This is a genomic window from Agreia sp. PsM10, assembly GCF_030433855.1.
Classification (GTDB): Bacteria; Actinomycetota; Actinomycetes; order Actinomycetales; family Microbacteriaceae; genus Agreia.
Map to the genome: position 1 here is coordinate 1 of NZ_JARUXC010000001.1, position 56419 is coordinate 56419.

52 protein-coding genes and 1 tRNA gene (1 of these 53 cut by a window edge) are annotated in these 56419 nt (G+C 68.0%); 28 read left to right on the plus strand and 25 right to left on the minus strand.

Annotation, left to right across the window (positions count from 1 at the left end; genetic code table 11):
• The first annotated feature begins 187 nt into the window (after positions 1-187).
• Genes QCD70_RS00005 through QCD70_RS00020 form a run of 4 tightly spaced genes read left to right on the plus strand, consistent with a single transcriptional unit; the run spans position 188 to position 3925 of the window.
• Positions 188-583: an FtsB family cell division protein gene (locus QCD70_RS00005; RefSeq protein WP_301213002.1), complete on the plus strand. Its 396-nt coding sequence runs from the start codon at positions 188-190 to the stop codon at positions 581-583.
• On the plus strand, positions 580-1098 hold the full coding sequence (locus tag QCD70_RS00010; protein WP_301213003.1) for a DUF501 domain-containing protein: 519 nt from the start codon (positions 580-582) through the stop codon (positions 1096-1098). The genes QCD70_RS00005 and QCD70_RS00010 overlap by 4 nt, the downstream gene beginning before the upstream one ends.
• Complete coding sequence (locus tag QCD70_RS00015; RefSeq protein ID WP_301213004.1) at positions 1095-2360, plus strand: S8 family peptidase; 1266 nt, start codon at positions 1095-1097, stop codon at positions 2358-2360. The genes QCD70_RS00010 and QCD70_RS00015 overlap by 4 nt, the downstream gene beginning before the upstream one ends.
• A 38-nt stretch (positions 2361-2398) precedes the next feature.
• Entirely contained in the window at positions 2399-3925 is a 1527-nt protein-coding gene (locus QCD70_RS00020) for an NAD(P)/FAD-dependent oxidoreductase (RefSeq protein WP_301213005.1), read from the plus strand.
• A gap of 48 nt (positions 3926-3973) precedes the next feature.
• Here the strand turns inward: QCD70_RS00020 and QCD70_RS00025 are convergent, their stop codons facing one another.
• Positions 3974-4960, minus strand: a complete 987-nt coding sequence (locus QCD70_RS00025) for an alpha/beta fold hydrolase (protein WP_301213006.1) — start codon at positions 4958-4960, stop codon at positions 3974-3976.
• A 69-nt stretch (positions 4961-5029) separates the two neighbouring features.
• On the opposite strand from QCD70_RS00025, the gene QCD70_RS00030 reads away from it, so the two are divergent.
• Complete coding sequence (locus QCD70_RS00030; RefSeq protein WP_301213008.1) at positions 5030-6901, plus strand: alpha-amylase family protein; 1872 nt, start codon at positions 5030-5032, stop codon at positions 6899-6901.
• Here the strand turns inward: QCD70_RS00030 and QCD70_RS00035 are convergent.
• The 5 genes from QCD70_RS00035 to QCD70_RS00055 are packed head-to-tail and all read right to left on the minus strand — an operon-like array spanning position 6891 to position 12065.
• Complete coding sequence (locus QCD70_RS00035) at positions 6891-7967, minus strand: glycoside hydrolase family 130 protein (protein ID WP_441004892.1); 1077 nt, start codon at positions 7965-7967, stop codon at positions 6891-6893. The two genes, QCD70_RS00030 and QCD70_RS00035, sit on opposite strands and share 11 nt — an antisense overlap.
• Positions 7968-7969: 2 nt before the next feature.
• On the minus strand, positions 7970-8803 hold the full coding sequence (locus QCD70_RS00040; protein ID WP_301213010.1) for a carbohydrate ABC transporter permease: 834 nt from the start codon (positions 8801-8803) through the stop codon (positions 7970-7972).
• Entirely contained in the window at positions 8803-9723 is a 921-nt protein-coding gene (locus QCD70_RS00045; protein WP_301213011.1) for a carbohydrate ABC transporter permease, read from the minus strand. The genes QCD70_RS00040 and QCD70_RS00045 overlap by 1 nt, the downstream gene beginning before the upstream one ends.
• 12 nt (positions 9724-9735) lie before the next feature.
• Positions 9736-11016 carry an extracellular solute-binding protein gene (locus tag QCD70_RS00050; RefSeq protein ID WP_301213013.1) on the minus strand — a complete coding sequence of 427 codons (1281 nt, stop codon included), beginning with the start codon at positions 11014-11016 and terminating at the stop codon, positions 9736-9738.
• Positions 11013-12065 carry a LacI family DNA-binding transcriptional regulator gene (locus QCD70_RS00055; RefSeq protein WP_301213014.1) on the minus strand — a complete coding sequence of 351 codons (1053 nt, stop codon included), beginning with the start codon at positions 12063-12065 and terminating at the stop codon, positions 11013-11015. The genes QCD70_RS00050 and QCD70_RS00055 overlap by 4 nt, the downstream gene beginning before the upstream one ends.
• Before the next feature lie 100 nt (positions 12066-12165).
• Between QCD70_RS00055 and QCD70_RS00060 the strand changes: the two genes are divergently transcribed.
• A tRNA-Leu gene (locus QCD70_RS00060) sits at positions 12166-12239 on the plus strand.
• A 67-nt stretch (positions 12240-12306) separates the two neighbouring features.
• On the opposite strand, the gene QCD70_RS00065 is transcribed toward QCD70_RS00060, so the two are convergent.
• The 5 genes from QCD70_RS00065 to QCD70_RS00085 all read right to left on the minus strand — a co-directional run bounded on the left by QCD70_RS00065 (position 12307) and on the right by QCD70_RS00085 (position 16682).
• The gene (locus QCD70_RS00065; protein WP_301213015.1) at positions 12307-13290 is read right to left on the minus strand and encodes a carbohydrate kinase family protein; all 984 of its coding nucleotides are present in this window, start codon (positions 13288-13290) and stop codon (positions 12307-12309) included.
• 73 nt (positions 13291-13363) lie between these two features.
• Positions 13364-13678, minus strand: coding sequence for a putative quinol monooxygenase (locus tag QCD70_RS00070; protein ID WP_301213016.1), 315 nt, complete (start codon positions 13676-13678; stop codon positions 13364-13366).
• Complete coding sequence (locus QCD70_RS00075; protein WP_055947516.1) at positions 13675-14469, minus strand: ATP-binding cassette domain-containing protein; 795 nt, start codon at positions 14467-14469, stop codon at positions 13675-13677. Before QCD70_RS00075 ends, QCD70_RS00070 begins: the two co-directional genes overlap by 4 nt.
• Positions 14466-15512 (minus strand): ABC transporter permease, encoded by a 1047-nt coding sequence (locus tag QCD70_RS00080; RefSeq protein WP_157412138.1) that lies wholly within the window; start codon positions 15510-15512, stop codon positions 14466-14468. Before QCD70_RS00080 ends, QCD70_RS00075 begins: the two co-directional genes overlap by 4 nt.
• 69 nt (positions 15513-15581) lie before the next feature.
• The gene (locus tag QCD70_RS00085) at positions 15582-16682 is read right to left on the minus strand and encodes a substrate-binding domain-containing protein (protein WP_055930177.1); all 1101 of its coding nucleotides are present in this window, start codon (positions 16680-16682) and stop codon (positions 15582-15584) included.
• 163 nt (positions 16683-16845) lie between these two features.
• Here QCD70_RS00085 and QCD70_RS00090 point away from each other — a divergent pair, with 163 nt between their 5' ends.
• From QCD70_RS00090 to QCD70_RS00100, 3 genes are all read left to right on the plus strand, one after another.
• Positions 16846-17838 carry a LacI family DNA-binding transcriptional regulator gene (locus QCD70_RS00090; protein ID WP_200926127.1) on the plus strand — a complete coding sequence of 331 codons (993 nt, stop codon included), beginning with the start codon at positions 16846-16848 and terminating at the stop codon, positions 17836-17838.
• Positions 17839-17920: 82 nt separating this feature from the next.
• Positions 17921-21091: a GH32 C-terminal domain-containing protein gene (locus QCD70_RS00095; RefSeq protein ID WP_301213019.1), complete on the plus strand. Its 3171-nt coding sequence runs from the start codon at positions 17921-17923 to the stop codon at positions 21089-21091.
• Positions 21092-21153: 62 nt separating this feature from the next.
• A complete protein-coding gene (locus QCD70_RS00100) occupies positions 21154-21369 on the plus strand; it encodes a hypothetical protein (protein WP_301213020.1) in 216 nt (71 codons plus the stop codon).
• Positions 21370-21582: 213 nt separating this feature from the next.
• On the opposite strand, the gene QCD70_RS00105 is transcribed toward QCD70_RS00100, so the two are convergent.
• A complete protein-coding gene (locus tag QCD70_RS00105) occupies positions 21583-22800 on the minus strand; it encodes a cupin domain-containing protein (protein ID WP_301213022.1) in 1218 nt (405 codons plus the stop codon).
• 139 nt (positions 22801-22939) lie between these two features.
• On the opposite strand from QCD70_RS00105, the gene QCD70_RS00110 reads away from it, so the two are divergent.
• Entirely contained in the window at positions 22940-23605 is a 666-nt protein-coding gene (locus tag QCD70_RS00110) for a DUF1275 family protein (RefSeq protein ID WP_301213024.1), read from the plus strand.
• Between the two features lie 10 nt (positions 23606-23615).
• Positions 23616-24200: a helix-turn-helix domain-containing protein gene (locus tag QCD70_RS00115; RefSeq protein WP_301213025.1), complete on the plus strand. Its 585-nt coding sequence runs from the start codon at positions 23616-23618 to the stop codon at positions 24198-24200.
• On the opposite strand, the gene QCD70_RS00120 is transcribed toward QCD70_RS00115, so the two are convergent.
• Both QCD70_RS00120 and QCD70_RS00125 read right to left on the minus strand, forming a co-directional pair.
• A complete protein-coding gene (locus QCD70_RS00120; protein ID WP_055930153.1) occupies positions 24130-24885 on the minus strand; it encodes a YqjF family protein in 756 nt (251 codons plus the stop codon). The genes QCD70_RS00115 and QCD70_RS00120 overlap by 71 nt on opposite strands.
• A 2-nt stretch (positions 24886-24887) precedes the next feature.
• Positions 24888-25769, minus strand: coding sequence for a DNA/RNA non-specific endonuclease (locus tag QCD70_RS00125; RefSeq protein WP_301213474.1), 882 nt, complete (start codon positions 25767-25769; stop codon positions 24888-24890).
• A gap of 109 nt (positions 25770-25878) precedes the next feature.
• Between QCD70_RS00125 and QCD70_RS00130 the strand changes: the two genes are divergently transcribed.
• On the plus strand, positions 25879-26385 hold the full coding sequence (locus QCD70_RS00130; protein ID WP_301213475.1) for an MmyB family transcriptional regulator: 507 nt from the start codon (positions 25879-25881) through the stop codon (positions 26383-26385).
• On the opposite strand, the gene QCD70_RS00135 is transcribed toward QCD70_RS00130, so the two are convergent.
• Positions 26353-27123: a helix-turn-helix domain-containing protein gene (locus QCD70_RS00135; RefSeq protein ID WP_301213026.1), complete on the minus strand. Its 771-nt coding sequence runs from the start codon at positions 27121-27123 to the stop codon at positions 26353-26355. The two genes, QCD70_RS00130 and QCD70_RS00135, sit on opposite strands and share 33 nt — an antisense overlap.
• A 184-nt stretch (positions 27124-27307) precedes the next feature.
• On the opposite strand from QCD70_RS00135, the gene QCD70_RS00140 reads away from it, so the two are divergent.
• Positions 27308-28228, plus strand: coding sequence for a helix-turn-helix domain-containing protein (locus tag QCD70_RS00140; protein ID WP_301213027.1), 921 nt, complete (start codon positions 27308-27310; stop codon positions 28226-28228).
• Here QCD70_RS00140 and QCD70_RS00145 read toward each other — a convergent pair.
• From QCD70_RS00145 to QCD70_RS00170, 6 genes are all read right to left on the minus strand, one after another.
• Entirely contained in the window at positions 28139-29134 is a 996-nt protein-coding gene (locus tag QCD70_RS00145) for a GlxA family transcriptional regulator (RefSeq protein WP_301213028.1), read from the minus strand. The two genes, QCD70_RS00140 and QCD70_RS00145, sit on opposite strands and share 90 nt — an antisense overlap.
• Positions 29135-29212: 78 nt before the next feature.
• Entirely contained in the window at positions 29213-31705 is a 2493-nt protein-coding gene (locus QCD70_RS00150; RefSeq protein WP_301213029.1) for an MMPL family transporter, read from the minus strand.
• Positions 31706-31796: 91 nt separating this feature from the next.
• Positions 31797-32429, minus strand: coding sequence for a TetR/AcrR family transcriptional regulator (locus QCD70_RS00155; RefSeq protein WP_301213030.1), 633 nt, complete (start codon positions 32427-32429; stop codon positions 31797-31799).
• 42 nt (positions 32430-32471) lie between these two features.
• Positions 32472-32957 (minus strand): SRPBCC family protein, encoded by a 486-nt coding sequence (locus QCD70_RS00160; protein ID WP_301213031.1) that lies wholly within the window; start codon positions 32955-32957, stop codon positions 32472-32474.
• A 10-nt stretch (positions 32958-32967) separates the two neighbouring features.
• The gene (locus QCD70_RS00165; RefSeq protein WP_301213032.1) at positions 32968-33303 is read right to left on the minus strand and encodes an ArsR/SmtB family transcription factor; all 336 of its coding nucleotides are present in this window, start codon (positions 33301-33303) and stop codon (positions 32968-32970) included.
• Between the two features lie 57 nt (positions 33304-33360).
• Positions 33361-35652 carry a transglycosylase domain-containing protein gene (locus QCD70_RS00170; protein ID WP_301213034.1) on the minus strand — a complete coding sequence of 764 codons (2292 nt, stop codon included), beginning with the start codon at positions 35650-35652 and terminating at the stop codon, positions 33361-33363.
• Between the two features lie 109 nt (positions 35653-35761).
• Between QCD70_RS00170 and QCD70_RS00175 the strand changes: the two genes are divergently transcribed.
• The 4 genes from QCD70_RS00175 to QCD70_RS00190 are packed head-to-tail and all read left to right on the plus strand — an operon-like array spanning position 35762 to position 39245.
• Positions 35762-36334, plus strand: a complete 573-nt coding sequence (locus QCD70_RS00175; protein WP_301213036.1) for a flavin reductase family protein — start codon at positions 35762-35764, stop codon at positions 36332-36334.
• Positions 36335-36383: 49 nt separating this feature from the next.
• Entirely contained in the window at positions 36384-37784 is a 1401-nt protein-coding gene (gene lpdA / locus QCD70_RS00180) for a dihydrolipoyl dehydrogenase (protein WP_301213038.1), read from the plus strand.
• Between the two features lie 2 nt (positions 37785-37786).
• Positions 37787-38491 (plus strand): GAF and ANTAR domain-containing protein, encoded by a 705-nt coding sequence (locus QCD70_RS00185; protein ID WP_301213040.1) that lies wholly within the window; start codon positions 37787-37789, stop codon positions 38489-38491.
• 40 nt (positions 38492-38531) lie between these two features.
• Entirely contained in the window at positions 38532-39245 is a 714-nt protein-coding gene (locus tag QCD70_RS00190) for a GAF and ANTAR domain-containing protein (protein ID WP_301213042.1), read from the plus strand.
• A 6-nt stretch (positions 39246-39251) separates the two neighbouring features.
• On the opposite strand, the gene QCD70_RS00195 is transcribed toward QCD70_RS00190, so the two are convergent.
• Both QCD70_RS00195 and QCD70_RS00200 read right to left on the minus strand, forming a co-directional pair.
• A complete protein-coding gene (locus QCD70_RS00195) occupies positions 39252-40817 on the minus strand; it encodes a deoxyguanosinetriphosphate triphosphohydrolase family protein (protein ID WP_301213044.1) in 1566 nt (521 codons plus the stop codon).
• Positions 40818-40827: 10 nt separating this feature from the next.
• Positions 40828-42960: a RecQ family ATP-dependent DNA helicase gene (locus QCD70_RS00200; protein WP_301213045.1), complete on the minus strand. Its 2133-nt coding sequence runs from the start codon at positions 42958-42960 to the stop codon at positions 40828-40830.
• Between the two features lie 78 nt (positions 42961-43038).
• Between QCD70_RS00200 and QCD70_RS00205 the strand changes: the two genes are divergently transcribed.
• Complete coding sequence (locus QCD70_RS00205; RefSeq protein WP_301213047.1) at positions 43039-43446, plus strand: fluoride efflux transporter FluC; 408 nt, start codon at positions 43039-43041, stop codon at positions 43444-43446.
• Entirely contained in the window at positions 43443-43838 is a 396-nt protein-coding gene (locus QCD70_RS00210; RefSeq protein ID WP_301213049.1) for a fluoride efflux transporter FluC, read from the plus strand. The genes QCD70_RS00205 and QCD70_RS00210 overlap by 4 nt, the downstream gene beginning before the upstream one ends.
• Here the strand turns inward: QCD70_RS00210 and QCD70_RS00215 are convergent.
• Positions 43808-45958: an Ig-like domain-containing protein gene (locus QCD70_RS00215; protein WP_301213051.1), complete on the minus strand. Its 2151-nt coding sequence runs from the start codon at positions 45956-45958 to the stop codon at positions 43808-43810. The two genes, QCD70_RS00210 and QCD70_RS00215, sit on opposite strands and share 31 nt — an antisense overlap.
• Positions 45959-46077: 119 nt before the next feature.
• On the opposite strand from QCD70_RS00215, the gene QCD70_RS00220 reads away from it, so the two are divergent.
• The 8 genes from QCD70_RS00220 (at position 46078) to QCD70_RS00255 (ending at position 54204) form a co-directional block, all read left to right on the plus strand.
• Entirely contained in the window at positions 46078-46674 is a 597-nt protein-coding gene (locus QCD70_RS00220) for a TetR/AcrR family transcriptional regulator (RefSeq protein WP_301213053.1), read from the plus strand.
• A complete protein-coding gene (locus QCD70_RS00225) occupies positions 46671-47912 on the plus strand; it encodes an MFS transporter (protein ID WP_301213055.1) in 1242 nt (413 codons plus the stop codon). Before QCD70_RS00220 ends, QCD70_RS00225 begins: the two co-directional genes overlap by 4 nt.
• A 4-nt stretch (positions 47913-47916) precedes the next feature.
• A complete protein-coding gene (locus tag QCD70_RS00230) occupies positions 47917-49149 on the plus strand; it encodes an alanine racemase (RefSeq protein WP_301213056.1) in 1233 nt (410 codons plus the stop codon).
• A complete protein-coding gene (locus QCD70_RS00235) occupies positions 49146-50480 on the plus strand; it encodes a D-arabinono-1,4-lactone oxidase (RefSeq protein ID WP_301213058.1) in 1335 nt (444 codons plus the stop codon). Before QCD70_RS00230 ends, QCD70_RS00235 begins: the two co-directional genes overlap by 4 nt.
• Positions 50477-51919, plus strand: a complete 1443-nt coding sequence (locus tag QCD70_RS00240) for a GH1 family beta-glucosidase (RefSeq protein ID WP_301213060.1) — start codon at positions 50477-50479, stop codon at positions 51917-51919. Before QCD70_RS00235 ends, QCD70_RS00240 begins: the two co-directional genes overlap by 4 nt.
• A gap of 18 nt (positions 51920-51937) precedes the next feature.
• Positions 51938-52654: an esterase/lipase family protein gene (locus tag QCD70_RS00245; protein WP_301213062.1), complete on the plus strand. Its 717-nt coding sequence runs from the start codon at positions 51938-51940 to the stop codon at positions 52652-52654.
• Between the two features lie 71 nt (positions 52655-52725).
• On the plus strand, positions 52726-53292 hold the full coding sequence (locus QCD70_RS00250; protein WP_055930068.1) for a LemA family protein: 567 nt from the start codon (positions 52726-52728) through the stop codon (positions 53290-53292).
• An 18-nt stretch (positions 53293-53310) separates the two neighbouring features.
• Complete coding sequence (locus QCD70_RS00255) at positions 53311-54204, plus strand: M48 family metalloprotease (RefSeq protein ID WP_301213064.1); 894 nt, start codon at positions 53311-53313, stop codon at positions 54202-54204.
• On the opposite strand, the gene QCD70_RS00260 is transcribed toward QCD70_RS00255, so the two are convergent.
• The gene (locus QCD70_RS00260) at positions 54201-55391 is read right to left on the minus strand and encodes a winged helix-turn-helix domain-containing protein (RefSeq protein WP_301213066.1); all 1191 of its coding nucleotides are present in this window, start codon (positions 55389-55391) and stop codon (positions 54201-54203) included. The two genes, QCD70_RS00255 and QCD70_RS00260, sit on opposite strands and share 4 nt — an antisense overlap.
• Positions 55392-55546: 155 nt before the next feature.
• Here QCD70_RS00260 and QCD70_RS00265 point away from each other — a divergent pair, with 155 nt between their 5' ends.
• On the plus strand, positions 55547-56419 hold the 5' portion of the coding sequence (locus QCD70_RS00265; protein ID WP_301213067.1) for an ABC transporter substrate-binding protein. The gene runs 264 nt beyond the window's last position; 873 of the gene's 1137 nt are visible here — the first part of the coding sequence; the start codon lies at positions 55547-55549; its stop codon lies beyond the right edge, outside the window.

The following is a 56419-nucleotide window of genomic DNA, read 5'->3' on the forward strand; positions in this document are numbered from 1 at the left end:
GGGGGGGGGGGGGGGGGGGCTAAAAGCCGGGGAGACGGGGGCGTGATGGGGGCCCCCGGGGGGCCCCCCGGGCCCCCCCCCCCCCCGCGGCCGCTGAAGGCCCCCCCCCGGGGGGGGGCCCCCCATTCCGCGTTCCCGCAGCACCTCGCCGCAGAAGTACAGCTTCCGCGTCTCGGGTCTCACCTTCGTGATCCTCGGCGTGCTCATCGTGTTCGTCGTCGTGCTCGCCCCGAGCCTGCGGCTCTACATCGAGCAGCGGCAGCAACTCGCCGCCCTGCAGCAATCGGTCGCCGACAAGAAGTCCCAGAACGCCCAGCTCGACTCCGAGGTGGCGAGGTGGAGCGACCCCGCATACATCAAGGCGCAGGCACGAGAGAGGCTCTACTTCGTCATGCCCGGCGAGACGAGCTTCCTGGTGATCGACGACCAGGCCCCGACCGCGCCGGTCGACGACACCCCCGTGAGCACCGGCATCCAGAACACCAAGGTCGACTGGCTCGGCGCGATCTTCTCGTCGGGCGTCAGCGCGGGCCTGAGCACCCAGACCCCCGAAGAACTCCAGAAATCCGGAACGATCCAGTGACGACACCTCCTTTCGATCCGCCCAGCGAGAAAGACGTCGCCACCGTGTCGGCGCAGCTCGGACGCCCGGCGCGCAACGTCATCGGCATCGCGGCGCGCTGCGTGTGCGGCGCCCCCACGGTCGTGGCCACCAAGCCCCGCCTCGAAGACGGAACGCCGTTCCCCACCCTCTACTACCTGAGCCACCCCGCCGCCACCGCCGCGATGTCTGCGCTCGAGGCCACGCAGGTCATGGCGGAGTTCCAAGACATGCTGCCGCACGACGACGATCTGCGTGCCCGGTACCTGGCCGCTCACGAGAGGTACATCGCCGACCGGGAGGGTATCGAGGTCGTCCCCGAGCTCGCCGGAGTCTCGGCTGGCGGCATGCCCGTGCGTGTCAAGTGCCTGCACGCCCTGGCCGGGCACGCCCTCGCGGCCGGCCCTGGCGTGAACCCGATCGGCGATCTGGCGCTCGAGCGCGGGCGCTGGTCGCCGACGGTCTGCGAGTGCATCGACTACGAGGCGATCGCGTGAGTGAGCGCCGCCGCACGTCACCCCTCCGGGTCGTGGCGGTCTCGGCGGCACTCGCCACCGGCATCCTCGCCGTCGCCCCCGTCGGCGACGTGCCCACGGCACGCGCCGACGCCGTGCGGAGCGCCGAGTACTGGCTCGCCGACTATGGAGTGCAGGCGGCCTGGAACACGACCCGCGGCGCGGGCGTGACCGTGGCCGTGATCGACACCGGCGTCGACGGATCGGTCGCCGACCTCGCCGGCGCTGTCGTCGGCGGCACCGACGTCTCGGGCGTCGGCGCGGCCGACGGGCAGACACCGGTCGGAGACGACGACGAGCACGGCACGATGGTCGGATCGCTGATCGCCGGCCGTGGAACCGGGGGCAACGACGGCGTGATCGGCGTCGCACCCGAAGCCTCCCTGCTCTCGATCAGCGTCGCGCTCGGCGCGGGAGTCGTGGGAACTGACGACCAGATCGCCAACGCCGTCCGCTGGGCCGTCGACAACGGCGCAGATGTCATCAACATGTCGCTCACCCGCAACAGCCTCGACTGGCCCACGAGCTGGGACGACGCCTTCCTCTATGCGGCGGACCACGACGTGGTCATCGTCGCGGCGGCCGGCAACCGGGGCAGCGGCACCACCGAGGTCGGTGCGCCGGCCACCATCCCGGGCGTTCTGACCGTCGCCGGCGTCGATCGCGGCGGCGATGCGAGTTTCGATGCGTCGAGCCAGGGCATCACGATCGCCGTCTCCGCGCCCAGCGAGCAGCTGGTCGGGGTCGTTCCGGGCGGCGGATACGTGACCTGGGCGGGAACGTCCGGAGCCACACCCATCGTGTCGGGTCTCGTCGCACTGGTACGCGCGGCGCATCCCGATCTCGACGTGGCCGGCGTCATCAACCGCATCGTCAGCACGGCCACGCCCAAGGGCGATCCGGTGCCCGGGCCGATCTACGGATACGGGCTCATCAACGCGGAGGCGGCTGTCACGGCCGACGTTCCCGCAGTCACCGAGAACCCCATGGGATCGCTGGCCCAGTGGATCGCGACCTACAGGCCGTCGCCGGATGCGTCGGGTGCGGGACCGAAGGCCATAGCGGCTCCCGAGACCGACGAGCCGGGCACGACCGCCGACCAGGCCGCGTCGTGGTGGCCGAGCGTTGCTAAACTGACGATGAACGGAATTCCCATCGCAGTGATCTCCGTGTTCCTGATGCTTCTCGCGGTGATCATCACGGCGGCAGTGGTGCATGTTCGGCGCGTGCGGCGCAGGGAGTAGATTAACTACAACACCTTCCCCCTAGGAGAGCTTTCACTGTGCCCAGAATCCTGATCGTCGGCGGCGGCTATGCCGGTTTTTACACCGCATGGAAACTCGAGAAGTGGCTCCGGCCCGGCGAAGCAGAGGTCACCGTCGTCGACCCGCTTCCCTACATGACCTACCAGCCGTTCCTGCCGGAGGTTGCCGCCGGCTCCATCGAGCCCCGGCACGCGATCGTTCCCCTGCGTCGCCACCTGAAGAAGACCGAGATCGTCGCGGCGAAGGTGACCGGCATCGACCACGCGTCGAAGACGGCCACCATCACGCCCAACATCGGTGAGCCCTACGAGTTCGCCTACGACCAGATCGTGGTCACCGCCGGATCCGTCTCGCGCACCTTCCCGATCCCGGGCGTCGCCGACGAGGCCATCGGCCTCAAGACGATCGAAGAGGCCGTCGCCATCCGCGACCGCATCCTCACGAACATGGACAAGGCGGCGGGCCTTCCCGCCGGCCCCGAGCGCGATCGTCTGCTGACCGTCGTCGTCGTCGGCGGAGGCTTCGCCGGCATCGAGATCTTCGCCGAACTGCGCTCGTTCGTCAGCGGCCTGCTCAAGCAGTACCCCGAGATCAAGTTCGAAGACACGCACTTCCACCTCATCGAGGCGATGGGCCGCATCATGCCCGAGGTCTCGCTGCCCACGAGCCTCTGGGTCATCAAGAACCTGGCCGAGCGGGGCGCCGAGATCCACCTCGACACGCAGCTCAAGTCGGCCGTCGGCGGAGTCATCGAGCTCTCGACCGGCGACAGCTTCGAGTCCGACACGATCATCTGGACCGCCGGCGTCATGGCGAGCCCGATGCTCAAGGGCACCGATCTTCCCATCGAGGAGCGCGGGCGCCTGCAGGTCCGCCCCGACCTCCGCGTGGGCACCGCGGACGACATCGTGGCCGACGCCTGGGGCGCCGGAGACGTGTCGGCCGTTCCCGACCTCTCGGGCGGCGGCGTCGGCGGATTCTGCGTGCCGAACGCCCAGCACGCGGTTCGCCAGGGCCGCTTGATGGCCAAGAACATCGTGGCCGCGCTGCGCGGCGAGAAGCTCGTCGAGTACAACCACAAGAACCTCGGAGCCGTCGCGGGTCTCGGCCTCGGCGTCGGCGCCTTCCAGTCGGGCAAGATCGCCGTCAAGGGTCTCCCCGCCTGGTTCATGCACCGCGGTTACCACGGCCTCGCGATGCCCACGTGGGAGCGCAAGATCCGTGTGATCGGCAACTGGGTGTTCAACTTCGTGCTCGGCCGCGACATCGCCTCGCTCGAGGCCCGGGTCACCCCGCGTGCCGCGTTCGAGACGTTCGCGTCGCGTCCGCGTCCGGCCGCCGACGCGCCCGCTCCGGCTCCCGCCGCGGCCGCCGCAACGGCTCCTGCCACGTCGGCCATCGCATCCGCGCCGACCGAGCCCGCGCCGGCCGCCAAGAAGCCGGCCGCCAAGCGCGCACCCAAGAAGACAGCCGACACGAGCCTGCCCTCGCCCGAGGGCGCTCCCATCGTGGTCGGCGGCGGCGACCCGGTCGACACCAAGTAGCCGCTCGAACGCGACAGCGCCCGTTCCCCTCAGGGAGCGGGCGCTTCGTCATTTCTCGTCGGGGTCGCCCATCGACTCGGCATGCATGGTCTTGCCGCGGGCGATGGTCTCGTCGTCGTGCGCGAGGATTCCGACCGTCTCGGTGACCCGACCCACGACCGCCTTCGCGGCATCCGCGGGCGGCTTCTCGTCTTCGTCGTCGGGGATGTCGTCGGCCGACAGGTCGTAGGTGCGCAGGGTGTCGTCGTCGGTTCCCGGATGTTCGGCGAACGCCACGCACAGCCTCGCCACCTCGTCGGCGTGGGCGTGCATGACCGAGTGCGCGGAGTCGGGCATCTCCCAGCTGCGGGAGTGGGGGAGAAGTTCACCCACTCGGGTGACCCAGTCGCGGGGAGCAACCGCGTCGTGCTCGCCGCAGATGACGAGGGTGTTCGCCTGAACAAGCGGCAGTCGGTCTTCGATCGGAAAGCTCATCATGCGCGGCAGTACCCGGAAGAACCACTTGAAGCCGCACAGCAGATACGAGCTGACGGCCAGGAATTTGACCCTGCCCGGCTCGTGCCACGCCGACTGCAGAAAGCGCCGCGCCTGGGTGGGGATGCGCCTCTCCGCGGGGTTCACGACGGGACCTATGAGCACCAACGTGGTGATGTCGGGCCGTCGCGAGGCGAGGTCGGTGACGATCTGGGTGCCCATCGAATGCCCGACCACGATCGGGTCGACCAGGTCGAGCTCGTCGATGACCCGGCCCACCAGGTCGGCGTAGCCCCGGATGCTCAGGGCCGACTTCGGGTGCGGCACGCCCGCGAACCCCGGCAGGTCGAGCGCGTGCACGGGGCCGAAGCGGTTGAGGTTGGGGGCGAGTCGCTCGAAGTAGTTGCTCGACACGCCGATGCCGGGAACGAGCACGAAGGGTCGGTCGCCGGTCTTGCCGATCGTGCTGACGCGTACGTAGAGCTCTCCGTCGTACACCCGATCGACGGTCACCTCCGTGGAGGAGTTCGTCTCGGGTTCCGATCGGCGTCGCCTGCTCATTATTAGAGGGTACTAAGGAGCGATCGGTAGAGTGCTGGCAGTGTGCGTGAGGGAGAAACGATGACGACAATGACCGAGCATCGTGACGGCGCGCGCCGCCCCGGCACATCGGATGCCGACTGGCAGGGGTTCGCGGAGCGTTTCGACGCGGAGTTCCCGCGGCTGGAGTCGCTCTTCACCCGCATCTACGGCGACGATCCGAGCGTGACGGGCCATCTCGCATCCCTCGTCGCCGAACTCGCCGAGTCGTGGCAGGCCCGCCCGGCCGATCTGCGGACGCTCGACGCGAAGCGGGCGGCCGATCCCGGCTGGTTCCTGTCGAACCGCATGCTGGGCGGCGTCTGCTACGTCGACCTGTACGCCGGCGACCTGTCGGGCATCCGCGAACGCATCCCGTATTTCGTCGAGCTGGGGCTCACCTACCTGCACCTGATGCCGCTGTTCCTCGCGCCGAGCGAGAACTCCGACGGCGGCTATGCGGTGTCGAGCTACAGGCAGGTCAATCCGTCGCTCGGAACGATGCAGCAGCTCACCGAGCTCGCGGCCGAGCTGCGCGGCCACGGCATCTCGCTCGTGATCGACTTCATCTTCAACCACACCTCGAACGAGCACGAGTGGGCGCGGAAGGCGCTCGCCCGTGATCCGGAGTTCGAGGACTTCTATTGGATCTTCCCCGACCGCGAGATGCCGGATGCCTATGAGCAGACGGTGCGCGAGATCTTCCCCGACGACCATCCCGGGTCGTTCGTGCAGCTCGACGACGGACGATGGATCTGGGCGACGTTCCACTCGTTCCAGTGGGACCTCAACTACTCGAATCCGGCGGTCTTCCGGGCGATGGCGGGCGAGCTGCTCTTCCTCGCCAACGCCGGTGTCGACGTGGTGCGCATGGACGCGGTGGCGTTCATCTGGAAGCGGCTCGGCACGTCCAGCGAGAACATGCCCGAGGCGCACCTGCTGCTGCAGGCGTTCAACGCGGTGTGCCGCATCGCGGTGCCGTCGCTGCTCTTCAAGTCGGAGGCCATCGTGCACCCCGACGAGGTCGTGCAGTACATCTCCCTCGAGGAATGTCAGCTCAGCTACAACCCGCTGCAGATGGCGCTCATCTGGAACTCGCTCGCGACGAGGGAGGTGGGCCTGCTGTCGCAGGCCCTCGAACGTCGCCACGCCATCGCCCCGGGAACGGCCTGGGTCAACTACGTGCGCAGCCACGACGACATCGGCTGGACCTTCGCCGACGAGGATGCCCGGGAGCTGGGCGTAGACGGCTTCGACCATCGACGCTTTCTCAACGCGTTCTATGTCAACCGTTTCGAGGGCAGCTTCTCGCGCGGCGCTCCGTTCCAGGAGAACCCGAAGACCGGGGATGCGCGCGTGTCGGGCACCACGGCATCCCTCGCCGGGCTCGAGGCGGGCGATGACGAGGCGATCTATCGCATCGTGCTGGCGCATTCGATCGTTCTCAGCACCGGCGGCATTCCGCTGCTGTATCTCGGCGACGAGGTGGGGCAGCTGAACGACTACGGCCAGCTCGAGGTGCCCGGCCAGGAGGGCGACAGCCGTTGGGTGGGGCGGCCGCGCTATCCGGCCGACCGCTACGCGTCGCGGCTCGATGCGACGACGGATGCCGGGAGCATCTACCTGAGGCTGCGTCACCTGATCGCCGTGCGGCAGGCGACCCCGGAGTTCGCCGGCGGAGACCTCGTGGCTTTCGGCACGAACAATCCGCACGTGCTGGGCTACCAGCGCTCGGGCACGTTCTACGGCGTTCCGTCGACCGTCGTGGTGCTGGCGAACTTCGCCGAGACGGAGCAGACCGTGACGCGGGAGACGCTGGCGGGGCTGCCCCCGACGGCCGACGACCTGGTGACGGCCAGCACGGTCGATCTGTGGACCGATCTCGTGCTGGAGCCGCACCAGTTCGTGTGGCTCAGGCTGTAGCCGCCCCGCGCCTGTCGAGCCGCGCGACTCCGATCTTCGAGTCGGCCATGCCGTAGAACACGAAGCGCACCCCGTCGATCGTCTCGATCGCCGTGGGGAACACGACGTTCGGCACGATACCGCTGCGTTCGTCCTCGGTCTCGGCGAACAGCAGCGGCTCCGGGCTGCGGGAGATCACTTTCGTGGGGTCGTCGCCGTCGAGGATCATGCCGCCCGCGGCGTAGTTGACTTTCTGCTGCTGGGCGAACGCGCTGTTGATCACGCCCGTCACGCCGTGGTGCAGGATGAGCCAGCCCTCGTCGACCCTTAGGGGAGGAGGTCCTCCGCCGATCTTCACGGCCTCGAACGGGAACTCGGGGCCGGCCAGGAAGCGGTGCTGCCCCCACCGCACGAGGGTGCGCGGGTCTGCCAGGACCTCGGCCAGAGGAATGAAGCTGATCCAGATGCTCTGCCGGTCGTCGGGCACGCCCTCGGGCACACGGATTCCCTCTCCCGGCTTGGTCTCGCCGAGGTCCCACATCGGGCGGTGCAGCACGGCGAGGCTCTCCGTTCCATCGGGGGCGGTCACCGGCTCGGGGAAGAAGACCGTGTCCTTGTTGTGGAAGAGGTTGAGGTCCATGTCGAGGGAGTCGTCGTAGTCGAAGAGCGCAGGCCCCAGGCGGGTCCATTCGCGGAGATCCGACGAGGTCGCGATGGCGGTGCGGGGCCCGAGCGGCCCGTAGGCGACGTACGTCATTACGTGCAGGCCGAGAACGGGGATGAAGGTCACCCGGGGGTCTTCGACGCCGGCGTTGTGGGCGCCGCGCTCCCAGCCGCGATCGGGCTCGAGCACGACGCCTTCGCGTTCGACGCCCACGGGGACGCCGTCCTCGATCACCACGCGGGCGAGGCCCACGCGGCTCACATTGCCGGTGGCCACGAGACGGGGGAGCAGATGCAGCGCGCCATCGGGAGTGTGCCCGCTGCCGGGATTGAGGACTCCCTCGGCCTCGAGATCGTTGCCCTCCTCGGGCGTCATGATGACGCCGACCCGGGTGAGCTCGTAGGGGAACGGGGTGGTGTGCATGGTCATCCTTTCACTCCCGAGCCGATGTCGGTCGAGATGAAGTAGCGCTGGAACATGATGAACAGAATGACGACGGGCCCCGCGAGCACGGCGGCACCCGCGAGGGTGGTTCCGAACGGATTGGCGGCGGTGGCGGCGACGTTCGAGATGTAGTTGGCGAGCGAGACGGCGAGTGGCTGGAGACCGGCCTCCTTGGTGATGAGGAACGGCCAGAGGAATTCGTTCCACGGGCCGATGAAGGTGAGCAGCACGACCGTGATGAGGGCCGGGCGCACGAGGGGAAGGGCGATGCGGCGCAGCACGGCGAACTCGCCGGCCCCGTCGATGCGGGCCGCTTCGAAGAGCTCCTTCGGCAGCTGCAGGAAGTACTGCCGGAAGATGATCACCGCCGTCGAGTTGATGGCGAACGGCAGGATCATGCCCAGGTAGTTGTCGCTCAGCCCGTAGTCGCGGGCGATCAGCACGTAGAGCGGCACCATCAGCAGCTGGAACGGAACCACCTGCACGAGCAGGGCCAACGCGAAGGTCACCCCGCGGCCGCGCCATTGGAGTACTGCGAGCGCGTACCCGACGAGCACACCGAAGACGAGGGTGCCGAGCAGAACCCCGCCGGTGAAGAGCCCTGGGTTGAGGAGCCCCTGGAAGAGGTTGATGCGGTCGTTGATGGCGGTGTAGTTCTCGCCGGTGATGTTCGACGGATTCGGGAACGCGCCCGCGATCGTGGGGTCGGGAGCGGTCTGCAGCGACCCGATGATCATGTAGTAGAACGGGAACAGGAACGCGACCGCGCCGATGAAGAGCACGACGCCCCGGAGGATCTTCTGGAATCTCGACATCAGTCTCGTCCTCCCGCGAAGCGGTTCTGCAGCAGTGCGACCACGAGCACCAGCACGACGAGCACGACGCCGATGGCGGCGGCCACGTCGGGCTGTCCCTGCTGCAGGCCCTTCTGGTACATGATGAGCACCGGCGAGGCCGATGCGCCGTCGGGGCCTCCGCCGCCCGTCAGCAGGTACGGCTCGGTGAAGAGGTTCGCGCCCGTGACGGTGGAGACGAGGAGCACGAGCACGGTGGCGGGCCTGACGCCCGGCACGGTCACTGAGAAGAAGCTCCGGATGGGCCCGGCTCCGTCTGTGGATGCCGATTCGTAGAGCTCTTTCGGAATGCCCTGGAGGGCCGCGAGATAGAGCAGGATGTAGAAGCCGAGCTGCTTCCACGTGACGAAGAACGCGATCGTCGGCATGGCCCAGGTCGAGTTGATGAGCCACGACGGATCGGGGGCGAGCGGACCGAGCACCGTGTTCACGAGTCCGTCGCCGTTGAACAGGAACAGCCAGATGGCCACGACCGCGACGCTCGCGGTGACGTAGGGCACGTAGTACGCGACCCGCAGGAACGTGCGGAAGTGCACGATGCGGTTCAGGCCCGAGGCGAGCAGCAGCGACAGCACCACGGTCAGCGGAACGTTGATGAGCAGGAAGATGCCCACGTTGCCGAACGAGCGGATGACCGCCGGGTCCTGGAACGCCGTCAGATAGTTGGTCAGGCCCACGAACGGCCTGTCGGCCTCGAAGCCGGGCGCCGTGAAGAAGAAGTCGTGGAACGAGATCCAGACGGAGTAGATGAGCGGATACGCGAACACCGCGATCACGAAGATCAGGTAGGGGGCGCTGAACAGCAGTCCGAGCGGGTTGCGGCCGAGGATGCGTCGTGTGCGGCCGACAGGGCGGGGCGGGTTCTCGATGAGTGTGGTCATGGTCGTCTCCCCTTACGGCTGCTTGGCGATGTCGTCGATCTTGGCCGCCGCATCCGCCAGCGCCTGTTTCACGTCCTTGCCGCCGAAGATCACGGATTGCGACCATTCGTCTCGGAACGCCTGGAGCATCTGCACAGTGTTGGGTCCGGCGGGCACGTCGACGGTGCGGGCCGCCTGGTCGCCGAACTCGGCGTAGGCGGGGTTGGCCGCGAAGTAGTCGGGGAAAGTGTCGAGCAGATCGGCGCGCAGCGGCATCTGGCCCGTGGTCTCGAGCAGCTTCTTGTCTTGATCGAGGCTCGTCGAGAACTTCGCCACGTCCCACGCCGTTCCCTGGTTGACGCAGGCGGTATAGAAGCCGATGTTCTTCGCGTCGCTGAACGTGTAGGTCTCGTCGGCGGGAATTCCGTCTTGGGTGGGAACCGGAACGGAACCCCAGTTCACCCCGTCGTAGACCGAGACCGCCCACGGGCCGACGATCGCCATAGCCGCCTTGCCGTCTCCGAACGCGTCGCCCGTGTATTTCTCCTGGCCGGCGAGCCCGTCGGCGTAGAGGGTCGACCAGAATTCGCCGACGCCGTCGCCGGCCTCGTCGTCGAACGTGGCCTTGTCGTCCTCCACGACCAGCTTGCCCCCGGTCTGCGCGGCGTACAGCGGGTAGAAGTCGAACTGCATCTGGAAGAACTCGCTCGTCGGTGCGGGCCAGATCGCGTAGTCGGCGCCGCCCTTCTCGACGACGGTCTTCGACGCGGCGAGGAAGTCGGCATAGGTCGAGAGCTGGGGGTCGTCGGGATCGAGCCCGGCTTTTTCGAAGATGTCCTTGTTGTAGAAGATGACGACGGGGTTCGACTTCCACGGGAGCTGGAAGTAGTCGCCGTCGGCGTTCTGGTACTGCGTCGACAGGTCGCCGGACCGGTCTTCGATGTACTCCGCGCCATCCGGCAGCGACGAGATGTCGACGAGTCCGCCCGCCTTCTCGAACTGGCCGACCGCGCTCGGGGCGGTGTTGTAGATCAGGCAGGGCGCGTTTCCGGCCGTGATGGCGGCGCCGATGACCTCCTCGCTCGACCGGCCGGCGGGGATCTCCTGGCCCGTGACCTTCTCGTCGGGGTGCTCGGCGTTCCAGGCTTCGACCATCTGCTTGCCCCAGGCGACCTCCTGCTCGTTGTTCGAGTACCAGATCGTGATGGGTCCGTGGTCGTCGGGTGATCCGCCCGAGCCGCCGCGCGAGCACGCCGTGAGCGCCAGCGCCCCGACGATCAGCGCGGCCGCGGCCACAGCTCGTCTCTTCTTCATCGTTGTCTCCTGTCTGTGTTCGTCTCCGTCGGCGCCGTCGCCGTGGAATCCCGAACCACCAGTTCTGCGGGGGCGAGTTCGATGTCGCCCACCTCGTCGCCGCTGACCAGCCGCAGCAGGGTGTCGGCGGCCGTGAATCCCCAGCCCCGGGCATCCGTCGCCACCGTCGTGAGCGCCGGCTCGATGTAGCGGCCGATCGCCGAGTCGTCGAAGCCGACGATCGACACGTCGCGCGGAACGTCGAGGCCGGCGCGCCGGGCCACGCCGATGCCGGCGATCGCCATCGCGTCGTTCGCGTAGACGATCGCGGTGGGCCTCTCGGCACGGTCGAGCAGCTCCGCGGTGGCGCGCGCCCCATCGGCGGCGGTGAAGTCGGTCTCGACGACGACCGGTGCCGCGAGGTTCGACGACGCGACGGCCTGCAGGAACGACGCCTTGCGTCGGGCGGCGTGCAACAGGCGGTCCGGGCCCGCGACGTGGGCGATGCGCGTGTGGCCCAGGCTTACGAGGTGCCGCACGGCGTCGTGGATGGCCGGGGCGTCGTCGAGGGTCACGGCGGGAATGGCGCTTGCGTCGACGTCGGTGCGGCCCAGCGAGATCGCGCGCAGACCGATCTCTCGCAGCAGGGATACACGGGAATCCGCGGCCCTGAGGTCGGTGAGGATCACGCCGTCGACGCGGCGCTCGGCCGCCAGCCTGCGGTAGGTGGCCTCTTCGAGGCGTTCGTCGCCCACGACGCTCAGAACCAGCGACTGGCCACGAGGGGCCAGCACCCGTTCGACGCCCGAGATGAAGGAGGGGAAGAAGGAGTCGTCGGCGATGATCTCGGGATCGCGGGCGATGACGAGCCCCACGGCGAACGACACGTCGGAGCTGAGCGAGCGTGCCCGCACGCTGGGGGACCAGCCGAGCTCCTCGGCCGCGGCGAGGATGCGCGTGCGGCTCTCGGGCGACACCCCCGGGCGGTCATTGAGCGCGAACGACACGAGGCCCTTGCTGACCCCGGCGGCGCGGGCCACGTCGGCGATCGTCGGGCGGGATGCCTGCATCGCGATCTCCTCATTGAGTCGGCTAAACCGGTTTAGAGACAAGCTAGACCCGTTCGGCGCCCCGGTCAAGGGAGGGTTCGGTAGTCTCGAGGGTGCGCGGGCCCCCATAGCCCAATCGGCAGAGGCAGACGACTTAAAATCGTTTCAGTCAGGGTTCGAGTCCCTGTGGGGGTACTTGCGACGCTCTCCCACATCGCACATCACGCGGCTTGACCACCGTCGCCCTCGACGACGTCACCGTTCACTGAGAGACGCGTGAAGCCCTGCCCGGGAAACCGATCTCCGCACGAGTCGGGGGATTGGCTCCGGGGCGGGAGACGGTGATGGCGGCGCAGCGCACCGCGTAGTCGCCGATGTCGGTGAGCAGGGCCGCATCGAAGGCGCCTCCGCTGCGCAGCGCCTCGGCCGACACGCCCTCGTCGCGGAGTCCGGCGATGGAGTCGATCAGGGCACTCATGAATGAGTCGCCCGCGCCGATGGTGTCTGCGACCTCGACGGCGACACCGGGCACGGTCAAGCGCAGCGAACGCGTGGCCAGCAATGCGCCGGCGCTGCCCAGGGTCACCGTCACGAGTCCGACGCCGAAGCGGAGGATGCGCTCGACCGCGGCCTCGAGACCGAGCCCGGGATACAGCCACTCGGCGTCTTCGTCGCTGAGCTTCACGACGGCAGCAAGGGCCGCGATCTGCTCGAATCGGGCGAGGGCAGCTCCGTGGTCCGCCACGATGCTGGGCCGCATGTTCGGGTCGAAGCAGATGAGAGGCGGGCGCCCGGAGCCGACGAGCTGCCTCAGCAAAGACACGACAGTGCTTCCGCCCGGCTCGAGGAACGCTCCGATCGAGCCGACGTGCACGATGTCCGATCCGGTCAGGATCGGGTCGTCGACGCTGAGGCCGATGGGTAGAGACCAGCGGAGATCGAACACGTACTCGGCCGAGCCGTCGGCGCCGAGGTATGCCGTCGCCGTCGAGGTCGGCTCATCGCGAACCGAACCGAAGGCGAGCGTCACGCCGGCCTCCCTCAGATGCTCGGCGATCGAGGCGCCGCGGGCATCGTCGCCGATACGCGTGACGAGAGCCACGGGCCTGTTCAACCGGGCCAGGCCCAGCGCTATGTTCATCGGCGATCCGCCCGGATGCTCCGCGCAGGGTGCGCCGTCGGACCCCGCGATCACGTCGACGAGGGATTCACCGATTGCGGTGACAGCGGTGAGCGGGAGCGACACGGAGGGCCTTTCGGGGCAAGGAAACGGCTCTGCCCGCCCGGAAGCAGCAGGCAGAGCCATCGTGGGGAATCGGTCAGCTCGACAGCGGCTGCAGCCAGGTCAGCTGCGAGCCGTCCTCGACGATCAGGGGAGCGAGCTTGTCATTGAACACGCGGCCGTAGGGCGCCGTGATGTGCGCCGTGAACGCGTCGTCGTCGCGATAGACCTCGTACACGAAGAACCGCGAGGGCTCCGTGCTTACCTGATAGGGCGCGAACTCGACGCATCCGGGTTCGCGTCTCACGTCGTCTGCCAGCCCGGCCAAGAGGCCGGCGATCGTCTCCTCGCATCCGGGCAGCGCCGTGAACTCGGCGTACAGCACCTTCGGCGCGGGTGCGTCGGCACTCATGCGGTCGCCGCACCCGTCATGATCGCGACGGCGTCGGTCATGGAGTGCGATTGCGGCGTGATGGTCGCCGCCCGCTTGCCGAGTCGCTGAATGTGGATGCGATCGGCCACGTCGAACACGTGCGGCATGTTGTGACTGATCAGGATGACGGGCACACCGCGGTCGCGCAGGTTGCGGATGAGCTCGAGAACCTGGTTCGACTCGCGCACTCCGAGGGCGGCCGTCGGCTCGTCCAGGACCACGACTTTCGATCCGAACGCCGCAGATCGGGCGACGGCGACGGCCTGCCGCTGCCCTCCGGAGAGGTTCTCGACGGGAACGGTCACGTCTTGGAGCGTCGAGATGCCGAGCTTCGTCAGCTCCTCTTTCGCCTCGCGGCGCATGCCGGCCGTGTCGAGCATGCGGAAGACCGATCCCAGCACGCCCTTCTTGCGCTTCTCCCGACCGAGGTAGAGATTGGATGCCACATCGAGGGCGGGGGAGACGGCCAGATTCTGGTAGACGGTCTCGATGCCGGCCACGCGAGCGTCCTGCGGGCGTTTGAACGAGACCTTCTTGCCGTCGAGGAAGATCTCACCCTCGTCGGGGATCTCGGCGCCGGTGAGGCACTTGATGAGCGTCGATTTGCCGGCTCCGTTGTCGCCGATGATGGCGAGCACCTCGCCCGGGTAGAGTTCGAGGCTCACACCGTCGAGGCCCACGACGCGGCCGAAGGTCTTGACGAGCCGGCGAGCCTGAAGAACGGGCGTTCGCGTCTCGGCCTCGGGGACGACACTGTCTGTGATGGTCACTTGCGTACCTTTCGAATCCACTGGTCGATGCCGACCGCGACGATGATGAGGATGCCCACGGCGAGCGTCTGGTAGAGCACGTCGAGTCCCGCGAGCGAGAGTCCGTTGCGGAAGACACCCACGATGAGGGCTCCGAGCAGGGTTCCCCAGATGGTGCCGCGACCGCCGAACAGGCTCGTTCCGCCGATGACGACGGCCGTGATGGAGTCGAGGTTCAGGTCGGCGCCGGCGTTCGGGCTGGCCGCGTTGCTGCGGCCGATCTGGATCCAGGCGCCGACGGCCAGGATGGCGCCGGCCGCGATGTAGACGCTGACGAGCACGCGGTTGACGCTGATTCCGGCGAGGCGCGCGGCCTCCTTGTCATCGCCGACGGCGTAGACGTGGCGACCCCAGGCCGTCTTGCCCAGGATGAAGGCGACGACGATGTAGAGGGCGAGCATGATGATCACGCCGAAGCTGACCCGCACACCGAACAGGTCGAAGGTCTGGCCCGTCGACGGCAGCAGCGCCGGCATGTCGGAGCCGCGAACGGTGGATCCCGACGAGTAGAGCAGGGTGAGGGCGACGAAGATGTTCAGGGTGCCCAGCGTCACGATGAACGGGGGCAGTCTGAGCTTGGTCACCAGCAGGCCGTTGAACAGTCCGGCGGCGACGGCGACCAGAATGCCGATCAGCAACGCCAGGAAGGCGGGGACCCCGTTCTGCGTCGCGGTCTGCGCCATCACCATCGAGGCCAGCACCATGACCGCGCCGACCGAGAGGTCGATTCCCGCGGTGAGAATGATCAGCGTCTGCGCCACGGCGAGGGTTCCGACGACGGCGACCTGCTGCGTGATCAGGGAGAGATTGGCGGGGGCGAGGAACCTGTCATTGAGGATGCCGAAGACGATGATGGCGATGACGAGGACCACGGCCGGGCTGACCGCCGGGTAGCGGTGGAGAACGCCTCGCACACGATCGATGGGTGTGCGGCGGTCGAGGAACTCGGAAGCGAGAGCGAGTGAAGACGTCGGTGGGTTGGTCACCGGGTTGGGAGAAGTCACGAGGGCCTTTCTGGGGGAGGGGAGGCAAGGGAATGCCGGGGGTGGAGAGCTCCACCCCCGGCTGTCGGGCTACTCGCCCCAGCAGATGTCGGTCGCGTCGGCGGCCGTGATGCTCTCGAGCCCGTCGACGGGCTTGTCGGTGACCAGAGCCGAGCCGGTGTCGAAGAAGTCGAGTCCTGCGCTCGTCGAGGGCTTCGTGCCGTCGGTGGCGAGCTTGGCGATGGCCTCGACACCGAGTTCGGCCATCTTCACGGGGTACTGCTGAGCCGTCGCTCCGATGACGCCGTCAGCCACGTTCTTGACGCCGGAGCATCCGCCGTCGATCGAGACGAGCAGCACGTCCTTCTCCTTGCCGGCGGCCTGGAGCGCCTGATACGCGCCGTAGGCGGCCGGCTCGTTGATCGTGTAGACCACGTTGATGTCGGAATTCTTCGACAGCAGCGTCTCCATGGCCGTGCGGCCGCCGTCTTCGGCTCCGTCGGTGGCTTCGTTGCCGACGAGCTCGTAGTCGCCGCCGCTGTAGGAGCCGGTCTTGGCCTCGTCGCCGTTCTTCTGGTCGTCGACGGTGTCGATGCCCATTCCCGTCAGGAAGCCCTGGTCTCTGTTGTAGTCGACCGAGACGACCTTGTCGTTGAACAGGTCGAGCATGGCGATGGTGGCCTTCTCGCCGCCGAGCTGAGCCGCGGTCCACTTGCCGATCGACTCTCCCGCCTTGAAGTTGTCGGTGGCGAAGGTGATGTCGACGGCGTCGGCCGGGTCGGGCGGCGTGTCGAGCGCAATGACGTAGAGGCCTGCGTCACGCGCCTTCTGGATGGCGTCGACGACCGAGGGGCCGTTGGGGGTGATGAGAATACCCTTGTCTCCCTTGGAGATCGCGTTCTCGATGGCCTGGATCTGGGTGTCCTCGTCGCCGTCCTCCTTGCCCGCAGCCAGCGTCAGCTTGACGCCGGCCTTGTCTGCAGCGGCCTTGGCGCCGTCTTCCATGGCGACGAAGAAGGGGTTGGTCGTGGTCTTCACGATGAGGGTGACGCCGACGTCACCGCCGCCGTCGGCCGAGTCGGTGCTGGTGGATGCGCCACCGCTCGAGCAGGCGGCGAGACCCACGGAGGCGACGAGCGCGATGGTGCCGAAGCCGGCGAGCCGGGCGATGGGCGATGTGCGTGTGTTCATGGAGTCCTCATTGGCTCAGGGGGCGATCTGCCCGACAACGATGTCAGGTATAGGTATAGGGGTCCTCGATCGGTAGAGTCAAGTTAATCCTCGAAGAAGAAGAGCAGTTATGACATCGTTATCAGATCCCAAGCGAAGCGAAGCCCTTCGTCGCCGGCCCACAATGAAGAACGTGGCAGACCTGGCGGGGGTGGGTGTGAAGACCGTCTCGCGAGTGATCAACCGCGAGCCCCATGTGTCGGAAGAGACCATTGCCAGGGTGCGTCGGGCCGCTGAACAGCTGCATTATCAACCCGACATCCAGGCCGGTAACCTGCGGCGTGCCGACAGGCGCACCGACACGCTCGGACTGCTCGTCGGCAGCGTGGCCAACCCGTTCTCGGCTGCAGTTCACCGTGCTGTCGAAGACATCGCGCTCGAGCGGCATGTCGCGGTGTTCGCGTCGAGCCTCGACGAGGATCCCGAGCGCGAGTTGTCGTCGGTGAACGCCTTTCTTCGCAGGCGGGTCGACGGTCTCATCCTCACGACGATCCAGCCCAGCCAGGCCTATCTCGGCATCCAGCTCGACCAGGGCGTGCCCATCGTGTTCGTCGACCGCCGACCCCACGGAATCGAGGCGGACACGGTGATGACCGAGAACGCCGAGGGGGCGTCCGGCGCGGTCGAGCATCTCCTTGCCATGGGTCACCGGCGCATCGCCTACCTCGGCGACGATGAGAAGATCTTCACGGCGAGGGAGCGGAAGCGCGGCTACCTCGACACACTGCGGCGCGCGGGCATCGCTCCGGATGACCGGCTTGTGATCGACAATCTCGACGACGAGGCGAAGGCATCCGCTGCTGTCGCAGACCTGCTTGCGCTCGACGACCCGCCCACCGCCATTTTCAGCGCCCAGAACCTCATCACCGTCGGCGTGATCACGTCGCTCAGGTCGGCGGGAGCGTCGACGCGGGTCGCCCTCGTCGGCTTCGACGACGTGCCCATGGCGGCCCTGCTCGAACCGGCGGTCACCGTGATGGCGCAGGACCCGGCATCCATCGGAGAGATCGCCGCCCGCCGCGTCTTCGATCGCCTCGACGGGCTCGACGAGCCGGCCCGGGACTTCATCGTGCCGACCCGGCTCATCGTGAGAGGCTCCGGAGAAATCCGCCCTTGAATTGTTCGATGGACATTCCGTAACATCGCTCGCGATCGATGACATCGATGTCATCGCGACAACGCGCAGTGAAGGGCGTCCTGTGAATCATCACGAACAACAGCAGCAGAAAGTCAGAAAACGAGCCGGTTCCGTCACGCGAATAGCGGCAGCCGCCGGCGCATTCCTCCTCGTGACCGCCGCGGTCTCGGGTGCCGCGTCGACGGCCGCAGCACAGCCTACGGCCGCAGCCCAACCGACGGCAGCAGCCGCCGAGGCTGCTCCGCCGGCCGAGCCCTATCGCCCCTACCTCGGGTACAGCCCCGAGAAGAACTGGATGAACGATCCCAACGGGCTCGTCTACTACCAGGGCGTCTATCACCTCTTCTATCAGTACAACCCCTTCGGCACGACGTGGGGCAACATGAGCTGGGGTCACGCCACGAGCACCGATCTCGTGCACTGGTCCGAGCAGCCGCTCGCGATTCCCCAAGACGCCGACGCAGACATCTTCTCCGGCTCCATCGTCGTCGACCACGACAACACCTCCGGTCTCGGAACAGCAGACAACCCGCCGCTGGTCGCCATGTACACGGCCGCCTACAAGACGGGCAAGCAGGCGCAGGCGCTCGCGTACAGCACCGACGCAGGAGCGACCTGGATCAAGTACTCCGGCAACCCGATCCTCGATCGCGACTCGAACAACTTCAGAGACCCGCACATGTTCTGGTACGACGGTGGGTCACCCGAGAACTCCTACTGGGTCGTCGCGACCGTCGAGGCGACAGAGCACCGCGTGCTGCTCTACCGCTCCGACAACCTGATCGACTGGACCTACCTCAGCGACTTCGGCCCGGCGAACGCCACGGCCGGCATCTGGGAGTGCCCCGATCTCTTCCCGCTCGCCGTGGATGGCGATCCCGCCAACACCAAGTGGGTGATGGTCGTGAACCTCAACCCCGGCGCCGTGTCCGGCGGCTCCGGCGGCCAGTACTTCGTGGGTGACTTCGACGGCACCACATTCACGTCCGATACGACCAAGCCGACCGACTCCCTGCCGGAGGGCGACCTGTTCGCAGGATTCGATGACGGAACCTACTCGGGGTGGACTACCGCCAATGAGCCGGGAAACTGGAAGAACGGACCCTTCGGAGACCAGCCCGCCACCGGTGCGATCGACGGGCAGCAGACGGTCGTGGGTCAGATCGGCACTGGACTCATCAACGGGTTCAACGACGGAGACTGGCCCGTCGGAAGCGTGTCGTCGCCCGACTTCACGGTCAGCAAGGACTACGTCAACTTCTTAGTCGGCGGCGGCAAGCACCCCCATGTCGACGGCAGCCAGCTGGGCAACGAGCCCCCCGCCGACAGTGAACTGCTCTTCGACGGATTCGAGTACCCGGGAACCGAGAGCGTCGTCGATCACGGTTGGACCGTGGCGGGTGACTTCGTCGCCGAACGCAACCCGGCGACATCCGGGGGCGACTACGCGATCGGTGCGAAGCGCATCAACACCTGGGAGGGCGGCGCCAAGGGAGACGACAACGTCGGGACTCTCACGTCGGATGTCTTCACCGTCGACAAGTCCTTCGTCAGCATGCTGGTCGGAGGAGGCAAGCGCGATGCGGCGAGCGGCCAGGTCCTGCAGGCCGAACTCCTCATCGACGGAAACGTCGTCGACACCGCCTCGGGGGAGAACGACGGAGCCTTGAACTGGAAGAGCTGGGACGTCAGCGACTACCAGGGCCAGCAGGCGCAGATCCGCGTCAACGACCAGGCGACCGGGGGATGGGGCCACCTCACCCTCGACGAGGTCGTTCTGGCCGACAGCCCGGCGCTCGTGCGCAGCAATGAGACCTCGGTCAACCTGGTCGTCGACGGCCAGGTGGTGCGCAGCACGACGGGCAATGACAGCGAGACCCTCGACTGGGCCGCGTGGGATGTCTCCGACCTGATCGGAAAGACGGCGCACATCTCGGTCGTCGACAACAACCGCGCCGGATGGGGCCACATTCTCGCCGACCAGTTCCTGTTCTCCGACGCCGCCGCCGCGCCCCGCATCGAGTCGTACGACTGGCTCGACTGGGGTCGCGACTTCTACGCGGGAGTCACCTACGACAATGCACCCGACGGCAAGCGCATCATGGTCGCCTGGATGAACAACTGGGAGTACGCGAACGACATCCCGACCGGTCAGTGGAGGAGCGCGATGGCACTGCCGCGCGAGCTCTCCCTGAAGACCATCGATGGACAGCCGAAGCTCGTCTCCGAGGTCACCCCCCAGGTCGACGGGCTGTCGAAGCCGTTCGCCGCAGTGACGGTGCCTGTCGGCCCCGTCGCCGAGGGCGAGACGGCTCTGCCCGTCGACGGCGTCGGCGCGGTCTACCGAGTGGATGCCGTGCTCAAGCCGGGTACGGCGTCGAGCTTCGGTCTCGCCCTGCGCACGTCGAGCGACGGCACGCAGTCGACACCGCTCACCTACGACACCGCATCCGGATCGTTGAGTCTCGACCGACGCGCATCGGGCGACGTCTCGTTCAACCCGACGTTCTCGTCTGTCGAGACGGCGCCCGTGGCGCTGGATGACGACGGGCGTCTGCGGCTCGAGGTCTACGTCGACAACGCGTCGGTGCAGGCCTTCGCGCAGGGCGGTTCGACGACGATCACCGATCAGGTGTTCCCCGACCCGTCGTCGACGGGCATCTCGCTCCTGTCGACCGGAGGCTCCGCCGAGATCGAGAGCCTGACGATCACGCCGCTGTACGGAGGAATGTACGACCCGCAGCCGGTGCTCGAGACTCCCGGCGCTCCGACATCGGTGGCGGCGACGTCGACCGAAGCGGGCGCCGCGACCATCACGTGGGCTGCGCCGGATGACGACGGCGGGTCGCCGGTCACGTCGTACGTCGTGCGAGCGGTTGCTGCGGATGCGCGGGCAGCGGGCTCGGTGTGCGACGTGACGGCGACGGAATGCCGTGTCACCGGGCTCGAGCCGGGTTCCGTGGCGAGCTTCACCGTGACGGCCCGCAACCTGGTCGGAGAAGGTGCGAGCTCTGCTCCGGTCGACGTTCGGATCGCGGAGGCGGCCGGAACCTCGACGGCGCCGCCGTCGAGCGGTGCTTCGTCGGTGCCGGCCAGCGGCTCGCAGGGTGGGCTCGCGGCAACGGGCCTGTCCGTCGGGATGGCCGGAGTGATGGCTGCGCTGCTGCTCGCCGCGGGGGCGACGACTCTGTGGGTCAGGCTGCGCATCCGTCGCAGTCGGTCCATGGGCTGACGAGTCGGCGTGTGCCGCACACACCCGGTGTACGGCACACGCACGGGTAGAGTCGGACCGTCATGATGCCAGAAACGTACCGAGCGCGTCTCGTGAACCCCGACGGCAGCATCGCTGCGCTCATCGAAATGGAGCTGGTGGGAGGAACGCCCGAGCCCACCCTCGAACTGCACGAGCAGCGCACAGCGGAGACGGTCGCGGTGATCGTCTTCACCCTCAGTGAGGCGACGTGGACTCCGGGCCAGGAGGCCGTGTACACGTACTCGAGCGGGCGATAGCGAGGGTGGCGTTCGCGCCCTCGGCCACCGCCCGAGCGAGAACCTCGGCGACCACGGGCGATCCCGTCGCCGAATCGAGAAATCGGCGTGCGCTCTCGCTGACGGATCCGCGGCGGGTCGCGTCGACGACGATCTCCCGCACGCTCTCCCGCTTCCCTGGAGGCAGCGTCGCGACGACGCGGTCCGCCTCGGTCAGAAGTCGCTGATCCATCGCTACTTCCCCGGAATAGGCACGATGCCCTGGGTTCCCTTCGGGAACGTCGCCAGGGTCTCGATGGGGATGTTGAGGTGCGCGGAGACGAGAGCGGGCGGAAGGTGACTCAACCAGTTCGCCAACGACACCTCCTCGTAGTGGTCGCTGCGGAAGGTCTCGATGTAGATGAGCACGTCGTCGCCCGTGTTCTCGATGTAGTGTCCGAGGTTGCGGCGCACGACACCGACGTCGCCCGCCTTGAAGTCGGTGGTGTTGGCGTGCGGGCCCGTGTTGAACACGGTCATACGGCCCTGCCCCTGCAGGTAGTACTGCCACTCGTCGGCGTTGGGGTGCCAGTGCAGCTCGCGCATCGATCCGGGGTTGATGGTGGTGAGTGCGGCGGCGACGGTCTTGGATGCGCGGAAGTTGCTGCTGTCGGCGATCTGGATGCGGCCACCGCTGTTCTCGTACGCGGGAGTCGACCGGGAGAGTCGGAAGATGACGGGCTCGTCGCCCCATTCGACGCCGGCGGATGCCTGGTCGGTCTCGAGATCGCCCGGCTCGTTACCGGGGAAGATCCAGAGGTTGTGGAGGGGGATGTCCTTGAAGACCTCCTGCGCGACGCCGAAGTTCTTCGCGAGCACCTCCGGCGGCGTGTGTGCGAACCAGTCGGTCAGGAGCAGAGTGTTGCTCTCGGACTGCTCGCCGTCGTCGAAGGCGAGAACGAACTCGGCCCCATCGGGCCCCATGCCCTGCAGTGAGTGGGGGAGTCCGGCGGGGAAGTACCAGAGGTCGCCCGCCTCGACGTCCTCGACGCTCGGCAGCCCTTCTCTGCTCAGAGTGGTGACGCGGCATTTTCCCCGGGTCATCAGGGCCCACTCGGCGGTCTGGTGCCAGTGCAGCTCGCGGATTCCGCCCGGCTCGAGATACATGTTCACCCCGGCGATCTCGTTCGAGATCGCGAAGTCGGACTGGGTGAGCTCACGGGCCCAGCCGCCGTCCTGCACCCGGCGCGGGGAGATGTTAAACGACGACCAGAAGAACGCCTGGGTGCTGATGTCGGTGGGCGGCGCATCCATCTGATTCGGGAACTGGCTCTCGATCACCAGGTTCTGCGGCCCGGTCATCGTGGTGCTCTGGGGGTTGTCGCCCGTATTCACGATTCCTTCGGCGGGCAGGTCGGGGTTCCCGAACGTTGCCGGCTCGTGGTGCGGGGTTGTCGGTTCGTCGGTGCCCATGGCGCTCTCCTTCGTCGTGTTCCCTCCAGCAAAGCCCTCGAGACGCGGCGGCGCATACGACTTTTGACGCAACCTCCCGGGCGCAGGATTCAGACATCTGACGTACGCCCTGGATGCCCGGGCCGGACACAGTGGGAGAGTGTCCGCGCACCGATCCGTCCGCCTGACGACGATGGCCGTCGTCCTGGCTTTCGCCGCGGGCGCCACGGATGCCTTCGCTTTCCTCCAGCTCCTCGGCGTCTTCACCGCGAACATGACCGGCAACCTCGTGCTCGCCGGTCTGACCGAACGAAGCGGGTACTCGACCTCGATCGGAGGCATTCTCGTGGCTCTCGTCGTCTTCGTCGTTGTGCTCTACGTCGCGTTCCGAGCGGCGCCCAACGGTGAACGGAGGGGCGCCCTGATCGGCGTTCTCGCCGCCGCGACGCTCGCGCAGCTCGTGGTGCTCGTCATCTGGGCAGCATCGCCGGGCACGAAGACGATGCCCCTGATCATGGTCTCGATCGGGCTGTCGGCGTCGGCGATGGCCTGCCAGACCGTCGTCGCCAAGCGTCTGGATGGCGAGTCCGGGGTCACCACCACCTACGCGACCGGCACGCTGACCAGCATCATGGCCGACGCCGCCGATCGACGACAGCAGGATCTGCTCACGCGAGTCGGAGTGCTCGTGGCTCTCGTTCTCGGAGCGCTGTCGGGATCCCTGCTCATCGGAGTGTCGCCGACTCTCGGGGCCGCCCTGCCCGTGGTTCCGGCCATCGCCGGCGTCGTCCTGCTTGCCCGCCTCGGGATCGCGTCACGCACATAGACTCTTGCGTATGACGCAAGAGATGATCGACGATGTGGTGCGCCAGCGCATCCGGAGCCTGCGACTGTCGTTGGGCTGGACCCTCGACACCCTCTCGAGCCGATGCTTTCTCTCGCCGTCGACCCTGAGCCGCATCGAGACGGGCCACCGGCGCATCGCCCTCGACCAGTTGGTGCCGATCGCGCAGGCTCTCGGCACGACGCTCGATCAGCTCGTCGAGCCGGAGGGCGACGATGACGTGGTGATCCGGCCCGAACCCGAGACGAGTGCGGGATCGACCATCTGGCTGCTCTCGCGCGAGCGCGATCGACGCGGCGTGATGATCGCCAAGATGCGCATCACTCCCGAGCGCGCCAAGGTCGAACCGCAGGTGCACCCCGGCTACGAGTGGTTCACCGTGCTGAGCGGCGTGCTCACGCTGAAGCTCGGCGAGCGCACGATCCAGGTGCGTGAAGGCCAGGCCGCCGAGTTCTCGACGATGACCCCGCACGCCCTCGACGCCAACGACGGCCCGGTCGAGCTGCTCACGATCTTCGACCACGATGGCGAGCGTGCGCACCTGCCAGGCCGAATTTCGCGTCGACCCCCGGGCTGAAGAGCACCGAGTCGGGCGGCCCGTCGACGATGCCGGGCAGCCCGGCGGCCGCGCAGAGCTCGTCGTGCAGCGTGGTGACACGCGCCGGATGCAGGACCCACGGCTCGTGCTCGTTCGGCAGCCACTGCGTGTGGCCGAGCCGGCCCTGGAAGAGCCCCCAGCGAGCGGTGAGGAACAGCGAGAGCTCGTCGTCGACGCGGCGCGAGTAGTCGACGGAGACGTCGAGTCGGAAGCGGGGCTCGGGCGAGGAGGGGAGCAGCCCCCTGCGTCTCGACGCGTACTGCCACCCGTCTGACGTCTGCCGCTGGTCGGTGCTCGACCAGACGTACGGAAGCCCGAAGAGGGCGCGGGCGGCGACGACGGCGGGCAGGCTGGATGCCTCGAGCGACCGGAACACGACACCTCGACGGCCGGCGCCGTCCACACCGTACAGTCGCACGTTGACCTCGGTGAACGACCCCCACCGCGACGTCGGCGGAAAGGGGCCGACGCGCGCGTCGCCGAGCCGGAACGCGATGAGCCCCACCCAGGTCGACCCGTCGAACACGTCCGGAACGACGCCCGGCGGAAGCAGGGGTGCCACGATCTCGGGCGCCACCCGCCAGTGGACGAACGCCACCTGGCGCCACTCCTGGGCGGCGACGACACCGCCTGACAGCGGGGGAGCCGTTCGAGTGAGCTCCACCTCTAGGCCGGGGCCTTCTCGACGGTGATGTCTTCTTCGGTGTGCAGCCGCACCCATCCGGTTCGAGGCGAACCGTCGGCGCGACCGGCGAGAACGGGCGCCATGACGTCGGCGTCGATGAGCTCGCCGAAATCGAGCCCGGTGAGGCTCGCCACGTCGTCGACCGGAACCTGATAGCTGAAGTACGGGCCGAGCGGGGGAGGACTGCCGTCGATGAGGGCCTGCGCGCTGGCGTCGTTGAGGTCGATGTCCGAGAGCTGGGGCGACTGGTCGAGCACGAAGGCCGCGGCTCGCAGGGCGTCGGCGCCGGATGCGTCGGTCGTCCAGGCGACGACCTTCCAGAAGGCCTGGGGGATGCCCACACCCCGGTAGAGCGGATCGTTCAGTGCCAGAACGGGCGCGGTGAAGACGCTGATCCGGTTGCGGTTGGCCTGCGCGTAGGCGAGCACGTGGTCTTCGAGACCGAGCCACAGCTCTTTGGACTGGTTGAACTCGCCGGCCTGCGGAGCGGCATTCGTGTACGCGAACGTATCGACATTCGCCCGGGCGGCCGTCGCGCGGTCGCCCCAGACCGGATCGCGGCGGCGCACCAGGTGTCCGCGATCGAGGTCGTTGCCCGCATAGACATCCGGTCCGGTCTGTTCGTTCTCGGGGATCCGGTCGTCGAGGTGCCAGTCGTCCCCGCGGTCGAGGTCGAGCAGCAGCTCGCCGTCGATGTTCACTCCGGTCGACTGCGCGAGCCGCCTGACGGGATCGAGCAGCACCGTGAAGTGCGTGTACGCGAGCTCACGAACGGGCGAACCCACGGCCGGTGCGGGCAGGGCGACCGGAAGAGCGAGGAAGTCTTGCGTGTACCCCGCGCGGTCGGGTGTCGTGGCATCCATCGACCCAGTCAACCATCCGAGCGGCCGGGCCACGTCGGCAATTCCGACCATTGTCCGAAATCCTCGAACGCGGTATCGGGCAGCGAAGCGGAGGGCTACCGTGAGCGACATGCGCGACGAGATGCGAGAGCTTCTGGCCTCCTGGCGGGCCGTACCAGCGTTCCTCTGCGACCGGCACTTCACGGTTGTGGCGTCGAATACCGCGGCCAGCGCGGTGAGTCCTGCATTCGTGGAGGGCACGAATCTGGCGCGGTTCGCCTATCTCGAACCGGATGTCGACCGAAACCATGCGATGTGGCCCGAGGCCTCCAGCCAGGTGGCGGCCCTTCTGAGGGAGTCCCTCGACGAGCACGAGGCGGACCCCTCTTTCCACACGATCGTGGGGGAGCTCTCGGCGCAAAGCCGGGACTTCTCGATCGCGTGGGCCGACGACGCCCGAACAGCGAAGACCCGAGGCGTCGTCCCCTTCGACGAGACCCCGGTGGGGCCGATCGTGCTCGCGTACCAGCTGCTGACGGTGCCGGGTGATGATCGCGATGTGCTCTTCGTGTGGCACCCCGTCGACGACGGGTCACGGGAGGCTCTAAGACAGCTGCTGGCCCTGCTGGAGGAGTGAGGGCGAGTTCCGGTGGGAGCTCCAGAGCCGGTCCAGCTTCAAAGCCATATGCAGGCTGCTGCGAGCCGATCCGTCGTGCAGAGCGTCGCGAACCGCATCCGGTGCCTTGTCGAGCCGGTAGTAGAGCGTGGTGCGGTGAATGTGCAGCCGGGCGCAGGCGTCGCCGATGCGGCCGGCCACGTCGAGGTAGACCTCGACGGTCTCGCGGTAGATCGCGTTCGACGGATCGAGGAGCACCTCGGCGGCCGGCGAGATGTCACGAACACGAACGGAGCCCGGCGCGATGCGGCTCAGCATGATCCAGGGCCCGAGGTCGCCGTACCAGCCGACCTCGGCGAGCTCGGGCAGGGCCGTAAGGATGCCCGCGGCCCGTTCGGCGCGCTCCGCCGCCGGTGCGAGGTCGTAGTCGGTGTTCTCGACGAGCGCGGCGCCGATCGCGACGATGCGCAACTCGAACCTGCCGGCCATCGAGCGGATCCGCTCGGCGAGCTCCGCATCTGTGTCTCCGGGTCGCGCCCGTGTGACGAAGAACAGGCATCCGGACTGCTCGCCCACGAACGCCGTGCCGAGACCCGCCGAGGTCACGATCCGGCCCGCTAGGGCTCGCGCTCTGAGCCCACCGGCCTGGGGGTCGATGACGACGGCCCAGACCGACGAGGGAAAGCCGGGACCGATCCGCTGGTGGGCCATCGCCGACGAGGACGTGATGCGCTCATCTGTCAGCTGGTAGAGAGTCATGGTCGCGAGTCTAGAAGCGACGATCGAGCCGCCACATGGCCGTGCCATTACCACCCTCACGTCGCCGCAATCATGTCCGTTTCTGCACCATGCAGGGCTGAACGCGCTCTCACTCCGGATGCGCGGCGTCGGTGAGAATCTTTCGTGGGCCCTTCCGGCTCCGTCGAGGTGAGGAAGAAGAGGCATGGGCGCGTCAGCGAGTCCGTTGGGGGAGTATCTTCGCGCGAGACGCAAGCTCCTGAAGCCCGAAGACGTGGGTCTGCCGCTCGATGCAGCCCGCCGTGTGCCCGGCCTGCGACGGGAGGAGGTCGCCGCACGGGCCGACATCAGCCCCGAGTACTATCTGCGAATCGAACAGGGTCGCGACAGGCGGCCGTCGGAGCAGGTCGTGCGCTCGCTGGCGAAGGCCCTCCTGCTCGATGACGACGGCGCGAACTACCTGTTCCGTGTGGCCAGGCCGCTTCCCTACCTGCGAGCCGTGCGCGAGCCCTCCGTGGTGAGTGACAGCGTGCGACGCCTGCTCGATGCGTGGACCCAGACTCCGGCGTATGTGACCGACGCCAATCTCGACGTGCTGGCCGCGAACCGCCTGGCGCGTCTCGTGTCGCCCGGCATCCTCGTGCCCGGAACCAACCTTCTCGAGGCCGCATACGACCACCTCACGATGACGACCGTGAAGAACGGCGCAGACGTCGGGCTCGAATGGGAGGAGACGATCCGCGAGTACATCGGGGCCCTGCGGTTCAACGGCGACCCCGACGACGCGCGGCTTCAGGATGTCGTCGGCCGGCTCTCGAGTCGGCACCTGTCGTTCCGGCGCATCTGGGCCGAGCACGACGTGAGTCGGCTCACGACAGGGCTGAGGCCGGTGACCATCGAGCCGTTCGGCCGGGTCGATCTCGTCTGGCAGACCCTCGGCATCCCTCGGTCGCCCCGGCAGTTTCTCACGACCTACATGGCCGAGCCCGGATCCCGTTCGGCGCAGGCGCTCAGAGCCCTGTCGAGCCGTTCGTCGTCAGACCCTGGCGTCGCGTCGGGTGGACTGGAATCGACGCTGGTACTCGGAGGGCGTGATCGTGAATCGGGCGACGAACGAGCGTCGTAGCGACACCGGCGTCGCGTAGCCAGAGTGTGCGGCGGCATCGGCCACCGATGCGCCGGAGTCGAGATACGACACGGCCAGGTCGAGGCGCATGGAGGTGACGTATTCGATCGGCGACATGCCCAGCTCGTCGCGCATCACCCGGGTCAGGTGTCGCGGACTCACGTTCGCGAAGGATGCCAGGCTGCCGACCGTGTAAGGCCTCGACGGGTCCTCGCTGATGTGATCGGTGATCACGGTGATGAGGGGAGTGCGAGGGGGAGGGCCCTGGAGCGCCGCGGAGAATTGCGACTGGTTGCCGGAGCGCTTCATGTGCACGAGAAGAAGCTGGGCCACCGACCGGGCAACCCCCGGGCCGTAGTCGAGCTCGAGCAACGAGAGTGCGAGGTCGATGCCCGCAGCGACGCCGGCGGACGTGAAGGTGTTGCCGTCGTGCACGAAGATGGCTTCGGCCTGAACGTCGATGTCGGGAAACCGCTCCGCCAGGGTCGAGCTGAACTTCCAGTGGGTCGTCGCCGACTTGCCGGCGAGGAGGCCCGCGGCGGCGAGGCCGAAGGCTCCCGTGCAGATGCCGGCGATGCGGGTCGACCGTGAGGCCAGCTCGGCGACCGCGTCGAGGAGCTGCGGATCGGCGAACACGGTCAGCGCCTTCTCTGTGCCCGGCACGATGAGCGTGTCGAGACGACCCGCATCCGCCACCGACGTCTGCACCGCCACCTGGATGCCCATCGAGGTCGTCACGGGCTGCCCGGTGCGGGAGATGGTGACGATCTCGTAGCCCGCCGAGCGCTGGTTGGCCTCGAAGAACACCTCGGCCGGCCCGACGAAGTCGAGCATCTTCACGTCGTCGAAGAGCAGGATGCCGACGCGCGGCAGCCGCCGGGCTGCGGTCGACGGAGTGGAGTGCATGTTGTCCTGACGTCAGGCGCGACCTGATTCTGGAGCGCAGGCTCTATTAAAGCCTACGTTCCAGAATCAGACCATCGGTCAGTGCAGCTGGTGTCCGCCGCGCTCGAGCGAGGCACCCTCGACATCGACGTTCGGCAGCACCTTCTCGAGCCACTTCGGCAGCCACCACGCGGAGGTTCCGAGCAGGTGCATCACGGCCGGAATGATGAGAAGCCGCACCACGAACGCGTCGAGCAGCACGCCCAGTGCCAGGCCTAGGCCGATCGACTGGATCATGACCGAGTTCGAGAAGATGAACCCGGCGAAGACGCTCGTCATGATGAGGGCCGCGGCGATGACCACCGTGCGGCCCGCGTGCACACCGCGCTGCACGGCGAGGCGGGCGGACGAGCCGTGTGTGAAGGATTCACGCATGCCGCTCACAAGGAACAGCTGGTAGTCCATCGCGAGACCGAACAGAACACCGACCACCAGGATCGGCAGGAAGCTCAGGATGGGGCCCGGATCGTGGACACCGAAGACCACGGAGAGCCAGCCCCACTGGAACACGGCGGTGATGCCGCCGAACGCGGCGAACAGCGAGAGGACGAAGCCGATCGTCGCCGTGATGGGCACGAGGATCGATCGGAACACCAGGATCAGGATGATCAGCGACAGACCGACCACCACGAGCAGGTAGACGGGGAGCGCGTCGGCGAGCTTCTCGCTGACGTCGATGTTGCCCGACGCGTTTCCGGCCACGCCCAGTTCTGCCACACCGTCGATGTCGAGGCCGCGCAGGTCGCGCACGAGCTGCTCCGTGGACTCGCTTGTCGGCCCCTCCTCGGGAATCACCTGGAAGGCAAGGAGCATGTCGTCGTCGGACGCACCGATCGGGGCGACGGCCACCACGTCGTTCTCGGCCTTGAGCAGCGTGCCGATACGCACCTGCTCGGAGACGAGGTCGTCGTCGGTGATCGCGGTGTCGAGATCGGCGACCACGATCAGCGGCCCGTTGACGCCCGCGCCGAACTTGTCGTCGACCAGCTTGTAGGCCTTGTAGGCGCTCGAGTCGACGGGCTCCGACGAGCCGGCGGGCAGTCCGAGTCGCATCGAGAGCGCCGGGATGGCGACGACGAGCAGCACGGCGGTGCCGATCACGACGGTGATGACGGCGCGGAGCGTGTTCATGGGCTTCGTGGGCACCCGCTTCTGGTGGTCGGTGTGTCCGACGCGGGCCCGGGCCTTCTTGGTGAGGATCTTCTGCCCGAGCAGGCGCAGGAGCGCCGGCGTGAGAGTGATCGCGATGAGGATCGCGACGAACACGCAGACGGCGCCAACGGTTCCCATGAGGCCGAGGAACGGGATTCCGGTGAGGTTGAGGGCGAGCAGGGCGATCAGCACGGTCGATCCGGCGAAGACCACGGCGTTGCCCGAGGTGCCGTTGGCGAGCCCGATCGACTCCCTCAGCTCGAGACCGTTGCGCAGCTGGGTCCTGTGCCGGTTCAGGATGAACAGGGAGTAGTCGATTCCCACCGCGAGACCGAGCATGACGCCGAGCACGGGCGTGACCGAGAGCATGGTGACCGTACCCGACAGCGCCAGCGAGGCGAGCACGCCCACGCCCACGCCGATGATGGCGTTGATGAGAGGCAGGGCTGCGCCGATGAGCGTGCCGAGCATCACGAAGAGCACGACGGCGGCGAAGATCACGCCGCCGATCTCTCCCGGGCCGAGAACCTCGGGGATCGTCGCCGCGATGTCGTTGGACACCTCGACGGTCACACCGTCGATGTCCGCATCGTTCAGTGTCTCGACGACCGCCTCCTTCGCCTCCGAGGGAACGAGGTTGAGCGACTTGTCGAACTGGATGCCGCCGACCGCGGTCGTGTTGTCGGTCGAGACCTGGCGGATGTTCGAGGCCAGGTCGAGCAGCTTGGCTCCCTCTTCGAGGGTGGCGCTCTGCGTTTCGAGCTCGGCGCGGCCGGAGTCGATGGTCGCCTGCTGGTTCGCCAGCTCGGCGTTGCCGGCATCGATCTGCGCCTGCTGTGCGTCGAGCTGGGGCTGGGCCGCGGCCAACTGGCCGGATGCCTCTGCCTGGGCGCGTGCCTGGTCGAGCTGCTGCTGGCCGGCGGCGGCCTGGCTCTTCGCGCTGTCGAGCAGCGCCTGGCCGTCGTCGAGCTTCTTCGTGCCGTCGGCGATCTGCTGTCGGCCGTCGACGACCTTCTGGGCGGAGTCGTCGATCTGGGCCTGCGTGTCGAAGGGGTTGGTCGTCGCCTTCACGTCGTCGAGCTCCGTCGCCTTCTCGAGCAGCGCACCGATGGCCGTCTTCTGCTCATCGGTGAAGGCGGTGTCGTCGGTGGTCGTGAAGACCACGGTTCCGCGCCCGCCGCTCGCCGACGGGAACTTCTCGGCCAGTTCGTCGCTGACCTTCTGGGTCGCCGTGCCGGGAATGCTCACCGCGGAGGTGAGGGTGCCGCCGAACAGCGCGAACGCTCCTCCGGCAAGGCCCAGGATGACGATCCAGGCGACGATGACCAACCAGGCGCGGCGGGCCGAGAACATACCGAGGCGGTAGAGGAGCGATGCCATGTTTCTCAGTTTCTTTCTGAAATGAGCGGGTGACGGGGGAGAAGTCTCACGTCGCATCATCGGGAAGAGAGAGGGGGATCGGGGGCGGAACCTAGCTCGGTGCGGAGTATCCGTCGCGGACGATTCCGATGAAGCGGTCGAGAAGGCTGTCCCAGAGGCTCCGAGATGCGGCGTCGAGCGTTCCGCCGGTCTGGATCATCCACTGTCGAGCGACCACGGCGATGCCGTTCATCAGCGTGCTCACGAGGATCGCGACCTCGAATTCATCGACGCCACTGCGCCGAACGAGTTCGACCGCGAGATCTTCGGTCGACCGCATGAACACGCTGTCGGCATTCTGCGTGCGTGCGTCGTCGCCGTCGAGAAGTCCGAAGAAATAGGTGACCAGACTGGGCAGATCCATCTCTTTGATCGCCGTGGTGACCTCCGCGAAGAGGACCACGCGGCTGCCGTGGCTCGAGGGCGTGACGCTGGCGGCTGCAAGGAAGTCGTCGATCGCACGGCTGAGGGTGCGGGTGCAGCTGGTCATGATCACGTCGTCGAGTGACGAGAAATGATTGAAAACGGTGCGACGGGCGATGTCCGCGCGATCCGCGAGTTCGTCGACACTGAAGCGAGCCTCTCCTCTTTCGAGAATCAGCGAGTCGGCGGCATCGAGAATGGCTTCACGGTGCCGCGCCTTCAACTCGGCTCGGCGATCCATCAGGATCGGCTTGGTGTTCACGTCATTACACTACGTGCAACGACGCACTGAGTGCAACCTGCCTTAGTCGACCAGCAGCGCGTCGATCTGGCCCATCGCCAGCGTCATGCCCTCCTGCATGCCCATGTCGATCATCTTCTCGAGCTGCTCGATGCTCACGAATCGGCTGAGCGTCGTCATCCGCGTCTTCCCGTCGACCGATTCGAGGGTGACGATGGCATGCACGGGCTCGATCGAATCGTCGGGGTTGCCATTCTCGTCGGCGAAACCGTCGTCGAACTCCAGACGAGTGGGCGCGTCGACCGCCGTGACGAGCCACCAGCCGCCGGCCTTCGTGCCGTCGGGTCCTGTCATGTAGTACGAGGAGCGGGAGCCCACCCTGAGTTCGTGCGTGGTGAACGTGGCGGGCCAGGTCGGCGGGCCCCACCACCGTTCGAGCTGGTGAGGATCCTCCCAGACCTGCCAGACCCTGTCGACGTCGGCCGCGAATTCGGCGACGAACGTGAGGGTGAGTGCGTCTGCGTCCTTGTCTACGCTGAGAATGGTCATGACTGCTCCTTCAGGGATCTTCGGCGAGGATGTCGTCGATGCGTCGGGCGCGCTGCGCCCAGATCTGCTCGAACGCGGTCAGCAGCGTCTGTGCCCTGCCGATCGTGTCGATGCGGCTGTGCACGAGCTGTTCTCTGCCCCGGCGTTCCTTTGTCACGAGGAGCGCACGCTCGAGCACCGTCACGTGCTTCTGCACGGCGGCGAAGCTCATGTCGTAGTGCTCGGAGAGCGACGTCACCGACTGGCCGACGACGAGCACGCGGCTCACGATGTCGCGCCTCGTCGCATCCGCCAGTGCCTGGAAGATGCGGTCGATCTCGGCGTCGGTCACTTCATGTACAACCATTTGGTTGTACGTTACGCCTCACCGGCACGCAGGGCAAGACCCATGGTTCAGTTCGGGTCAGTTCTGGCCTGGCTGATCCTCATCGCCGCGGCCCACGGTGTCATCGCCTTCCGGGGCCGGCACGGGAGCGACGCTCGACCCGGGAGTCGGGACGGTTCCCGGTTGCGTCGGATCGGTCGTGGGAGTCGGAGTCGTCGTGGCAGGGGCGTCGGTGGAGGAGTCGTCGCTCGAACTCGACCCGGATCCGTAGACCAGATCGTCGTCGGGTTCGGGGAAGTCGGCGGCCGGCTGCAGGACCTCGTCGTTGGCCGTCATCACGGACTTCCAGATGCGGTGACGCACGCTGTAGCCGGAGTACCCGTTCGTCTCGACGTCGGTCATCGAGACATCGCCGGAGACGTTGCCGACCCAGACGGCGGTGGCGGCCCGCGTGCTCGCCCCGATCATCCACGTGTCCTTCTCGTTGTCGGTGGTGCCCGTCTTGCCGATGTGCTCGACGTCGTCGTACGGGTTCGAGGCGGTGGCCGTGCCGCTCTGGATCGGCCCCTTCATCGCGTATGCGAGCGTCGATGCGACCGTCGGATCGAGCGCCTGTGCGCACTCGGCCTGGGGAGGCTGCAGCTCTGCACCCGAGGCGTCGAGGATACGGTCGATGGCGACCGGCTTGCAGTAGACCCCGTTGGCGGCGATGCCTGCGTAGGCGGCGGCCATGGTCAGTGGCGCGATCGTCTGGGTGCCGAGGATGTCCGCGAGGTTCGATCCGAGTTCGCCGCCGTCTGCCCTGTGCACGCCCAGGGACTGTGCCGTGTTGCGGATCTGGCAGAGGTCGAGCTCTTCGGCCATCGCGATGAAGGCGTTGTTCACGGAGTTCGTGAGGGCGTACTGCACCGTGACGGTGCCGGGCCTGGAACCGCTGTCGTTCTTCGGGGAGTAGGGCTCACCGCTGATGTCGACGCAGGAGTTCGTGAAGTCGGCGCGATCGAAGGTCTGCGGATTGCCGTTGACCCGTTCGCCCAGCGTGTTGCCCTGCTTGAGCCACTCCGCGAGTGTGAACACCTTGTAGGTCGAGCCGACCTGGAATCCGCTCGATCCTCCGTAGCCCTGATCGGTGTTGTAGTTGAGCGAGGTGCTGCCCGGGTCGGCCGACTCACCGGGCACGTAGGTCTTGTTCTGGGCCATCGCGAGGATGCGTCCCGTTCCGGGTTCGACCGTGACGATGGTCGAGCCCAGGTCGAGTTCGTCGCTCGATGCGGGCACGTACTCCGTCATGGTCTCGTTCGCGTTGGCCTGAAGGGTGGGGTTCAAGGTCGTGAAGATCTGGAACCCGCCCGTCTTGAAGTTCGACCAGCGCTCGTCGGCCGTGGCGCCGAACGTGGGGTCGTTCTTCACGATCCAGGTCACGTAGTCGCAGAAGTAGGCGGCGCCGGATGCCGCGGTCTGGCATCCCGTCGACGGCTCGGTGATCACGGGCGTGACGGGGGTGGCGACGGCCTCGTCGTACTGCGCCTGGGTGATGGTGTGCTGCTTGAGCATCGACGCGAGCACGTCGACGTCGCGGCGGGCTTTGTTCGCCTCGATGTTCTCGGGCTCGTCGATGCGCAGGCCGTTCGGCTCGTTCACGGTGGCGATCAGGCTCGCGGCCTGCGCGACCGTGAGCTGTGCAGCCGTCGTGCCGTAGTAGTAGTTGGCAGCCGCTTCGATGCCGTAGACGGATCCGCCGAAGTTGGCGATGTTGAGGTAGCCGAGCAGAATCTGGTCTTTGTTGTACTTCTTCTCGAGGCCGATGGCCAGCCGCATCTCAGTCAGCTTGCGGTCGAGCGAGGTGTCGGTCGCCTCGGCGTAGGCCTTCTCGCGGTCGGCCTCGTTGTCGAGGGCCTCGGCCCTCTGCACGAGGATGTTCTTCACGTACTGCATGGTGATGGTCGACGCGCCGCTCTCGACGCCGCCCGAGGTGACGTTGCTGAGCGCCGCGCGAAGGGTGGATGTCAGGTCGACGCCGTTGTGCTCGTAGAACCGCGGGTCCTCGGTCGAGACCACCGCGTCCTTGACCGCCGGGGCGATCTCGTCCCAGCCGACCTCCTGGCGGTTCTGGTCGAAGACCGTCGCGAGCAGGGTGTTCGATCCATCGGTGTTGGTCGAGTAGATCTCGGACTTCTGCGAGAGCGCCCCGATGTCGAGGGTCGACGGCAGGTCTTCGAAGAGACCGACCGAGCGGGAGACCGTGGCGCTCGTGAGCGAGACGGCGGGAACGGCGAGGGCGGTGACGAGAACACCGGCGATGACGCTCGCTCCGAGCAGTTCCAGCCAGGGCTTCGCCGCCGACAGGACACGTGACGAGGATTCAGGCATAACAGTTGAGGATACGTAGATGCACCTCCGAGGTGGCTGAATCGCCCGGTCGTGTCATAGAGGGTCACACGACTTTCGTCGACGGCCTGTCGGGTGAAGGCTGAGTTCCATGACAGTGAACACCTCCGCACGCGGCACCCGGCACGTCGGCTCGGTCGAGCCCATCTCCGACAGTGCAGGCCTCGACGCCGACTCGTTCAAGGCCGTCTTCCGAAACCACCCGGCCGGGGTCGCCGTGATCACCGCCGATGCCGGCGACGGTCCCATGGGCCTCACGGCCACCTCGGTGTTCTCCGTCAGCGCGGAGCCGCCCCTGCTTGTGTTCTCCGTCTCCGGCCAATCCTCCAGCGCGCCGACGATCCGTGCGGCAGACACCGTGGTCGTGCATCTTCTGGGGGCGCAGCAGCTCGATCTCGCGACGCTGTGCGCCACCAGCGGCATCGACCGATTCGCCGACACGACGATCTGGGATCGCCTGATCACCGGGGAACCCTACTTTCCGGCCGCCCAGTCGTGGATCAGGGGCCGGGTCATCGAGCGCATGGATGCCGGGGGCTCGACCGTGATAGCCGTGCACGCCCTGCAGGCGGGCACCTCGGACGAGGCGGATTCCGCCGAGCCGCTCGTCTACCACAACCGCACGTGGCACAGGCTGGGATCGCACTCGCGCATAGGCGAATAGAGTTGCACGAGAAAGACCTCGTGCAAACCGAAGGAAGTCCTAAAACATAATGAGTGCTCACTACAACCTCGTCGTTCTGGGAGCCGGCCCCGGCGGCTATGTCGCTGCCATCCGTGCCGCGCAGCTCGGGCTCAGCGTCGCCGTCGTCGAAGAGAAGTACTGGGGCGGTGTCTGCCTCAACGTCGGCTGCATCCCGTCGAAGGCTCTGCTCCGCAACGCCGAGTTGGCGAACATCTTCGCCACCCAGGCGACGGAGTTCGGAATCTCGGGAGAGGCCTCGTTCGACTTCGGCGCAGCCTTCGACCGCAGCCGCAAGGTGGCCGACGGGCGCGTCAAGGGCGTGCACTTCCTCATGAAGAAGAACAAGATCACCGAGTACGACGGCCGGGGGTCGTTCGACGACAGCCACTCGCTCACGGTCGCCAAGTCCGACGGAACGGCCGAGCAGCTCACGTTCGACAACGCGATCATCGCCACGGGGTCGACCGTTCGACTCCTCCCGGGTGTGACCCTCAGCGACAACGTCGTCACCTATGAGAGCCAGATCCTGACCCGCGAGCTGCCGAAGTCGATGGTCATCGTCGGTGCCGGCGCCATCGGAATGGAGTTCGCCTACATCCTGCGCAACTACGGCGTCGAGATCACCATCATCGAGTTCCTCGACCGGGCCCTTCCCAACGAAGACGTCGACGTGTCGAAGGAGATCGCCAAGCAGTACAAGAAGCTGGGTGTCACGCTGCTCACCTCGACGAAGGTCGAGAGCATCGTCGACAACGGCTCGTCCGTCACGGTCTCGTACACCGCGAAAGACGGCACGCAGGGGTCGATCGAGGTCGACAAGGTCATGATGTCGATCGGTTTCGCACCGCGCGTCGAGGGCTTCGGGCTCGACAAGACCGGAGTGCAGCTGACCGAGCGCGGGGCCATCGCGATCGACGACCACATGCGCACCAACGTTCCGAACATCTACGCCATCGGAGACGTCACGGCCAAACTGCAGCTCGCCCACGTGGCCGAGGCCCAGGGCGTCGTGGCCGCCGAGACGATGGGCGGCGCCGAGACCCAGACGCTCGGCGACTACCGCAACATGCCGCGGGCCACCTTCTGCCAGCCGCAGGTCGCGAGCTTCGGCCTCACCGAGCAGCAGGCGCGCGACGAGGGGCACGACGTGCTCGTATCGACGTTCCCCATGACCGCCAACGGCAAGGCGCACGGGCTCGGCGAGCCGGCCGGCTTCGTCAAGCTGGTCGCCGACGCGAAGTACGGCGAGCTGCTCGGCGGTCACATGGTGGGCCACGATGTGTCGGAGCTGCTGCCCGAGCTCACCCTCGCGCAGATGTGGGACCTCACGGCGACCGAGCTGGCACGCAACGTGCACACGCACCCCACCCTCAGCGAGGCCCTGCAGGAGGCATTCCACGGGCTCAAGGGGCACATGATCAACCTGTAGACATGTCCCATCGTGCGCGATTCGACGATGCGGTGCGCGCCTTGTCGTCGCCGGGAGACCTGCGAGCCGATCTCTGCTCGCCGTTCCTGTCGGTGCTGCCGGTGACGGGTGTATCGATATCCGTCCTCGGCGGCATCGCCGGCCCGGGCACGATCTGCGCGAGCGACCGTCGGGCGAGTCGACTCGACGAGCTGCAGTTCGATCTGGGCGAGGGGCCGTGCTGGGAGGCAATGGCGAGCCGACGGCCGGTCCTGACCGAGAACATCCGGCACCAGACGGCCTGCGACGCCTGGCCTGCTCTCGTGGGCGCGCTCGGCGACGAGCGGATCATGGGCGTCTTCGCGTTCCCTCTTGCCGTCGGATCGTTGGACATCGGTGCGGTCGACCTGTACACCGAGCATCCGGCACGGCTCGACGACGGCGAGGTGGCCGATGCGATGGCCCTGGCCGGGTTCGCGGTGTGGCATGTGCTGCACCGGGTGCTCGACGACCACCGATCGCAGGAGGATTCGCGCGAGGAGGAGCCCGCGTCGTCACGACGGGAGTTCCACCAGGCCACCGGCATGGTGCTGGCCCAGATGGACGTCCAGGCATCCGATGCGGCCCTGCTGATCCGCGCTCACGCATTCTCGACCGGGCGTACCGTGCTCGAGGTCTCGCGGGACATCGTCGACAGGCGGATCGTGTTCTCCGAGGAGATGCCGTGATCGCTCGAAGTGCCCGCCTTCGACAGTTAAGGTTGACCTCATGGTGAGCAGAACGCGCGAGGCTCAGTTGACCGCCACGTTCGTGACCCTCGCAGACACCTTGGTGGCCGACTACGACGTGGTCGACCTGCTTCACACGCTCATCAGCACCTGTGCGGAGTTGCTCGATGCCGCGGGCGCAGGGCTCACTCTGGCGGCAGCCGACGGCCAGCTCGAGGTGCTCGCGTCGACGAGCGAGGAGAGCCGACTCGTCGAACTCATGCAGCTGCGGGCCGGAGAGGGGCCGTGCATCGAGGCCTACCTCACCGGCACGGTCGTGGCCGTGCCCGATGTCGCAGAGGTGACCGACATCTGGCCGCTGTTCGCGAACAAGGCACTGGCGCAGGGGTTCCGCTCGGTGCACTGCATTCCCATGCAGCTGCGGGGTGAGACGATCGGCAGCCTGAACCTGTTCCGCTGCACCCTCGGGCGGCTGCCCGACGACGACATCGCCGTGGCCCGGGGGCTGGCCGACATCGCCACCATCGGCATCCTGCACCAGCGGGCGATGAGCGAGAGCGACGTCGCCCGGCAGCAGCTGCAGCAGGCGCTCGACAGCCGGGTGCTCATCGAGCAGGCCAAGGGTGTTCTGGCGCACACCCACTCGCTCGACATGAACGGTGCGTTCACGCTCCTGCGCAGCTACGCTCGTCAGAACGGGGTCCGGCTCCAGGACGTCGCGCGCGATGTCGTCGAGAGGCGACTCACGATCTGATCGTCGTCAGATGCCGGTTCCGCCCTCCCACAGGTGCTCCGAGGTGCCGCTGATGAGTGCGGCCACCCCCATGGCCTGGCTGTCGGTGAGCGAGGCGATGTAGTCGACGATGCCGCGTCCGCGTCCGCGCGCGATGAGGCTCTCGTCGTCGGTGCGTCCGCGGAGCAGCTCGGGGGAGTCTGCCCGCAGGCGGAAGTATCCGGCGGTGGCCACCTGAACCAGTTCGACCAGGCGACGGGGCGCACGAGCCGCATCGTCCTCGTCGGACAGCCAGGCCCGGAAGCCGTCGACGAGGGTCTCGAGCACGCGACCCTGTCCGCGCTGGTAGGTCGCGAGGTCGGGTCGCTCGAGCACGAAACGCGTGTGCACGAACTTGAGAACGACCACGTCGTGCCAGGCCTGCTGGCCGAGCCTCACATGCGCACTCCTGACATGGGGATCGCGGTCGACGACGATCGAGCGCTGCAGCCTGTTGATCCAGCTGCGCGTGAACGACGAGATCGCCCGCTCGGCGCCCATCGAGCCGTCGAACGGAACCGAGAGCAGCCCGTCTCCGAGGTCTTCGCTGACCTTCTGCACGGCTGTCCTGAAGGCGTCGTCCGAGGCGTTCCACGCATCACGCGCGTGGATGCGCCGGCGCACCAGCTCGAGGGCGTGGCCCGGCGTGCGGGCGCTCGCCTCGAGCGACTGCTCGTCGAGTCGTGACAGTCGCGCCTGGTCGCGGAGCCAACTGCGCAGCTCGGCGGAGACGGAGGCCTGCTGCAGAACACCGGCCCGGTAGAAGTCGTCGAGGTCGTGGATCGAATATGCGATGTCGTCGGCGATGTCCATGACCGAGCATTCGACGGTCTGGCGCCACTCGCCGATGCGGGGGAAGGCGGCGCGGGCCTCGCGCAGCTCGTCGGCGTCGAGCGTGTACGCCGAGAACTTGTCGGCCCCGCCGTTGCGCTGCGAACCGACGCCCCGGGGCATTCCGTCGGGCATGTCGGTTCGCACCCGCGACTGCCATTCGGCCCGGAGCCAGGGGTACTTCAGAACGCCCGCCCGCACGGCGGCCGTGAGGTTGAGGCCCTGCTCGGTGGCATCGCACGCGTCGAGTTCCGTGAGGATGCGGAAGGTCTGGGCGTTGCCCTCGAACCCCTCGGACAGGTTCAGGCGCTCGCGGGCGAGCCGGTCGAGAACCTGCTCTCCGAGGTGGCCGAACGGCGGGTGCCCCAGATCGTGCGCGCTGGCGGCCGCCTGCACGACGACGGGATCGCATCCTCCGAGTTCGCGCACCAGGCGCCCGGTGTCGCCCGTGTCCTGCTCGAGCATCACCGCGATCGACCGGGCGACGGCGGTGACCTTGACCGAATGGGTGAGCCGATTGTGGATGACGGGCCCGGCTCCGGCCTGCGAGATGACCTGGGTGACCGCCGACAGCCGGGAGAAATAGGGCGAGAATCTGATGCGCTCGAGATCGACGCGGAAGTCGGGCTGGGGCTCGATGCGCTCGAGAGGGTCGAGCTGTTCGGGGATGCGCCGATGGATGCGCGCCTCGGAGGTGTTCTGCAGTGCGTCTGCGGTGCTCATCTGACCGAGATTACATCTGCAGGGCGAGAGCGAAGGGCAGCACGCTGCCGGCGCCGTGTCGACGCAGTTCGCGGCCCGCGACCGTGATCGTCCATCGGCTGTCGACGAGATCGTCGACGAGCAGCACCGCCCGACCGCTCTGCGCATCGAGCCGCTCGGACAGCTGCGCTCCCACCTCGAAACGCTGCCAGACCGAGGAGAGCCGGTAGACGCTGTTGCCGCCGGGCGCGCCGTCGGGGCCGCCGCCCGCCAGATCGAGCGAGCCGAGGTGGGGGAGCCTGCCCAACTGGGACAGCCCCTCGGCGATCGACCGCACGAGAACGGGCCGCCGCCTCGACGGCATGCTGACGATGGCTGCGGGGCGCTCGCTCCACGGCCATTCGCCCAGAACGCGAGCGCAGGCCTGAATGAGCGCGGGACTCGCCGCCTCGTCGGGCGAGCCCGCTGCGAAGAGCTGCCGCAGCGTGCCGCCCCAGCCGAGGTCGGTGAGTCGAGCCAGCGCTCGGCCCGGCTCGATGCGCTCGTCGATGGCGATGCGCCCCTTCACGGAGACGCCACGCTCCGACGCGCCGGTGGGCCACTGCGTGCGCGGCTCGATGACCGCGCCGACCCGCTGCAGCGCGGCTTCGGCAGTCACCTGGTCACCCGATGCGACCGAACTGTCGTACCAGGAGCTCGTGCAGTTGTCGCACCGTCCGCAGGGCGCCGCGGTCGGATCGTCGAGGGCGCGCTGCAGGAACTCCATGCGGCAGCCGGTGGTCGTCTCGTAGTCGAGCATCGACTGCTGCTCGGCCACCCGCTCGGCGGCGATGCGCTCATATCGCTCGGCGTCGTAGACCCAGGGCCGGCCCGTCGAGCGCCAGCCGCCCTGCACCTTCGACACCGCGCCGTCGACGTCGAGCACCTTGAGCAGCAGCTCGAGAGGGGTTCTGCGCAGGTCGACCAGGGCCTCGAGCGCGGGAGTCGAGAGCGGGCCGGACTCTGCGTCGAGCGCGTCGAGCACGGCGCGGGCGCGCCTGTCGTCGGGCATGGATGCGGTGGCGAAGTAGTGCCAGATCTCCGGGTCTTCTCGACCCGGCAGCAGGAGCACGTCGGCGTTCGCGGTGGCGCGGCCGGCGCGGCCGACCTGCTGGTAGTACGCCACGGGCGACGACGGAGCGCCGAGGTGGATGACGAATCCGAGATCGGGCTTGTCGAACCCCATGCCCAGCGCGCTGGTGGCCACGAGCGCCTTGACCTCGTTGTTCTTCAACTTCGCCTCGGCGGCCTCGCGATCGGCCGGATCGGTGCGACCGGTGTAGGCCAGCACCTCGTGGCCAGCCTCTCGCAGAAGCCGTGCGGTGTCTTCGGCCGCCGACACCGTGAGGGCGTAGATGATGCCGCTGCCCTGCATCTGGTCGAGATGCGTCAGCAGCCAGCCCAGCCTGGCCTTCGCGTCGGGCAGCCTCAGCGCGCCCAGCCGCAGCGACGCGCGGGCGAGCGGACCACGGATCGTGACGACCGCATTGGCGTCGGCGCCCTGAGCGTCGACGCTCAACTGCTCGGCGACGTCGGCGACGACCCGGGAGTTCGCCGTCGCCGTGGTGGCGAGCACCGGCACGCCCGGGGGGAGCTCGGCGATCAGCGTGCGAAGCCGACGGTAATCGGGGCGGAAATCGTGGCCCCAGTCGGAGATGCAGTGCGCCTCGTCGACGACGAGCAGTCCGGTGCGGCGCACGAGTTCGGGCAGCTGCTCGTCTCGGAAGCGGGGGTTGTTGAGTCGTTCGGGCGAGACCAGCAGCACATCGATCTCGTTGCGGCCGAGCCGCTCCTTGATCGACTCCCACTCGTGGGTGTTCGCGGAGTTGAGGCTCGCGGCCGTGACTCCCGCCCGGGCGGCGGCGGCCACCTGGTCGCGCATGAGTGCGAGAAGGGGAGACACGAGGATGGTGGGACCGGCACCGCGCTGCCGAAGCAGCAGCGTCGCAATGAAGTAGACGGCCGACTTGCCCCACCCGGTGCGCTGCACGACGAGCGCTCGGCTGCGGTCGGTGACCAGGGCGTCGATCGCCTCGGCCTGACCCTCGTGGAACTTTGCGTCGGGCCGACCGACCAGGGAGCGCAGAATGTCGGTCGCGGTCTGGGCGGGTTCGGATGGCGTCATGACTCGAGCCTGCCATCGACCGCAGACGCCCGGTGACCGTGGACGCATTCCGGGGCGAAAAGGGGTAGCCTCCCCCCTGTGCAGAACCGACCGCTGGCCCACCTCGTCGCGGTGTTCCTCGGCGGTGTGCTGGGCAGTGGCCTGCGGCTCGGCCTCGATACGGTCGTCCCCCACTCCGACGAGCAGTTCCCCCTCAGCACGCTCCTCATCAACGTGGTCGGATCCTTCGTTCTGGGCTGGCTGACGGGGGGTATCTTCGCTCGCGGCGCATCGTCGGTTCTGAAGGCGGCACTCGGCCCCGGCCTGCTCGGGTCGTTCACGACGTTCTCGGCCGTCATCCTGGCCCTGGCGCTCCTCACCGTCTCCACACCGCCCCAGATCGTTCTCGCCGTCGTGTACCTCGGGGCCACCCTGGCTCTGGGCCTCGGCGCATCGTTCCTCGGCATCCGCCTGGGAGAACGTTCGCGCAAGGGGGTCGCCGAGTGACGCCGCTCCTCGCCCTCGTGGTGGTGGTGTCCGGGGGGTTCGCAGCGGTCGTGCGCTACGGCGTGAGCACCTGGGTCGCCTCGCGCCCGTCCTCGTCACCGCTTCGTCGCTTTCCGTGGGCCGTGCTCGTCGTCAACGGGGCGGGCTCGGCGCTCGCGGGCTGCGCAGCCGGCCTCGCCTCGACCCTGGCGCTGTCGGACGATGTGCGACTCGTGCTCGTCACCGGGGTGGCGGGCGGACTCACGACCTTCAGCACTTTCAGCGTCGAGACGGTGGCCCTGCTTCGAGACGGTCGTCGCGGCGTCGCCGCCCTGTCGTGCCTGCTCAACCTCGCGGTCGGTCTGGCGCTCGCGGTGGGCGGCTACGCGCTGGGCGTGCTGCTCTCGTCGTGAGCGGGCGGGCGCACGAATCTCACCCACAGCCAGACGGCGACGCAGACCGCGGCGAAGACCAGTGACAGCAGCGCGATCAAGATGATGCCCGCGCCGCCGCCGAGTCCGCCGAGCGCCGAAGACAGGACGCCCGCGAGCAGGGTGAATCCGGCCAGCGCGAGAACGAGCCACACGACGCGCCGCCAGCGCAGGATGTGCCGGCCGGGAAGGTCGGCGATCGGAAGAAGCAGGAAGCCCGCGCCTCCGAGGGAGGCGAGCGCAACGGTGTTCACGAATTCCGCCAGGAAGGCGCCGACCGTTCCGGCACCCCCGGAGAAGGATCCGGAGATGAGCAGGGCGGTGACGCCGATCACGAGGAGGGACCCGATCTGGAGTGCCGCCAGGCGCCCCTGAGCGCGCCGCGAGGCGGGAGCCGTGAGGGCGAGGCCGAACACGATGCCGAAGACCAGCGCGGGGTCGAGGTCGAGTGTGCGCGAGAGCAGGGTCGCGCCCACCGATACGAGGAGGAAGATCGGGCGGAGCCGGATGTCGACGGAGACGTCGAGGATCCAGCGCGCGAGCAGCCGGGGAACCAGGACGGCGACCGCGTTCACCGCGACGATTCCGAGGGCGACAGCAACGAGCAGGCGCAGATAGGCCGGTTCGTCGGCCACGGGCGCGCTGAGAACGGTGATGGTCGCGGTCGCGATGAGGGCGAAGACCCCCGTGACACGCGTGTTCCACGGCAGGGCGGGCGCGGTCTCGAACTCCTGGTGGCGGGAGCGGTTGCGACCCGTGAGCCGTGCACCCCTCGAGCCGGGCAGGGAGGGCCCCGAACGCAGCCCGCGCAGGGTTCCCGCGAGTAGCCGCGCGGGCACGGCGAGGAGAGCGACCATCGCCAGCCCGATGCCGAACGCCAGGGTCCAGTCGATGGCTCCAGCGCTTCCGAATGCCGGCCTCATGCCCGCGCTGAACCGCGTCGCGGCCGACCACCCGCCCGGCGTGACGGCTGTCGGAGCCTCGGCCGAGGCATCCGGCTGGGCCTGCGGCTGCTCGGGAGACGCCGCCGGGAGATCGCCGTCGGGACGGGTCGGCGGCGCCGTGGATGTCGGCGCGGGCTCGGGCGCGGAGGAGCTCGGCTGAGGCGTCGGTGCGGGCGTCGCGGTCACGGCCGTGCCGAAGGCCACCGAGACCCGGGTGCTCTCCGTGCTGATGTTGCCGGCCTCGTCCTGCTGGATGGCCGACACGTCGTAGCTGCCGATGTCGATCGCGGCCGAGGTGCACGACCATCGGCCGCCCGCCACGACTGCCTGGCACAGCGAATGCGGGCCTGCGAACAGGGTCACCGTCGCCCCGTCCTCGCCGGTTCCGGAGAACGTCGCGCCGGTCGCCGAGACGGGGCTCGCGGGAATGGTCACGGCGGGCGGGGCCGGTGCGTCGACATCGATGGTGAGGTCCGTCGGTGCGCTGGATGCCGACGAGCGGCCGCCGCTCCAGGGCGCGACCTGGCTCGCGGTCAGCTGATAGGTGCCGCTGGTGGTGCCGGCGGGCAGTGCGCAGAACCACGCGCCGGTGGAATCGACCGTCGCCGTGCACGACACTCCGCCGACCTTCGCCGTCACCGTCGCCCCCGGCAGGCCGGCGCCCACCACGGTGCCGCTCGAGACCGTTCCGCCGCCGGGGCCCGCCGTGGGCGCGTTCAGCACGGCTATCTGCACGCTCGTCTCCGAGGTCTGGCCGTCGACGCTCTGCACTGCTCGCACCGAGACGGACGGGGCGGATTCGAGGGTGACGTCGCACGCCCACACCCCCGAGGAGTTCGCGACGACACTGCAGAGCGGCTGGCCGCCCGCATCCGAGTACAGGTCGATACCGGCCGACGGCTCGGCGGTGCCCCGGAACGTGATGGCGTCGCCGACGAGTTCGGATGCCGCGGGCCGCTCGATCACGGGCGTCGCGATCACGACGGTGGAGTCGGGCGACGGGGTCGGCGTCGGGTCGGTCTCGGTTGCGGATGCCGGAAGGCCCGGTGCGACGAGCGCGGCCAGGACGATGCCCAGAATGGCGCCGACGGTCGCCACGAGGGCAGCACGACGGCGCGTTGCTGCTGCGTGTGATGTTCCTGGCACGAAAGTGGTCACGTACCTCCCATTTAGGGGTCTTTGCGACTCGAAGTCAAACTTTTCACACGCCCGAAACAGTCTCCGGGCCATACTGGGCGGGAGTGGGACGATCGACCCACTCGGGAGGATGGGCCACGATGACCAGGATGTCGGCACAGGACCGTCGAGTCGAGCTCGTCGCCGCCGCATTCCGGGTCGTCGCCGCCCGGGGCGTGGCCTCGGCCAGCGTCCGCGCGATCTGTCAGGAGGCCGGCATGGCCCTCGCGAGTTTCCACTACGCGTTCGAGTCTCGAGACGCGCTCATGGCCGAGCTGGTGAACGTGGTCGTCGAGGCCGAGCGCGGGGCCATGCTTCCGCCGCTCACGCCGGGGGAGTCTTTTCGCGACACGGTCAGGCTCGGGCTCGAGCGGTACCTCCAGCACCTGCGCTCCGATCCGCAACGAGAGAAGGCCATGCTCGAACTGACGCAGTACGCCTTGCGCACGCCCGCACTCGAAGCGGTCGCCTCCCGCCAGTACGAGCGGTACCACGCCCTGGCAGAAGACGCCCTCGCCACGGCGGCAGAGCTCTGGAACGTGACCTGGACGATGCCGATCGTCGACGTCGCCCGCATCCTCGTGGTGGTCACAGACGGGGTCACCCTCTCGTGGCTCGTCACTCGAGACGACGCCGCCGCGGCTCGGGCGCTCGACTTCGCGGCGGACTCCGTCGTGGGTCTGGCGGTCGCCGCATGAGCGTGTTCGCCGAACCCGTCCGTCGGGTCGGGGGCGGCTGGATCGCCCTCTTCGCGGCCGCCTGGCTCGGAGTCTGGATGGCTCAGCTCACGCCGGTGCAGCTGCTGCTGCCCGTGCAGATCGAGCAGCGCCTGGGGGCCGCGTCGTGGGTGGACAACGTGGTGGCGTTCGGGGTGATCTCGGGAATCGCCGGTGTCGCCGCCTTCATCGCCTTCCCCGTCACGGGACTTCTCTCCGACCGCACGACATCGCGCTTCGGCAGGCGGCGCCCCTGGATCGCCGGCGGCGCACTGCTGTTCGCGGTCTCGCTGCTGCTTCTCGGGCTGCAGGACGGCTTCGTCGGCATGGGCGTCTTCTGGACCCTCTCGATCATCGGCTTCTGCATCCTCACCGCGGCGCTCACCGCCACGATCTCCGACCGGGTTCCGGTGGGCCAGCGCGGCTTCGTCTCGGGGTGGATCTCCGCTCCGCAGGCGGTCGGCACGATCCTCGGCCTCGTCCTCGTGCTCACCCTGTTCACCGGCCAGTTCGGGGGATATGCGGCGATGGCCGTGCTCCTCGTCGTGCTTGCCGCGCCCTTCCTGATCTTCGGCCGCGACGAGGTGCTGACTCGCGAGGCCGCACGGAGCGTCCCGCGTGGACGGCTGATCGACGAACTGTGGATCAGTCCCCGCCTGTACCCGGACTTCGGCTGGACGCTTCTCGGCCGCATCCTCGTCAACACGGGCAATGCGCTCGGCACGACGCTGCTGCTGTACTTCCTCATGTACGGGCTGAACGACGAGAACGCCGAAGACGACCTGATCGTGCTCACCCTGATCTACATGGTCTTCGTGGTGCTCTCGTCGCTCGGCGCCGGCGCCCTGAGCGACCGGCTGGGCCGTCGACGCATCTTCGTGTTCGTGTCATCGACGCTGCAGGCGGTGGCCGCGCTGCTGCTCGCCTTCGTGCCGGAGCTGTCTGTCGCCATGATCGCCGCCGGTCTCCTGGGCGCCGGCTACGGATGCTTCCTCAGCGTCGACCAGGCGCTCGCCACGCAGGTCCTGCCCGACCCCGCGACCCGGGGCAAGGACCTCGGCATCATGAACATCGCGACGGCCGTGCCCCAGGCCATGGCGCCCCTCCTCGGGGCCGCCGTGGTCGCCTGGCTCGGCGGCTTTCAGGGCCTCTTCATCCTGTCCGCGCTCTTCGCCTTCGGCGGCGCCCTCGCCGTCGCCCGAATCAGATCCGTGAGGTAGTACCGTGATCCCTCCTCTCATCCGCCCCGACACCGAGCCCTGGCGCACACCGTCGAGCTGGTGGCCGCGCCTGGCCGCTGCCACGGCGCACCTCGAGACCCCGCTGGCCGCCGTCAGTCTCGAGGCGTTCTCGCACAACGCCCACGACATGCTCGACCGGGCCGCTGGAACGACGATCCGGGTCGCATCCAAATCGGTGCGCATCCGGTCTCTGGTCGATGCCGTGCTCGCGCTCGACGGATACGCTGGGGTGCTGGCGTACACGCTTCCCGAGGCGCTCTGGCTGGCCGAGACGATCGACGACGTCGTCGTGGGCTACCCGAGCGTCGACGTCACCGCGATCCGCGAGCTCGCCTCGAGCCCCGAACTCGCCTCGCGTGTGACGCTGATGATCGACTCGCTCGACCACCTCGACTTCATCGACGAGGTGGCGCCGCCCGGAACGCGCGAGGATCTTCGGCTCTGCCTCGAGATCGACATGTCGTTCGTCACGCGTCCGCTCGGTCACGTCGGTGTCTGGAGATCTCCGGTGCGCGAGGTCGCCCAGGCCCGGCGCCTGGCCGAGGCCATCGCGCGGCGCCCCGGCTTCACGCTCGTGGGCATCATGGGCTACGAGGCGCAGATCGCCGGTGTAGGCAACCGGCCGCGGGGCAATCCTGCGCGCGCCGTCGTGCTCGATTGGATGCAGACGCACTCGGTGGCGGAACTCACCGACCGGCGCGGCGCCATCGTCGAGGCCGTGGGGCGCATCTCGCCCCTGGAGTTCGTCAACGGCGGGGGCACCGGCTCCCTCGAGAGCACGTCGGCGGATGCATCGGTGACGGAGATCGCGGCCGGTTCCGGCCTGCTGGGCGGTCACCTCTTCGACACGTACTCCCGGTTCCGGCCCGCACCCGCGGCCGCGTTCGCGCTGTCGGTGGTGCGCAAGCCGACACCGCGCATGGCGACGCTCCTCGGCGGCGGCTGGATCGCATCCGGACCGCCGCAGAAGGACAGGACCCCCGAGATCGTGTGGCCGGAGGGGCTCGAGCTGCAGGCCCGCGAGATGGCCGGCGAGGTGCAGTCGCCCCTCTCGGGCGCGGCCGCCGCCGAGCTGCGGATCGGCGACCGGGCCTGGCTGCGGCACACGAAGTCGGGAGAACTCGCGGAGCACGTGGCGGAGGTCGCGATCGTATCGGGCGACGAGGTCGTCGCGATGGTTCCGAGCTACCGCGGAGAAGGGAAGGCATTCCTGTGAGTGCAAGCGGCGCCGTATGGCGCAACTGGGGTCGCACCGAGGCCGTGCGCCCGAAGCGTGTCGAACGGCCGACGAGCGCGGGCGCCGTGCAGAGGGCCGTGATCGCCGCGGCTCGGTCGGGGCTCACGATCAAGGCGGTAGGAGCGGGGCACAGCTTCACCGGCATCGCGGTCGCTCCCGGAGTGCAGCTCGACCTCGATGGCCTCACCGGGCTGATCGGCGTCGACACCGACCGCAAGCGGGTCACGCTCGCCGCCGGCACACGCCTCTACGACATCCCCCGCCTCCTCGAACCCCTCGGCCTCGCGATGCCGAATCTCGGCGACATCGACCGGCAGAGCATCAGCGGCGCGATCTCGACGGGAACGCACGGAACGGGATCCGAGTTCACCGGCATCGCCGGCCAGGTCCGCGGCGCCGTGATCGTCACGGGCGACGGAGAACTGCTCCGCGTCTCCGACACCGAGAACGCCGAGCTGCTGCCCGCCGTGGCGCTCGGACTCGGCGCGCTGGGCATCCTCGTCGAGGTCACCCTCCAGTGCGTCGATGCGTTCGCCCTGCACGCCCGTGAAGTGCCGATGCCCCTCGGCGGCCTGCTCGACGTCCCTCCGATGTCGCTCGGATCCCTCGCCGAGCGTGTCGAGGCGAGCGATCACTTCGAGTTCTACTGGTTTCCGCACACCCGCACGGCGGTCACGAAGACGAACACGCGTCGGCCGGCGACCGACGAGCTGCGGCCACTGACACCCCTGGCCCGCTTCACGGAGGACGTGGCGCTGACGAACGGCGTCTATCGGGCCACCTGCGCGGCGGCCGTCGCCCTGCCCGGAATCATTCCCCGGGTCAACGGCATGGCGGAACGCCTGATGGGCAACCGCGAGTTCTCCGATCGCTCCCATCGCGTCTTCGCGACAAGACGCACCGTGCGTTTCCGCGAGATGGAATACGCCGTCCCGGCCGAGTCGGTTCCGGATGCGCTGCGCGACGTCATGCGGCTCATCGACGACCGCGGCTGGCGGATCTCGTTCCCCGTCGAGGTGCGCTTCGCCCGCTCCGACGAGCTGTGGATGTCGACGGCCTACGGCAGGGAGAGCGGCTACATCGCCGTGCATCGCTACTACCGCGAGGACCCGACGGAGTACTTCTCCGCGGTCGAGGAGATCATGCTCGGCTACGGAGGGCGCCCGCACTGGGGCAAGATGCATACGAGGGGTTCGAGCGAACTGCGCGCCATGTATCCGCGATTCGACGACTTCCTCGCCGTGCGCGATCGCCTCGATCCCCAGCGCGTCTTCGCGAACCCCTACCTGAATCGAGTACTTGGAGAATGACGTCGAGGGCCACACGCTTCCCGAGCGCGGAGACGCTCGCCGCCGAACTCCCTCGAGACTTCGCGCTGGGCGTGGCCACGAGCGCGTTCCAGATCGAGGGGGCGACGCGGGAGGGCGGACGCGGGGCGTCGACGTGGGATGCGTTCATGCACCAGCCCGGCCGCATCCGGGGCGGAGCGACCGCCGATGTGGCGACCGATCACATCCATCGCCTCGACGAGGACATCGACCTCGTGCGCGATCTCGGCGTCGACTCGTACCGGTTCTCGATCTCGTGGCCCCGGGTGCAGCCGGGCGGATCGGGCCGGTTGAACGACCAGGGCGTGGCCTTCTACGACCGCCTCATCGATCGGCTGCTGGCCGACGGGATCAGCCCGATGGCCACCCTCTTCCACTGGGACACGCCCATCGAGCTCTCCGGCGGCTGGCTGTCCCGAGACACCGCGCAGAGGTTCGGCGAGCTCGCCTTCCTGCTGGGCGAGCGCTTCGGCGACAGGGTCGACCACTGGGTCACCGTGAACGAGCCGGCGACTGTGATGCTCAACGGATACGCCCTGGGCATCCACGCGCCGGGGGAGACGCTGCTGTTCGACGCGCTTCCTGTGGCGCACACCCTTCTGCTCGGCCACGGCTACGCCGTCGAGGGTCTCAGAGGCGCGGATGTGAAGGGCCTCGTGGGCATCACGAACGTGCACACGCCCACCTCCGGCGCGACCGCCTCAGACGAGGACACCGCTTTCGCGGGGCTCTTCGACCTGCTGCACAACCGCATCTTCGCCGATCCCGTGCTCCTGGGTCGCTACCCGCAACCGCTCGACGAGTTCGCGTCGCTCGTCAAGCCGCTCCTAGAGCTGGACTCCCGCGACCTCGACATCATCTCGCAGCCCATCGACTTCTACGGACTCAACTACTACTTCCCTACACGCATCGCCGCGGGTGCCGGCCGCGCCGTGTCGCCCGACGGAGACGCGGCCGCGATGACCTCGCTTCCGTTCCACCTCGCTCCCTGGCCCGAGTTCGCGACCACCGGATTCGGCTGGCCGATCGCGCCCGAGTTCCTCGAGACCACTCTCACGGAGATGGCGGAGAGGTACGGGTCGGCCCTGCCGCCGGTGTTCATCACCGAGGGGGGAGCCAGCTTCGCCGAGTCCGTCGTACTCGACGGGCGCACCGGAGAGCGGGTCGTCGCCGACCCGAGACGGATCGACTATCTCGCCCGGCACCTGGAGTCCGCCCTGCGTGCCACCGCGCCCGGGGGACCGGCGGCATCCGTCGACCTTCGGGGATATCACGTGTGGAGCCTTCTCGACAACTTCGAGTGGGCGGCGGGCTACAGCCAGCGTTTCGGACTCGTGCACGTCGACTTCGCCACCCAGGAGCGCACGCCGAAGGACTCGTACCGCTGGCTGCAGGCTCTGGCCGGCACCCGCAGACGGTAGACGCCTAGGCTTACGGGCATGTCGCCCCGCATCCGCGCCCCCCGTCGCCTGCGCGACCGTGCCGGAGTCTGGATCGGCGACTATGCCTACGCGCTCGCGGCCGAGCGCCGCAACGCTCAGTCGCGGCCCGATCCGGTGCCGTTCGAGACGGGAGCAGGCAGACCCGTTCTCCTGGTCCCCGGCGTCTACGAGAGATGGGAGTACCTCCTCCCCGTCGCGGAGGCACTGCACGAGCGGGGGCATCCGTGTTTCGTCGTGCCCGAATTGCAGCGCAACAGCATCCCGATCCCGCAGGCCGCCAGAATGGCCGGCTCCGTGCTGCGCGAGCGCGACCTCACCGACGTGGTGATCGTGGCGCACAGCAAGGGCGGGCTCATCGGCAAGCACGTGCTCGCCTTCGACGACCCGGATGGGCGTGTCGCGGGGGTGGTCGCGATCGCGTCGCCCTTCCAGGGCTCGACCCTGTCGCGGCTGCCGCTCACGAGGCCGCTGCGGGAGTTCGCGCCAGGGCAGGGGAGCATCGCCGCGCTCGCGGCGGAGAAGGCGATCAACGAGCACATCATCTCGATCTACCCGTACTACGACACCCACATCCCGAGCGGCAGCGAACTCGCCGGAGCGACGAACATCGCCCTGCCCCTCAGCGGTCATTTCCGTGTGCTCGCGGAGCCCGACGTCATCGCCGAGGTGCTGCGCGCGGTGGCCGCCTTGCCGTCCACGACCGACCGCTCCTGATCGGGAGAGGTCTCTGGGAGCTTGCTCCACAGCGAACCGGCTCTGCTGGGGGTTGGCTTATAGTGATCGCTATGGAATGGCTCATCCCGGTAATCGTCGTCGTCGTGCTCGTGGCCATCATCGGAATCTACCTGTGGGCCACATACAACTCGCTCGTCACCCTGAAGGTGCGCGTCGACGAGGCGTGGAGCGACATCACGGTGCAGCTCAAGCGGCGCGCCGATTTGATCCCCAACCTCATCGAGAGCGTGAAGGGGTACGCGGCGCACGAGAAGGGCGTCTTCGAGTCGGTCACGGCCGCGCGAGCCGAGACGCTGCAGGCGCAGGGACCGGTCGATGCGTCCGTCGCCGAGACCCACATGCAGACGGCCCTCAAGAGCATCTTCGCCGTTGCCGAGGCATATCCGCAGTTGCAGGCCAGCCAGAACTTCCTGCAGCTGCAGGCCGAACTCGTCGATACCGAAGACAAGGTGCAGGCGTCACGTCGCTTCTACAACGGCGGAGTCCGCGAGTTGAACACGAAGATCCGCGTCTTTCCGAACAACGTCTTCGCGAAGAGGCTCGGCTTCACCGAGCGCGAGTTCTTCGAGGTCGCCGACCTGGCCGCCATCGCGGAGCCGCCGCGCGTGCAGTTCTAGCGTCCGAGCGAGGGCTTAATGTACCGGGCGATCGCCAGGAACAAACGCAACACCGTCTTCATCATCCTGGTCTTCCTGCTGATCATCGGCGGGCTGGGCCTTCTGGCGAGCTGGATCTACAACAACACGACTATCGTCATCATCACGGTCGCCGTGGCCATCGCGTATGCGCTGTTCCAGTACTTCGCAGCCAGCGGGCAGGCCATCATGTCGAGCGGCGCCGTGCAGATCCAGAAGTCCGACAATCCGCGGCTCTGGCGCATCGTCGAGAACCTCTCGATCACGACGGGCACGCCGATGCCCGCCGTCTACATCGTGAACGACCCCGCCCCCAACGCGTTCGCCACCGGCCGTGATCCGCAGCACGCCAGCGTCGCGGCCACCACGGGCCTGCTCGACCTCATGACGGATGCCGAGCTCGAGGGCGTCATGGCCCACGAACTCGGGCACGTGCGCAACTACGACATCCGCGTCTCGATGATCGTGTTCGGCCTCGTCGTCGCCGTCGGATTCATCGCCGACATGTTTCTGCGCTTCGCCTTCTTCGGCGGCGGACGCAGCAACAACAACGGGGGAGGAGGCGGCGGCAACCCGGTCGTGCTCATCCTCGGACTCGTCGCCATGCTGGTCGCTCCGCTCGTCGCCGGCCTCGTGCAGGCCGCGGTGTCGCGCCAGCGCGAGTATCTCGCCGATGCCACAGGAGCGCTCACGACGCGGCATCCGGATGCCCTCGCCAGCGCGCTCGAGAAGCTCGAGGCCTACGGGCGGCCGATGCAGAAGCAGTCGTCGTCGATGTCGCACATGTGGATCGCAGACCCGCTGAAGCCCGGAATGCTCACCCGGCTCTTCAGCACGCACCCGCCCATCGTCGACCGGGTCGCGCGCCTCGAGAAGATCGGCGGCGAGTTCTAGCTCGACAGCTCAGCGGCGAGTGAGGCGGCCAGGTTGCCCTTCGGCGACACCTCGATGTCGGTGAGCCCCTGCCACTGCATGGTCTGGCGCAGCACCGGCGCGAGCCGGGCCGCCGTCTCATCGGGCGCACCCGGTTCGGACCATGACGCCCGCACCCGCAGCACACCCGCCTGCCGGTCGTTCTTGAGGTCGAGCCGACCGACGACGCGGTCGTCGACGAGCACGGGCAGCACGTAGTAGCCGAATACGCGCTTGGGCTCGGGGGTGTAGATCTCGATGCGGTAGTGGAAGTCGAACAGCCGCAGCGCGCGGGCGCGGGCCCAGACGACGGGATCGAACGGCGAGAGCAGGGCGGTGGCCTGCATGCGCCGGGGGAGCCGGGCGTCCCGGTGCAACCAGGCGGGTTTGCCCCAGCCGTCGATGGCGACGGGCAGCAGCTCGCCCGACTCCTCGAGTTCGCGGATCGCCGGCACCGCGTCGACGGCCTTGAGTCGGAAATAGTCGGCGAAGTCGTCTGCCGTGCCCACCCCGTGCGCGCGGGCGGAGATGGAGATCAGTCGTCGCATGGCCTCGTCGCGCGGAACCTGCAGCTCTCGCACCGACGCGGGCAGCACCTGTTCGGGCAGCGCGTAGACCCTCTCGAAGCGGGTGCGGCCGGCGCTCACCACGTCGCCCCAGCGGAAGAGGGTCTCGAGCCCGCGCTTCACGTCTGACCAGCCCCACCACGATCCGCTGCGTGTGTTCGACTCGTGCTCGATCTCACTCGCGCGCATGGGACCCTTCGCCGCCAGTTCTGCGAGAAGCCACTCGGTCATCGGCCTGTTCGCGTTGAACCACGACTCGGAGTCGGCCGCCCACTTCTCTCGATACTCCTGCTGCCGCCAGCGGAGCAGGGGAAGGGTGTCGACGGGAATGAACGATGCCTCGTGCGCCCAGTACTCGGTGATGCGCGGCGAGTAGGTGAGCCGGTCGAGCTGCGCCTTGTCGTAGCCGCCCAGGCGGGCGAAGACCGGCAGGTAGTGGCTGCGTTCGAAGACGTTGACCGAATCGATCTGCAGCAGGCCGAGCCTGTCGATCAGCGACCCGAACTGGCGGAGGCCTGGAGGGGCGCCGGTGGACGGGCGGCCGAAGCCTTGAGCGGCGAGGGCGACGCGGCGTGCCAGGGCGGGAGACAGCGATGAGGCCATGCCACGAGGGTACCCATCCACCACCGACAGCGAGACACGCGCCGTTCACCTCGGCGATACCGGACCGTCGCATCCAGGTCGTGCGGCACTCATAGCGTCGGCACGTCGGAACCACAGCCCTTTTCCGGCACCCGCCCGATTCCCCTGGAGGACTCTTGCTTTCCACCCGCACAGCCATCGCCGGCATCGCCGCAGCGATCGCCCTCACCCTCACGCTGAGCTCCTGCGCGAGCAGCTCGACCGACGCATCCGCCGACGGCGGAGTCGACGCCGCCACGGCGACCAGCGTCTCGGCGTTCGGTGACCTCGCCGGCCTCGAAGAAGCGGCGAAGGCCGAAGGCGCCCTCAACGTGATCGCCCTTCCGCGCGACTGGGCCAACTACGGCGCCGTGCTCGACGCGTTCTCCGCGAAGTACCCCGAGATCACCATCACCGAGGCCTCGCCCGACGCGTCCAGCGCCGAGGAGATCCAGGCGGCCGACAACCTCGCCGGCCAGGACACCGCACCCGACGTCTTCGACGTCGGCGCCGCGGTCGCCCTCGCCAACACCGACAAGTTCGCCCCGTACCAGGTCGAGACCTGGGCCGACATTCCGGATGCGCTCAAGGAGCAGAACGGCCTGTGGGTCGGCGACTACGGCGGATACATGGCGATCGGCTACGACCCTGACGCCGTGCCGGCTCCGACGAGCCTCGACGACCTTCTCGGCGACGAGTACAAGGGCAAGGTCGCGATCAACGGCGACCCCACGCAGGCCGGGGCCGCTTTCGCTGCCGTGGGAATGGCATCCGTTCAGAACGGCGGATCGACCGCCGACTTCCAGCCGGGCATCGACTTCTTCTCCGAGCTGAACAAGGCCGGCAACTTCGTGAAGATCGACCCGACGCCCGCCACGATCGCCTCTGGCGAGACCCCCGTCGTCTTCGACTGGGACTACCTGAACGTGGGCTACGGCAAGGACCTCGACGGCCAGCGCAAGTGGGAGGTCGTCGTGCTTCCGGGAACCGGCTACGCCGGCTACTACAAC

What these genes read in the sequence shown, in the direction of transcription:
- QCD70_RS00025 (WP_301213006.1), bottom strand. Translation starts at nt 4,960, where the DNA reads ATGAGCAGGCGACGCCGATCGGAACCCGAGACGAACTCCTCCACGGAG.
- QCD70_RS00030 (WP_301213008.1), top strand. Translation starts at nt 5,030, where the DNA reads ATGACCGAGCATCGTGACGGCGCGCGCCGCCCCGGCACATCGGATGCC.
- QCD70_RS00035 (WP_441004892.1), bottom strand. Translation starts at nt 7,967, where the DNA reads ATGCACACCACCCCGTTCCCCTACGAGCTCACCCGGGTCGGCGTCATC.
- QCD70_RS00040 (WP_301213010.1), bottom strand. Translation starts at nt 8,803, where the DNA reads ATGTCGAGATTCCAGAAGATCCTCCGGGGCGTCGTGCTCTTCATCGGC.
- QCD70_RS00045 (WP_301213011.1), bottom strand. Translation starts at nt 9,723, where the DNA reads ATGACCACACTCATCGAGAACCCGCCCCGCCCTGTCGGCCGCACACGA.
- QCD70_RS00050 (WP_301213013.1), bottom strand. Translation starts at nt 11,016, where the DNA reads ATGAAGAAGAGACGAGCTGTGGCCGCGGCCGCGCTGATCGTCGGGGCG.
- QCD70_RS00055 (WP_301213014.1), bottom strand. Translation starts at nt 12,065, where the DNA reads ATGCAGGCATCCCGCCCGACGATCGCCGACGTGGCCCGCGCCGCCGGG.
- QCD70_RS00070 (WP_301213016.1), bottom strand. Translation starts at nt 13,678, where the DNA reads ATGAGTGCCGACGCACCCGCGCCGAAGGTGCTGTACGCCGAGTTCACG.
- QCD70_RS00085 (WP_055930177.1), bottom strand. Translation starts at nt 16,682, where the DNA reads ATGAACACACGCACATCGCCCATCGCCCGGCTCGCCGGCTTCGGCACC.
- QCD70_RS00090 (WP_200926127.1), top strand. Translation starts at nt 16,846, where the DNA reads ATGAAGAACGTGGCAGACCTGGCGGGGGTGGGTGTGAAGACCGTCTCG.
- QCD70_RS00100 (WP_301213020.1), top strand. Translation starts at nt 21,154, where the DNA reads ATGATGCCAGAAACGTACCGAGCGCGTCTCGTGAACCCCGACGGCAGC.
- QCD70_RS00105 (WP_301213022.1), bottom strand. Translation starts at nt 22,800, where the DNA reads ATGGGCACCGACGAACCGACAACCCCGCACCACGAGCCGGCAACGTTC.
- QCD70_RS00115 (WP_301213025.1), top strand. Translation starts at nt 23,616, where the DNA reads ATGACGCAAGAGATGATCGACGATGTGGTGCGCCAGCGCATCCGGAGC.
- QCD70_RS00125 (WP_301213474.1), bottom strand. Translation starts at nt 25,769, where the DNA reads ATGGATGCCACGACACCCGACCGCGCGGGGTACACGCAAGACTTCCTC.
- QCD70_RS00130 (WP_301213475.1), top strand. Translation starts at nt 25,879, where the DNA reads ATGCGCGACGAGATGCGAGAGCTTCTGGCCTCCTGGCGGGCCGTACCA.
- QCD70_RS00135 (WP_301213026.1), bottom strand. Translation starts at nt 27,123, where the DNA reads ATGACTCTCTACCAGCTGACAGATGAGCGCATCACGTCCTCGTCGGCG.
- QCD70_RS00140 (WP_301213027.1), top strand. Translation starts at nt 27,308, where the DNA reads ATGGGCGCGTCAGCGAGTCCGTTGGGGGAGTATCTTCGCGCGAGACGC.
- QCD70_RS00145 (WP_301213028.1), bottom strand. Translation starts at nt 29,134, where the DNA reads ATGCACTCCACTCCGTCGACCGCAGCCCGGCGGCTGCCGCGCGTCGGC.
- QCD70_RS00150 (WP_301213029.1), bottom strand. Translation starts at nt 31,705, where the DNA reads ATGGCATCGCTCCTCTACCGCCTCGGTATGTTCTCGGCCCGCCGCGCC.
- QCD70_RS00160 (WP_301213031.1), bottom strand. Translation starts at nt 32,957, where the DNA reads ATGACCATTCTCAGCGTAGACAAGGACGCAGACGCACTCACCCTCACG.
- QCD70_RS00165 (WP_301213032.1), bottom strand. Translation starts at nt 33,303, where the DNA reads ATGGTTGTACATGAAGTGACCGACGCCGAGATCGACCGCATCTTCCAG.
- QCD70_RS00170 (WP_301213034.1), bottom strand. Translation starts at nt 35,652, where the DNA reads ATGCCTGAATCCTCGTCACGTGTCCTGTCGGCGGCGAAGCCCTGGCTG.
- QCD70_RS00175 (WP_301213036.1), top strand. Translation starts at nt 35,762, where the DNA reads ATGACAGTGAACACCTCCGCACGCGGCACCCGGCACGTCGGCTCGGTC.
- lpdA (WP_301213038.1), top strand. Translation starts at nt 36,384, where the DNA reads ATGAGTGCTCACTACAACCTCGTCGTTCTGGGAGCCGGCCCCGGCGGC.
- QCD70_RS00185 (WP_301213040.1), top strand. Translation starts at nt 37,787, where the DNA reads ATGTCCCATCGTGCGCGATTCGACGATGCGGTGCGCGCCTTGTCGTCG.
- QCD70_RS00190 (WP_301213042.1), top strand. Translation starts at nt 38,532, where the DNA reads ATGGTGAGCAGAACGCGCGAGGCTCAGTTGACCGCCACGTTCGTGACC.
- QCD70_RS00195 (WP_301213044.1), bottom strand. Translation starts at nt 40,817, where the DNA reads ATGAGCACCGCAGACGCACTGCAGAACACCTCCGAGGCGCGCATCCAT.
- QCD70_RS00200 (WP_301213045.1), bottom strand. Translation starts at nt 42,960, where the DNA reads ATGACGCCATCCGAACCCGCCCAGACCGCGACCGACATTCTGCGCTCC.
- QCD70_RS00220 (WP_301213053.1), top strand. Translation starts at nt 46,078, where the DNA reads ATGACCAGGATGTCGGCACAGGACCGTCGAGTCGAGCTCGTCGCCGCC.
- QCD70_RS00225 (WP_301213055.1), top strand. Translation starts at nt 46,671, where the DNA reads ATGAGCGTGTTCGCCGAACCCGTCCGTCGGGTCGGGGGCGGCTGGATC.
- QCD70_RS00240 (WP_301213060.1), top strand. Translation starts at nt 50,477, where the DNA reads ATGACGTCGAGGGCCACACGCTTCCCGAGCGCGGAGACGCTCGCCGCC.
- QCD70_RS00245 (WP_301213062.1), top strand. Translation starts at nt 51,938, where the DNA reads ATGTCGCCCCGCATCCGCGCCCCCCGTCGCCTGCGCGACCGTGCCGGA.
- QCD70_RS00250 (WP_055930068.1), top strand. Translation starts at nt 52,726, where the DNA reads ATGGAATGGCTCATCCCGGTAATCGTCGTCGTCGTGCTCGTGGCCATC.
- QCD70_RS00255 (WP_301213064.1), top strand. Translation starts at nt 53,311, where the DNA reads ATGTACCGGGCGATCGCCAGGAACAAACGCAACACCGTCTTCATCATC.
- QCD70_RS00260 (WP_301213066.1), bottom strand. Translation starts at nt 55,391, where the DNA reads ATGGCCTCATCGCTGTCTCCCGCCCTGGCACGCCGCGTCGCCCTCGCC.